Here is a 57671-nt window from a genome sequence, read left to right on the forward strand (position 1 = left end):
ACGCTCGGCACCAGTGTCATCACCATCTGTTGAAAACGCGGCACGGTTTTTTGCCAAAGAGTCGCCCATAAGCCCCAATGGCGCGCCTGCGTCAATGACTTCTCCGGCTCTACCGTAAACAGTTTCTAAACCTGCAAGCACAAAAAGCACGCCTAATTCAGGTTCGAGAATCACCACCTGCCCCAGATCAAGCAGCGGTCCCGTGTAGCGGATGGTCCCGGCGACAGGCGTCGTGACGATGGCATGCGGTGCGGTCGCCATGATGATGCCCGGTCGCCTGATCCCGGCGGCATCGACCTCTCCGGCATTATGCAGCACAAGCCCGCGCACCGGGAACGGCAGGTCCCCCTTGTCGCCCTCAATCGAAACCGGGGCGGTCGCGGCGCTGTCGAGGACAACCTGATCCAGCCCTTTCGCGAAGCTGTCGAGCGTTTCCGCAGAAGCGATCAAAATAGCCTCACGCACCGGATCTTGGGGAAATCGCATCGGCAGATCGGTGCGATCCGCAATTGCCTGGTTGAGTGTGCTCCGGGCGTCTTGCACAGCGCGCAGCCCCGCCTGAAGCTGCATGGCCGCATCGGTCTGCACCGCGCGCAGTCTTTGCAAATCCATCAAATCCCGCCGCAGATCAGCGGCCTGCGCATTCAGCGCGGGCGTCATTTCGGCCAATAACATTCCCGCGCGCGCCGACCCTGTCGCACCGCCAGGGTGCAAAAGCGCAACGGGCGAGGGTTTCGCACCCATTTGCTGGAGCACGGCGAGCAGCCCCGCGATTTCGCCGTCCTGCGCTTGCAGCTTTGCACTCAGATACTGTTCGCGCACCGACGCCTGCCGCAACCCGCTGCGCAACGCGCTCAACCCGTCCTCGAAGGCCTCGATCGTGCGCGTCAAAGCCCGTATGCGATCGCGCGCCGAACCCGCCTCTTCCAACTGCTTGGACGCCTGCGTCAGCACCTCCATGGCAGCGCGGGCCTGGCTGGCAATATCCTGTTGCGCCAAGGTGATTGACGGCACAAGAGATGCCCAGATGATGAAAACCCATTTCACGACAACAGGCATTTCCCGGTCATTTCAGAGGGCACATCAAGCCCCATCAGAAACAACACCGTCGGTGCCAGATCGGCCAAACGCCCGTCCTGCATCGTTGCGCCTTCTGGCCCGCCGATGACCACAACCGGCACCGGGTTCAACGTATGCGCTGTATGTGGCCCTCCCGATTCGGGATCAATCATCATGTCGCAATTGCCGTGATCCGCCGTTACGATCATGGCTCCGCCGACCTTCTCCAGTGCTGCCAAAGCCTGCCCCAGACCATGATCCACCGCCTCGCAGGCCGTGATTGCCGCGTCCAGATCCCCTGTATGACCGACCATATCGGGATTGGCAAAATTCACGACAATCAGGTCGTATTGGGCCTTAATCGCAGCAACCAGGGCCTCTGTGACCTCATCTGCCGACATTTCCGGTTGCAGGTCATAGGTCGCAACATTGGGTGATTTGGGCATTTTACGGTCCTCGCCGTCGAATGAAACCTCCTCCCCGCCATTCAGAAAGAACGTGACATGGGGGTATTTTTCGGTTTCGGCCAGACGGAACTGGCGCAACCCCTTCTGCGCGACCCAATCGCCCAGGGTATTCACGATTTCGGGCTTGGGATAGACCACGGACATATATTCAGAATGCGCCACAGAATATTGCGCCATGCCCATCAAAGCGACCCAGTTTGGGCGCGCGCCCGTATCAAAAGCCTCAAACGTCGGGTCCCCGATGGCCGACATGATTTCACGCGCACGATCCGCGCGGAAGTTCAGGCAAAACAGACCATCACCATCCTGCGCGCCCTCATAGCCCTCCAGAACCGTGGGCGCGATGAATTCATCGGTTTCTCCGCGCGCATAGGCGGCCTCAATGGCCGATACCGCAGTTTTTGCGCGCGGGCCTTGGGCGTTCACAATGGCCCCATATGCTTTGCCAACACGATCCCATCGATTGTCGCGATCCATCGCAAAATAACGCCCCGTCACCGATCCAATGCGCGGGTTTGCGGGCAAGGCCGCCTCCAGCGTTTCAAGATAGCCAATCGCGGATTTCGGGCTGACATCGCGCCCGTCAGTCAAGGCGTGGATGATCACGCGCACCCCGGCGCCATCCAATACCCGTGCCGCAGCAATCATATGAGACAGATGCCCATGGACACCGCCATCCGACACCAAACCCAGCAAATGCGCCGTGCCACCGGTCTCTTTCAACCTCTCGATAAACGCATGCAGACGCGCGTTCTGCGCGAATGTACCCTCCTCAATCGCCAAATCGATCTGCCCCAAATCCATTGCGACAACCCGGCCTGCACCGATATTCGTGTGCCCCACTTCGGAATTGCCCATCTGCCCTTTTGGCAGCCCCACATCAGGGCCAAAGGTGGTCAGCGCGGCATGTGGACAGGTCGCCATGATCCGGTCCATATTTGGCGTTTGAGCCAGCACGGGCGCGTTCCCCTCAGGGCTTTCCCCGATGCCCCACCCATCCAAAATGCACAATACCACCGGTTTGCGGGCGACCATCTGCTCTTCTCCTCTAATGGGTTTGCGGTCTTGTAGCGGCTTGTGCGCAAAGGGTGAACCACTTTTGCAAACCACCTGAGCGTTTTGCCCCCGGACCGCGCGCGATGCCATGGCGGTGCCGATAAACAACCCCGCGCGCGGTTTTTGCGCATAAACTGTCACTCAGGCCGTTTTCTTCACGTCACCCAGAAGCGTTTCAGGGTCGATCCCGCGCTTTTTGCAGCTATCTTTGACCGCCTCCTGCAATGCGGTACTTTTCTCCAACAACGCCCTAAATCGGGCGATGTCCAATACGAGCAATGTCGTGGGCGCAATGGCCCGCACTTCGGCGCGCCGGGCGTTCTTCATCAAAATGGCGACCTGACCGAACATCTCCCCCCGACCGAGCCGCCAGGTTTGGCCGGTACTCTCCAACTCGACGGCACCCGAGGCGATAAAGAAAACACTCTTCATCAGGGTCTCCTTGCGCACGATGATATCATCCGGGCTCACATATCGGAACTTCAGCGCGCGGTTAAGCCGGCGCACCGCCTTGTCATCAAGGTCCGCAAAGAGAGGGAACTGCCGCACAAGCTCCAGCCGCTTGAGGCTGATATCAAGCGAGGGTCTATGCTCCGCCTCGGCGCGACGCTTGGTCAGATCCTGCATCAACGTGGTAAAAACCTCGGCCCCGATCAACCCGTCTTCGCGCATGGAGGCATATTCGCGCTCTTCCAGTCGCAAGGCGGTGCGGCGGATAAAGCGGCGCTCCAACTCCTCCGCATATCCGGGGTATTGCAGGCGCAAACCATCCAGCCCGGTTTCCACCATCTCAATCCGGCGCGACAGCAACTCCTGAAGCAGATCAGCAACGCGCCGCCCGTGGATCCGCCGGATCCGCCCGTCGATGAAATCATCAAGGTCGCGCAGGATCAGCCGCTGCGACAGCAGCCGCTCGAAACGGTCCGCCGTCATCCGCACCAGTACAGACGCGAGCCCGAACCGGGCGTGAAGGACAACGGCAAGCCGCAAACTGCGACCATAGGCGACCGACCGGCGCGCCGCGCGTTGATAGCCACTGCGCCCGCCAACACGTGCGCCTTCGATCAGCCGGTCCGCGTCCAGCAATATCTGCTCCGCCATGCGGGCAGAGATCGTGCGTTCGCGCACCTTCTGGAGGATCGTATCCCGCTCAAATCCGGCAAGCGCGATCAGACCCAAGGTAATGCGGTCCCGGTCAAGAATATGATCGCTGTCCTCAGCCGTCTTCACGGCATTGTCCAGCCTTTCGCCAAACACCTTCGCCTCTGAACGGACAACATCGTGGGTCAGCGCATAGTCTTCGGTGGTGCGCGCGACGTCTTCGCGCACGGTCTGCAAGGCAACGGCAACCACCTGACGCGACATCGCCTCATCAATCGGGGAGAGCCGGTCAAGCCCGAGCCGTTTGATCACACTGCGCAGCGTTGAGCCCTGCACAAGCAGCGTAAAGAGTGTAAAACCGGTGGCCAGAATACCGACAACCCGTTTCACCTCCAGCGGCACGCGGGTGCTTTCGGTCACGGCCAGCGCCAGGGCCAGCGTGACGGCACCCCGCAACCCTCCCCACAGAATGGCGCTCCGGTAGGGCCGCTCGACCACAGGTGAAATGCGCAGCAGGGTCAGCAACGGCAACAGCCCGAACAGGATCATGGCACGCGCCGCAATAGCCGCAATCACCACAACACCAATCAGGGCGAAATCGCTGATCCGGACGTCTTCCAGCAAGCGCGGGATCAGCAAGGCCGCGAGGATAAAAATCAACGCCCCCGCCCAATGCGCCAGCAAATCCCATATTTCACGCAGGTTGATCCAGGATTGCGGCGGCAAACGGCCGGGCCCGGCGAGGTTCAGCGTCAGACCCGCCGCAACGACGGCGATGACGCCTGATGCACCGACCATCTGTTCGGCCCCGATATAGGCGAGATACGGCAGGGCGACGGAGACCGAGATCAGCGCAAGTTCATGCGCGCTGAACAGGGCCATGATCCAGATCGCAAGGCGCGCTGCAAACCATCCGGTCAACACACCACCCGCGATGAGAACGGGAAATTGCGCAAGGGCCTCACCCAGTCTCGGATCCGGCACACCGATCATCACAAAGCCCATGAACAGGCCAAAGAGCGCAATGGCGGCGGCATCGTTCAGCAGGCTTTCGCCCTCAATGATCCGTGACAGACGGCGCGGGGCCGAAATCGACCGGAAGATCGAGACAACCGCCGACGGGTCCGTCGTGGAAACGATGGCCCCCACCAGCAGACAGGCCGCAAGCGGCAGCGTGCTGACCCATGACAGCGCATACCCCACACTCAGCGTCGCCACGACCACAGCGACCACCGCAAGCACGATAATTGGCACCCAATCATCCAGCATGCGCCGCAGGTTCATCCCCAGAGTTGCCTGAAACAGAAGTGTTGGCAGAAAGACATACAGGAAGACATTGGAACGGATCGGCAGGGCAAGAATGGCTTCGGCGACCGGATTGAGCGCATCCGTAAGTTCCGTGCGCAAAAAGAAGATCGCGCCCGACCCGATGAGGATCCCAATAAGCGCAAGGATCACCGTATAAGGCAGACGCAGACGCGCAGACAAAGGTTCAGCCGCGCCAATAACCAAGAAGAGCGATGCAATAATCGTCGTGATCAGAACAATGTCCATGGACAGCGCGTATCCTAAAGGGGTCAGGTCAGGAACATATTGACTGAATGCTCATACGTTGGGGGCTTTGGTGGGCCTTTGGGAAGACCTCCGGAAATCAGCCCTGACGTCACAGGTATCACGCGATTTCTGGCCCGAACAGGTTTTTTGGTGCTGCCCTTCTATCCAGCACCGGTTTTTTTGGTTGGGTTCATGCTTTGTGGTGGTCACACAACCACGGGCGCAATGGGGCGGTGGTGGTTGACGGCTGCCTCTCACGCGCCGATCTGGCCTCCGCGCGCCGTGCGGCACTTATCCGCTGCCCGGCGGTGCATTTTTGATACAGGTGATCGGTGCCAGCCGCCTCGACTCAATCAATCTTGGCCGTAATCACGAATGACGAAATGTTTCGTAGTCGTTTCCAACACATGCCAAAAACCGCGAAAACCGTTAGGGATCAAGAAGCTATCACCTGTGCGAAACTCCTGTTCTGTGCCGTCCTCCGAAACCATCTTGATATGGCCACTCAACAGAACACAGAATTCATCGCGGTCCGCAAAAGCGATCCATTTACCAGGCGTGCTTGTCCAGGTGCCGGCCATAAGAGAGCCATCCGGGCTGGTAAACCGCATTTGCGTTTCGTGATGCGGATCACCATCAACCACCCGGTCAGGCAGATCTGCGAGGCGGCGTTTGGCGATTGTGACATCATCTTTGAAATCAATAACGCGCAGCATGTCTTGTCCTTTTCGATCAATTGGCAAAATGGGTGATGCCATAGAGGATGAACGCCGCGATAAAGATGGTCTGCGCGACGATCAAAATGATCGCCTGCCCGCCGACATCAAAAATCGTTCTGAGCGATGTTTTCATGCCCACGGCGGCAATCGACACAAGCAGCGCCCATTTTGACAAATCCGCAAGAAAGCTCTGGGCAAAGGCAGGGATCAAGCCAAAGGAGTTGATTGCCGCCAGCACCAGAAACATGAGCACGAAGAACGGCATCAGCGGCGGGCGTTTATCACCGGCATCGGCGTCTTCGGCAAAGGCGCGGATCACAAGCGCAAAAACCAAAACGACCGGGGCCAGCATGGTCACGCGGATCAGCTTGACGAGGGTTGCGGTTTCACCGGTTTCGTTACTGACGGAAAAACCCGCGCCGACCACCTGTGCCACATCATGGATCGTACCGCCCAGGAAGACCCCGGCAGCGATATCGTCAAGTTCCAGCGCGGTGGTAATGATCGGATAGGCGATCATGGCAACCGTCGACAGGATGGTGACGCTGAGCACAGTAAAGATCAGATTACGCTCGGAATGTTCGTTTTTGGGCAGAACGGCGGCGATGGCCATAGCCGCGGAAGCACCACAGATCGCCACGGCACCCCCCGTCAACAGGGCAAACCGCCAGCCGCGCCCCAGCAATCGCGCACCAATCAGGCCAAAGAGGATGGTCAGGATCACCCCGGCGACCACCAGCCCGATCAGCTGGGGGCCCAACCCGATCAGCAATTCAACGCTGATCCGCGCGCCGAGCAGGGCAACCCCGATGCGCAGCACGGTTTTGGATGTGAAGCCGATGCCAGTCACGCAACGGCCTTCCTCCGCGAGGAAATGGAACGCGATGCCCAACAGCAGCGCCATAAGCATGGCCGGGGCACCGTAATGCTCAGACAGGAATTGAGCGGTTGCGGCGACCACAACCGAGACCGCAAATCCGGGTCCATTGTCTGAAAAGAACGTCTGGATGCGACCCAAGAAGTCGCGTTGGGGTGCCAATTGCTCGGCCATCAGACATAACTCCCTGGTCACGCGCAGCTTTTTGCGCGATGTTTCTTGAGGCTCATAGGTGTACGGACGAGGCGTGTGAAGGGGCCACGGCACGCGCGCCCCCTTCATAAGGCATATTTAGCCGATCTGTTGCTGTTTCATGTCAGAGGCATTGATACCTGCAACGGAAACCGGCTTTTTCATCGCGTCACGGCGGAAGGGTTCGCCCAGTTCCTGGTTCAGAACAACTTCGATGAAGGTGGTGACATTGTCCTTCATCTGCTCTTTGATCGCGATGTTGAGAACATCCGTCAGTTGCTCCATGCCGATGGCCTGAACACCTTTGACGCCGCAACCTTTGGCGATTTCCGCATAGTTCACGCCTTCGTTCAGCTCGGTGCCGACGAAGTTATCTTCGAACCACAGCGTGGTGTTGCGCTTTTCCGCACCCCATTGGTAGTTGCGGAAAATCACCATCGTGATCGCGGGCCAATCACCCCGACCGCAAGCCGTCATCTCGTTCATCGAGATACCGAACGCGCCGTCACCGGCAAAACCGACGACCGGCACATCCGGGCAGCCGATTTTCGCGCCAAGGATTGCGGGCAGACCGTATCCGCAGGGACCAAAGAGACCGGGTGCAAGATATTTCCGGCCCTTTTCGAAGGACGGATAGGCGTTGCCAATCGCACAGTTGTTACCGATGTCCGAGGAGACAATCGCATCCGCAGGCATCGCCGACATGATCGCGCGCCATGCCTGACGGGGCGACATGCGGTCGGGCTGGCGGTCGCGGGCACGTTCGTTCCATGTGACACCTTCATCCGCGTCATCCTCATGGTCCATCGAGGACAGCTCCTGCGCCCAGCGGGATTTGGTCATTGCGATCAGATCGGTACGCTCTTTACGCCCCTTGTCGCCAGCACCATCGCCGAGCTGTGCCAGCAACTGTTCGGCAACGACCTTGGCGTCACCCTGAATGGCCACGTCGACCTTTTTGGTCAGCCCGATGCGGTCAGAGTTGATGTCGACCTGAATGATCTTGGCGTTTTGGGGCCAGTAGTTGATGCCATATCCGGGCAGCGTGCTGAACGGGTTCAGACGGTTGCCAAGCGCCAGCACGACGTCTGCCTTTGCGATCAATTCCATCGCCGCCTTGGAGCCATTGTAGCCCAAAGGTCCGACCGCCAGAGGGTGCGAGCCGGGGAAGGCGTCATTATGCTGGTAGCCGCAAGCCACCGGCGCATCCAGCGCTTCGGCCAGTTTGGCAGAGGCGTCGATACCCCCGGACAGGATCACACCAGCACCGTTCAGGATCACGGGGAATTCGGCTTCCGAGAGCAGTTTCGCCGCCTCTTTGACCGCTTGGGCGCCACCCTGTGGGCGCTCAAGGCGGATGATCTGGGGCATTTCTATGTCGATCACCTGCGTCCAGTAATCGCGGGGTATGTTGATCTGTGCGGGCGCACAACCGCGCCATGCTTTTTCGATCACGCGGTTCAGCACTTCGGCCATGCGGGACGGATCACGCACCTCTTCCTGATAACAGACCATGTCCTCGAACAGTTTCATCTGCTCGATTTCCTGGAAACCGCCCTGACCGATGGTCTTGTTGGCCGCTTGTGGCGTGACCAGCAACATCGGCGTGTGGTTCCAATAGGCGGTTTTGATCGGCGTCACAAAATTGGTGATGCCGGGGCCGTTCTGGGCAATCGCCATGCACATCTTGCCTGATGCACGGGTGTAGCCATCCGCGATCATGCCGCCGGATGTTTCATGCGCACAGTCCCAGAACTTGATCCCCGCCGCCGGGAACAGATCGGAAATTGGCATCATCGCGGAACCGATGATCCCGAAAGCATTATCAATGCCGTGCATTTGCAGGACCTTAACAAAGGCCTCTTCAGTGGTCATTTTCATTGTGTTTATCCTTTCAGCGGGGATATCAGAGGATTTCGTCGCGCAGGTAATAATAGGGGTACATCATCCGTTGGCCCAACCGGCGGAAAGGCGTCAGGATGCCATGGCTTGGTAGTGCGGAAGTGAAGATCGGCAGATCAAGCTCCTGCCCCTTGCCCGCGACCAGCTGCGCCAGACGCTTGCCGGCCTGGGCGGAATACATCACACCGTTACCGCCATAGCCCAGAGCATAGAAGATCGTCTGCTTCTTATCGGGCTGGAAAATACGCGGCATCATGTCATGGCTGACATCCACCCATCCCCACCAGGAATAATCCAGATCGATGTCGGTCAACGCGGGAAACTTGCGATAAAGTCCCTTTTTGAGCAGCGCAAGGTGTTTGGGGTTCTCGGCATCCTTGCCGGTGATTGCACTACGGCTGCCGATTTGCACACGATCATCCGGCAGAAAGCGGTAATAATGCCGGAGCGTTCGCGTATCAGTCAGCGGTGATTTCGTCTGGAAACCACATTCTGCCTTTTCTTCTTCACTCAGCGGGCGGGTAACGATCGAGTTGGACAGGATCGGCATCAAGCGATGTTTTGTCTTTTCGTTCAATCCGGGCGGTGTGTACCCAGCCGTCGCCAAAGCCACGGCGCGCGCACGCACGGTGCCGCCGGGTGTAGTCAGATGATGCACACCGTTGACGGTTTTCCACCCCATGACCGGGCTGGCGGTATGGATCGTAGCCCCCAGTTTGCGCGCAAGACGCACATAGCTGAACGCCAGTTTCGCCGCATGAACGGAGGTGCCATCCGGCTCCCACATCGCGCCATGCGCTTCTTGATCGCGCACATGGTTTTCATGCAGTTCGTCACGCCCCATGATCCGCGAACCATAGCCAAACACCTCGTTCATCAAGGCGCTCTCTTTTTCGAGCTTGGGCATGACCTTTGCACGGTGCGCCAGATAGAAGTGGCCCCCCGTCTGAGGGTCGCACTCGACATCATCCGAGCCGATCAGATCGTTGAATAATTCAAAGGCTTCGGTGACCTCATTGTGCATCTTCTTGGCGACATCCACGCCCCAGCGCTGGATCCACTGGGACCGTTTGAGACGGCCCGATGAAATCTGCGCTTGTCCGCCGTTGCGCGTAGAACAGCCCCAGGCAACGGTGTTGGCCTCCAGCACGGTCGCCTTGATCCCATGTTCCTTGGCGAGGTGAATTGCCGTGGACAGACCCGTGTAACCCGATCCGATCACGACGACATCAACATCCATATCACCGGACACGGGTCCGTCATCCTCGGGCGGTGTCCCGGCGGTACCGATCCAATAGGTCGGCGCATAATCCCGGTTATGGCCGGGACCCGCATCCACGATGGGATCATAGCGCGGATCATAGCTGGCCTTGGGCCAGTGCTTAGGTCTGTTCGGCATCTTGATGCTCCGTCAACGAAATGAAAATTACGCTTTGAAGGGGGGCCGTGATTTGCGCAGCGCCTGCTTGACGATGATCTTGCCATCCCGCAGCGTGAACAGATCAGCACCCTGTGCTTCCACACGCATGCCATCGGCACCCGTGCCAGAGAAAGTCCATTCCGACACGGCACGGTCGCCGTGCACAAAATGGCTGTGATGATCCCAATGGGCGTCTTTCATTCCGGCCCAAACGGCGGAAAACGCAGCGGCAATGGCGGCGGCACCTTCGACCTTGCCACCGTAAACCGCGTCACCGCCAACGGTATAGAAAACGCAGTCATCCGCAAAATGGGTCATGACGCCATCGACATCATGACGGTTGAAGGCGTCGAAAGTATCGGACAGGTCTTGAGCGGTGAGTGAGTTGGACATTTTTGTCTCCGAGGTTTGTCAGGATTAGGAATTCGCCTCATCGCCCTGGTAAGGGACGACAAGTGTTGGAATGTTTGAACGGCGCAGTACACGTTTCGCAACGGTCCCAAGGAAGGTCTGAGAATACCCGTGTTCATGGGCACCAAGAACGATCAGATCGCATTTAAGCTCCGCGGCACGACGCAGGATTACTTCGGCAGGATAACCATCCACAAGCTCGATGGACTCGACCTGCTTCTGCACCTCTCTGTCTTCCTCGTCCACATGCGCCCAAAAGGTCTTTTGCCGCTCCGCCATGACGGCTTTGGCGTGGTCATGCCTGGCTTTCATTGCCGTTTCGCTTGAGCCGGTTGTCTGCATGAACATCTGCAGGGTGATCCGCGCGTCGTCGCTCATGGGCTGAACTGCGTGCACCATGTGCAATTTGGCCCCGGTTGCGGCTGCCAAGCTGGCGGCATGACACATTGTATACGCCGAATGCTTGGACAGATCAGTTGCGCACAGAATATGTGTGATTGTCGATTTCATGAGAAATTCCTTTGCAACCTGTGATCAATAACCCAGCAGCCGAGGCAGCCAGAGCGAAATTTCGGGGACGTAGGCGATGATGAAAATCGCGATTGTGTTGATGAAGGCGAACGGCAGGGCCGCCACGGAAATCTTCTCAATCGAGATATTCGATATGCCCGATGCGATGAACAGGTTCTCGCCCAAGGGTGGCGTTTGAAAACCGATCCCCAGGCAACAGACCATCACCACACCGAAATGGATCGGGTCAATGCCGACGCTATAGGCCACGGGCAACATCACCGGCACCAGAATCAGAATGGTGGCCAGCGTCTCCATGAACATGCCCACGAAGAGCAAAAAGAAGATCACCAGCGCCCAGATGATATAGATGTTGCTTGTAACCGACAGCATGCCATCGGCGATCACGGCGGGGATTTGGTTTTCCACCAGAAGCCGTCCGAACACGGTTGCGGTGAACATGATCAGCAAGACGCGGCCGGTGAGCCATGTCGTGGTTTCAAGCGCTGTGAACAGTTTGCTCCAGCTGAGTTCGCGGTAGATGAAGGCCCCGACAAGCAAGGTGTAGAAGATCGCCACGATGGCGGCCTCGGTCGGCGTGAAGAAACCCGAATAGATACCACCAAGGATCACCACCGGTGCCATCAGTGCCCAGAAACCCCGATAGAGTTCACACCAGATCAAACGGGCGGACCAGCCTTCGGAGGATCCTTTGTAGCCATGTTTTTTGGCAAGGATGTAGTTCATCAGCAGCAAGCTACCCGCGATCAGGAAGGCGGGCATGAAGCCTGCGATGAACAGCTTGGGGATCGAAACGGTCTGAAACTGGCCGAATTCCTCCACAGCGGCGGGCGGGGCGGGCATACCGAGTGCCGCGATGCCGAAGATGATGAGCGGGATCGACGGCGGGATGACGATGCCTAAGCCCCCCGAGGACGCCGTGATGGCAGAGGCATAGCTGCGCCCATACCCGCGCTGGATCATGGCGGGGATCATCAACATGCCGACAGCCGCTGTGGTCGCCGGACCCGAGCCTGAGATCGCACCAAAGAAGAGGCAGGCAAAAACCGTCGCCGCCGACATACCGCCCGTGAAGGGTCCGGCAAAGCTTTCGGCCACGTTGATCAGACGCCGCGACAGCCCGGCAGCCTCCATCAGCGCCCCTGCGAGGATGAAGGCAGGCAGCGCCATCAACGGGAACGATCCCACCGAAGTGAAAGCGATTTGCACAAACTTGATCGGGTTTTCGCCGAGATAGAGAAAGGAGAGCAGTGTGGAGACACCAAGGGCAACCGTAATCGGCGCCCCGATGGCCATCAACAGCAGAAACCCACCAAACAGGATGAGGATGATTTGAGATTCCATTACTTCTTCTCCTGTTCGGGATTTGCGGTTTCGGCGCGGATTTCTTCCAGATCAATGGCGTCAGGGTCGCGCAGATCTTCGCCCAGAACGATCTTCTTGTAATTCACTTGCAGCACGCGGAACGTCATCAGTGAAAAGGCGATCGGCAAAACGATATAGACCCAGCTGAGGTGGAAGCCCATGGTTTGGGAGGACTGGAACCGGTTCATTTTATTAAAGATAAAGTCGATCGACAGATAGACGAAATAGACGTTGAAAAAGACCCAGAACAGATCGGCAAAGGCCTCGATATATTTGATGTAACCGTTCGGCAGGAACTTGAATTGGAACGTTACCCGGTTATGCGCACCCTTTTTGGCGGCGTAGCTGGCGCCAAAGAACACGAACCAGACGAACATGTAGATCGACAGTTCCTCGACCCATGAAAACGAAAAATCGAACAACGTGCGAACGATCACCTGCAAGAACAACAAGCACACGAATATCGCGAGCAATGTGCGGCAGATGTAGCTCTCGATGTTATCGATCACATACCAGAATTTTGTCATGAGCCCCTCCCTTTCGATCAAGGGAAGCGCCGGTTGGCGCCTCCCGATATCTTGTGTTGCGACTTATTGCGAGACCGGGTCACGTCCGATTTCAGCCAAAACAGCGTTCATCTTTTCGATGCCGCCGATGCTGTCATAGAACTTCGGCCAAACCGCTTCGGTCGCCAGTTTGATGAACTCTTCTTCGTTGTTTTCCGGGTCAGAGATCTCCATGCCTTCATCCAGCAGGATCTGTTTGATTTCCGCTTCCTTGTCGCGCAGGAACTGTGCAGAGGCGGCGGTCGCAGCTTTCCCAGCGTCCAGAATGATCTGTTGATCTTCGGCGGAGAGTTCTTGGAAAACCTGCTCGGAGATGATCAGCGGCTCAATCGAAAAGATATAACGGATGTTCGTGACGTACTTTTGTACCTCATAGAATTTCATCGCGTTGATCGTGGTATAGGGGTTGTCCTGACCGTCAACAACGCCGGTTTGCAGACCCGCAAAGGTCTCGGACCACGCCATCGGTGTCGGGCTGATGCCCCAGGCCTTATAGGTGTCGATCATGATTTCGTTCTTGGGAACGCGAATGACCAGACCCTGAAGGTCGGCGACCGATTTAACGGGCTTTTTGGAGTTCGTCAGAACCCGGAAACCTGTGTATGTCCAGGCGATGATGCGCACGCCAGCGTCGTTGATTGTGTTCTCGGTCAATTCCGCGCCAATCGGACCCTGGGTCAGCTTTTCCGCATCTTCAAGGCTCAGGATGACGTAGGGCAGCGAGAAAACACCAACCGTGGGCGAAAACGGCGTGACGTTGTTGATCGCGAGGATGGACATGTCGAGCGTGCCGATGGCGGCTTCGTTGACAGTGTCCTGCTCGGAGCCAAGCTGGCCGTTCAGGAACAATGTTGCGGTGTGTTTGCCACCAGACAGCTCTTCAAGCGCAGAGACGAAGCCCAGGCCGGTCGCTTCTTGGCTGCTGCCGCCGCTATCGCCAACCGCAATTTTGAAGTTTTTTGCATCAGCCATGCCGACGCTCATGATCGTGACGCTCAGCGCGACGGCCGTTGACGCCATGAATCGTGAAAAATATGACATAAAGTTCTCCCAATGTTTTTCGGCGCCGCAGCGCTCTGCTTGTAGGGAATGCTTGTCATCCACCCCCAAGCTGGCCGAGCGATAAGAGGATTCGTTAACCATGCGTTAGGGCCAGATTTTCTATTGACTTAGACCAGCTTTACCCAAAACTTATGCAATGGCCAAAATTCGCATCGCAGCAGACGTCTTTTTCCTCGACCGCGCTTCAAAGCGCCCGTTACAGACACAAATCCGCGAGACCGTGATCGCGTCGATCCTGTCCAAGCAGGCCATGCCCGGTGCCTTGATGCCCTCATCGCGCAGGCTCTCGCAACATCTTGGCGTGGCCCGGATGACTGTCACCTTGGCTTATCAGGAGCTGGTCGATCAAGGGTATCTGGAGACCCAGAGCCGCAGCGGTTATCTCGTCGCCGACACCGGTGCGATACCCCGTCTACCCGTTGGGGACGCGATAGAGGCGATCGGAAACAGCGATGTGTGGAAAGATGTGTTGTCAGAGAACCTCACATCGCGGCGGCGGATTTCCAAACCCAAAGACTGGCGCTCCCTGCCCTATCCGTTTGTTTATGGCGAGATGGATAGTACCATTTTCAAACACTCCGATTGGCGGGAATGTGCGCGTCAGGCGATGGGAAAGCGCGATTTTGATTTGATGGCGAGCAATGATGCGACAGATGACCCTCTGCTCGTGAACTACGTCCTTTCCAGAATGCTGCCGCGGCGCGGGATCGCGGCCCATCCTGACCAGGTCTTGATTACGGTGGGGGCGCAAAACGCGATCTGGCTTGTGGTTGAACTTCTCACCCGCGGCCCCTTGCGGGCGGTCTGCGAAAATCCGGGCTATCCCGATACGCTGCAGGCCTTGCGGTGGTGCGGTGCCGACGTCACCACAGTCGATGTCGATGAACATGGGCTACCGCCCGAGAAGATACCCAAAGGGACCCAGGCGGTTTTCGTAACACCCAGCCATCACGCGCCCACCGGTGCCACAATGTCACGGGCGCGTCGCATCGAGCTGCTGGAGCAGGCGCAAGCTCAGGATTTCGTCGTGATCGAAGACGACTATGAGTTCGAGATGAGCTTTATCGAACCACCAAGCCCCGCCCTCAAAGCCATCGATAAGGATCAGCGCGTCCTTTATGCGGGCAGCTTTTCCAAAGCACTTTTTCCCGGATTGCGGCTCGGTTATCTCGTCGGTCCCGCGCCGGTGATCGCCGAAGCACGCGAATTACGGTCGATGATGCTGCGCCATCCCCCGGGGCAATTGCAACGTACCGCAGCCTATTTCCTGGCACAGGGCCATTACGATCTGCTGATCCGTGATATGCGCAGAGAATTTGCGAAGCGCCGTACAGCACTCATTGCTGCGCTTGAAGAAACAGAGCTGGAAATGGCCGGCGCGGCGCGGTTCGGAGGTACAAGCCTGTGGATCAAAGCACCGGATGGGATTGATACCGAAATTCTGGCCAGGGATCTTTTGGCCGACGGTGTTGTGATCGAACCCGGTGCCCCCTTCTTTAGCGGCACCGATCATCCCAAACAATTTGTCAGGCTCGGCTATTCGTCGATCCCCGTTGACAGGATTGCAGAGGGTGTTCGACGGATTTCACACAGGGTTGGGCGGGGCTGAACACCGGCCATGTGCGATACAGGGATCGGAGCGCGCGGGGGGCCGTTTTGAGGATTTTCTACCTGCATCTGGCCTGATCCGAGGCTTGCCAAAATATGGTCAAGGTACGTCTGGTCATGGCGTTGGCCACTGCGGGGGGCAGACATTCCCGCAAACGGCCCTTTCTGTCGCCAATACCTTCCTTGTTAACCGGACAGGAGCGACCAGAATCTGAAAACCGGGCCCCGCACAAGCTCTTTGTCTTGCTTGATCTTGCGCAATTCCCGCTGCTGAATTGATCGGCTCGGTACGAAAAACTCCACCCCATCGGGTTGGTTCCTGACCGCGTCGAATGGCAAAATGCTGGCCCCGAAACCGCGCCTCACAAAGGATAGGATGGCCGTCGTGTTGCGCGCCTCCAATGTGCTGGCCAGAAGCAGATCGTTCACAACAGTATCATCCACCAATTCACAAAGCGGATTGCTGATCAAAGGTTCCAGGCGCAGTAACGCCCAATCGGATGTCCCCACGGATTCCAAATGCGCCGCATGAATTGGACCGCCTTCCGCGCATACAATACCCAGATCATCAGAGCGGATAAGTTCGCCTTCCAACAGGTGACCCGGCGCGGCGGATAGAATGCCGATATCGGCTTCGTCGCGCTGAATACGGCGGCGCACTGCGGCAGTGTCCACATCGCTTATTTCGATGCGAACATCCGGATGATCGACACGAAACGCGGCGATCACATCCGGTATAATTGCAACCGTCGCGGAAGGCACCGCCGCAATCCGCACGATGCCCGCGGTGGACATCACATGACGACGGATTGCGTCAACGCTTTTGTCAAAGACGTCAGTGGCACGCAGGCTCTCTTCCAGAACGAGATGTCCCAGCGGGGTCAGTCGGCTTTTGCGATCCGTTGCAAAGAGCGGCGCGCCAATGTCATCTTCCAGCTGCGACAGCATCATCGAGACCGCCGATGGCGTCCGCCCAAGGACAGCAGCCGCCCCCGCCAGCGTGCCCTGTTGGGCCGCCACTGAAAATGTTCTCAACATCTCGAGCTTGATCGACATTCAGAACTCCTAAAGATAAGTTCAATTTATTCAGAATGACTGAATTCACTTTAATCGTCTAGATGGTCTCCAAACAAACAGGAGACTGCCATGACCGATCGTACACACCTTTTTATTAATGGCGCATGGGAAGATGGTGCCACGCAGATCGAAAATCGCAACCCATCCGATACAGCAGACCTGATTGGCATGTATGCGCAGGCCGACGCGGCGCAATTGGACGCGGCATTATCCGCCGCCCGACGCGCGCAGCCCCAATGGTGGGCCGCTGGCATCCAGAAACGGCACGATGTGCTGATGGCGATCGGCACCGAATTGATGGCGCGCGCCGAAGAGATCGGACGCATATTGTCGCGCGAAGAAGGCAAACCAATCGCCGAAGGCAAAGGAGAGGTGTACCGCGCGGGGCAGTTCTTTACCTATTTCGCCAGTGAAGTGTTGCGCCAGCAGGGTGATCTGGCAGAAAGCGTGCGCCCCGGCATCGAGATCGACGTGCGCCGTGAAGCGGTTGGCGTCGTGGCGATCATCTCCCCCTGGAACTTCCCGGTGGCCACGCCCGCATGGAAAATCGCGCCCGCACTTGCCTTTGGCAACGCGGTGGTCTGGAAGCCCGCAAATGTGACGCCCACAAGCGCAATCGCCCTGACGGAAATCATCGCAAAGCAGGACATTCCAAAAGGGCTGTTCAACCTGGTTGCAGGTCCGGGTCGCGAGGTCGGTCAGCGTCTTGTGGAAAGCGCGCAGGTCGATGCGATCAGCTTTACCGGCTCCGTGCCTGTCGGACGCGGCATTGCCGCTGCGGCTGTGCAAAATATGACCAAGGTGCAAATGGAGATGGGGTCCAAGAACCCCCTGATCGTCATGGATGATGCGGATCTTGATCTGGCCGTGATGCATGCTGCTGGCTCTGCCTTTGGCGGCACAGGTCAGAAATGCACCGCAGCCAGCCGTCTGATCGTGCACAGCAAGCTACATGATGCCTTCGTTGAGAAACTGGTCGCAGCGGCCAAAGCGATGAAGGTCGGTCACGCCCTTGAAGCAGGCACGCAACTTGGCCCCGTCGTCAGCGAAAGCCAGCTGAACCAGAACCTGGAATATGTCGGCATTGGCAAGGATGAGGGCGCGGAATTGCTCTGTGGCGGTGATCGTTTGGAGCGGGCGACACAGGGGTATTACATGGCCCCTGCCGTGTTTGCGAACACCCGCAACGACATGCGGATCAACCGCGAAGAGATGTTCGCGCCCATCACCGCCGTGCAACGCGTGGACAGCTATGAAGAGGCGCTGTCCGTCGCCAATGATACGCAATTCGGCCTGACCGCTGGTATCATGACGCGCTCGCTTGCCCGCGCCAGCCATTTCCGCGCCAACATGCGCGCCGGCTGCGTCATGGTGAACCTGCCCACAGCAGGGACGGATTACCACGTGCCCTTTGGCGGGCGTGGTGCGTCCAGCTTTGGTCCGCGTGAACAGGGCAGCTATGCGGCTGAATTCTACACCACTGTAAAAACCGCCTATGTGGCCGCAGGAGAGCCGCTATGAGCTTTTTGATTGATGGGTTGCAATACGCCAACTGGTCCGAAAAGATCTTTCGCCAGATGCGCGCAGGGGGCGTGGACGCGGTCCATGTGACCATCACCTATCACGAAACCTTTCGCGAAACCGTCTTGATCATCGAAAAGTGGAACCGCTGGTTTGAACAACACCCCGACGTGATCTTTCAGGGTCGCACGGCTGCGGATGTGCAACTTGCGCGCGACACCGGGCGTACGGCGATCTTCTTTGGCTCGCAAAACCCCTCCTGCATCGAGGATGACATCGGCCTGGTCGAGGTGATGCATACGCTTGGCCTGCGGTTCATGCAGCTGACGTATAACAATCAATCTTTGCTCGCGTCGGGATGTTATGAGGACGAGGACACCGGCTTGACCCGCATGGGCCGTCAAGTTGTCGCGGAGATGAACCGTGTGGGTCTCGTGGTTGACATGAGCCATTCTGGTGAGCGCTCAACCTTTGAAGCGATCGAGCACTCGACGCGGCCCATCACCATCTCTCACGCCAACCCCGCCAGTTGGCACGCAGCGCGGCGCAATAAATCCGATGCGCTTTTGCGGGCTTTGGGGAAAAGTGGCGGATTTCTGGGTCTGTCGGCCTATCCGCATCACCTTAAAGACGGCGGCGGTTGCACGTTGCAGTCATGGTGCGAGATGGCGGCTTTGGCCGTTGATCTGATGGGGTCACAAAACGTCGGGATCGGCACGGACCTGTGCCAGGATCAGCCCGATAGCATTGTTGAATGGATGCGGGTTGGCCGCTGGACCAAAGCCATCGACTATGGCGAAGGCAGCGCGGACAACGCGGGTTTCCCCGCGATGCCCGACTGGTTTCACGATAACCGCGATCTGGCCGCTATCCGTGCGGGCCTGCGCGCTGTTGGCCTCGATGAAGCCACGGCGAACGGCATTATGGGCGACAATTGGTTGGCCTTTTTCGACAAGAGTTTCGGGGCGCAAGATGTGTCCAAGAAGATTCGAAACGCGGCTGAATAAGCCGCGTATCATCGCTTAGGGAGGAATAATAATGAGCGATACGCGCAAGACCACGAACCATGCGTCCGGCACTACAGACAAGGCGCTTTTTGCGATCACAGGCGGTTTTATCGCCTTGTTCTGCGCCTATGCGTTCTTTGACATCGAGGGTCTGTCGGGATTGGTCGACAGCAGCTTTGCGTTCTCGGCAAAATACTTTGGCCTCTACTGGCAGGTCCTGCTGCTCGCGACCTTCCTGATCGGGCTGGTGCTCTGTGTTTTGCCAGGCAGCAAGACCCTGATGGGCGGGCTGAGCACGCCTGAATTCAAGACCTTCAGCTGGGCCTCGATGATCATGTGTACCCTGCTTGCAGGCGGTGGTGTCTTCTGGGCCGCAGGCGAGCCGATTGCGCATTTCCTCTCGACCCCGCCGGTATTTGGCGATCTGAGCGGTGATACCACCGCGCGTGCCAATGCGGCATTGGCCCAGAGCTTCTTGCACTGGGGCTTTCTGGCATGGGCTATTCTGGGGTCGCTGACCACCGTGATGCTGATGCATTACCACTATGACATGGGCCTGCCGCTGGCCCCACGCACCCTGCTCTATCCATTGTTCGGGGAGCGCGCGTTGCACGGGCCCATCGGCCTGATCGCCGATGCATCCTGCATCATCGCCGTTGTTGCCGGCACCGTGGGCCCAATCGGGTTTCTCGGGCTTCAAATGTCTTACGGCCTCAACGCGCTGACGGGAATTCCCGATAATTTCACCACCCAGGCCATCGCCATTCTGGCGCTCGTCGGGATCTATACGATCTCTGCGATCACCGGGCTGGCCAAGGGGATCAAGGTGCTGTCACAGATCAACGTGATCCTTGCCGTCGCCTTGTTGGTGTTCATGCTGTTTGCCGGGCCAACCCTCAATATTTTCGCGGGTTTCTTTGGCGGCATGCAGCTGTACCTGTCGCATTTCTATGAACTGGCGATGTATCGTGGCGAAGCAGGCCTGTTCGGCGATCCGGGCTGGCTTGGCTGGTGGACCGTGTTCTTCTGGGGCTGGTTCATGGGGTATGGTCCCCTGATGGCGATCTTCATCGCGCGCATCAGCCGGGGTCGTTCGATCCGTCAGATCATCCTGACGCTGTCGGTCGTCGCACCGCTGATCACCAACTTCTGGTTCACGATCATCGGCGGTTCGGGCATCTTTTTCGAGATCGCAGAGCCCGGCATCATTTCCGGCCCTTTTGAAGGGTTCAACCTGCCCGCTGGCCTGTTGGCGATCACACAGGCGATGCCCTTGGGAATGCTGCTGTCGGTGCTGTTCCTTGTCCTGACGATGTGCTTTGTCGCCACGACCAGCGACTCGATGAGCTATGTCATCTCCACAACGATGTGTGAGGGTGAGCCCTCCACCGCCATGCGCGCCTTCTGGGGTCTGGCGATGGGCGTCATGGCCTTGATCCTGATCTCAACCGGGTCAGGTGGTATCGGCAAGCTGCAAAGCTTCATTGTCGTCACCGCCGTACCGGTATCACTGATCCTGCTCCCCTCGCTTTGGGATGCGCTGCGGATCACATGGATGCTGGGCCGCATACCGCAGAAAGCACAGGCTTGATAAATAGGATGTGGCGCATTTTACTGCGCCACATCCATGCGAACAGCAATTTTGGGAGGAACTACGATGTCTACAATCGAGAAGAAACGGTCGCCTGATACGGCACCCTATCGTCGTCCTGCCCATGAGGTCATGCGCCTGAGCCGGATGGGAAGTGGCCACCCTACGCGGTTGTCGTTTCTGCGGGTTCTCCTGCGCCGCCTGAGCCGCGGCAATTGGCAGATTGACCGCCCTGTCTGGAAGGTCGATGCCAAAGGTGTCGGTCACGGTGTTTACCGTGTCAAAGGCCCCGAGCGGACCTATAGCCTTGTCGCCTTTGCGCATGACCTGCCCGATGAAATGCGCTCGGATCGGGTGATCGCCACCGCCTGGGACGCCACCTTTACCCTGTTTGACGGCGATCCGACGCCCGAAGACATCGCGCGCCTGGCCGATAACGTACCCTATCAGGAAGCCGGTCGGATCAGCCCGGCGGAGCTGACACTTGCACGTGCCAACCGCTCCGTGCGCCTTTTTGACCATGTGGTCGATGCCTTGTCGCAGGGCAAACAGCCTGACCCGGATGAAATCGCGGCCGTTGGCTATCTGATGCGCACGACGGCCGTCTATGGATCGGGTAAATTCGGCGCGTCTGACCGCGCCGATATCGCGACACGGCCTGAACTTGCCGCCCCGTTTCAGGTTGAAATGCTGACCGTCTGGCTCATTCGCGCTTTCACCGTGGATATTGTGGAACATATGGCCGCCGCCAAAAGCGGGGAGCGCGCAGTCAGGTTGAATCCGCAAACCCGCCGTGCCTTAGGTGTCGGCAATTCCACTGGCCTTGGCATGGCACCGTTCATCGTGCGCCATCCGGTTTTGCTCAATAACTGGATGATGGCGCGCGAAGAGGCTCTGGCGCGGGTGCGCGCGCAGCAAGATGCGCAGGACGCAGCCGTTCGCAGGATACACGCCGCTCTTGACGCAGCGCATGCAAACGCTGAAATCTGGCATTCACAGCACCCGGTTCAAGTGCGCAAACTGCATGATCTGCGCCGTGATCTGACCCTGATAAAGGCGAAACTGCGCGATTGGGACACGGCGGCCTCCCATCCCTGGGACGCCTTGTGGACCTGGGGAACCGAAACATTGACCTATGAAGGGCAAGAGGCCCTGCTGTCCCTGATGCTGGAACCGCATGGCGCATTGATCGACGATCTGGCCGATCACATGGGGGCCGATGAAGCGGCCAGTTTCCGCATCAACGGTGCCATGTCGGTTCGGGAGCTGAAGAACATCCTGGAAACCGACTATAATTGGGCGCTCTCCATTGATTTCGCCACGCCCGATAACATCGCGCGGTTCTGGTATGTTTCCGAGGAGAAACTCGAGCCGCGCCTGGGAGAGCGTGCCTCCGAAGAGGGCGCAACGCTGGAACAGCCCTTATGCATCGCCCGCCTGATGAGCGAGCTATACGCAACCTTGCAGCAGTATGACGTGGCAAAGCCTGTGGCCGCATTACTGTTGGACCATCCCGAAAATCGCTACGCGGTGCGCCGCGCACAGATTGCGCAGAACCATCCCTTTGCCGAAGTGCATGACAACCTGATCGCCGCGGATATGCTGCCGATTGATCTGTTGCGGTGCAAACTGGCGTTCTTCGGGGCCAGCCAGTTCGATCCAAGGTCCGACCGATGGGTGCGCATCAACCTTTTTGCCGGGGCACCCTTCCCCGATGAACTGCGAGCGGAGGGCGCGGCATGAGCGTGCAACCCCACGATCAGACACGCGGCGAGTCGATGCCGGTTTTCAATGACCAGCGCTCCGCGCCCCTATCGTGCAGCGAAGTCGCCGCACTCTGCATGAAGGCCGCACGCGGGGCGGGGATGAGCTGGGGCATGGCCGAAGAAGCCGGATTTGCCGCTGCGTGGCTGGTGTCACATGATGTTGACGGACCCTCACATCTGCGCGCGCATCTGGAGCGCGTGGACGGTCGCAGCTGGTCCGATCTCTGTCCCTCCATCACGCCGGGTATCTGGCAAAACACGGCGGGCCAAGCGGCTTGTCCGATCATCCTTGGTGCCACGATGTGCGACTACGCGAACCTGCCCGAAGGTCCGACAGCCGGCGCAATCGTCAAGCTCGGCAAGGTCAGCGCGCCTATTCTGCTGGTCCCGTTTCTGGCCAGTATCGCACAGGACGATCACCTTGCGATTACGCTTTCATGGGACGGTGGCGCATTTTGTCTGGAGCAATGTGAAGCTAATATTCGCACAGCTGAAAAAGCGCTTTGCGCGCCCGATTTGGAACTCACCCTCACGGCCAAGGCCGCAACGCCCTCCCATGCGCCCGTCGCCCTGACCCGAAAGGCCAATATCAGCGCCGAAACGATTATTGCCCTGAACACCCTTGCCATGCGCACAACCGTTCCCGCCTCGGATGCATCGCGTGCGGGGGCCGGATCCGCGCTCAGCGATAACGATTGACAAAAGACCTGTCACGACCCTTTGCCGCCGCAACCCCGGCTCATTACATGTCAACGCGTGTCACCGGGATCAGACCACGGAGCGAATTCCCGATCAAAAGGGCGTTTTGCGAAGCCTTCAAATCCGGTTCACAAATGCGCCGCTCTTGTGCCTGCCCGGACGTGATCAAAGACTGGCGTAAAATACCCGGAAGGGCTCCCGCCGCCAGGGGAGGCGTGAACATTTGCCCGGACATGCGCAAAAAGACATTTGTGATGGTTCCTTCACAAACCTCTCGCTTGGTATTCAGAAATATCCACTCATCAATCCCGGCTGGCAGGCTGACGCGGGCGACATCGGGAACCTCGCGACGGTTTGTTTTATGCGCCCGCCAGATCTCGGTTTCATCCACCCGGTCTTTATGTATCGCAACCCTCCAAAGGTCCTTGTCACCCGGCAGATCGAAATACGCGATCTTTGGTATCGCCTGGTTTTCTGTCACTGAAATACGGACGCGGACCGCATGATCAGGTGCCGCGTCCTTAAGCACCTGACGCAGGTGATTTTCACACAGCCGCAGATTGAAAAACCTGCGACTTCTGGTCAGGCGCGCAAGATGAAGTTCCAGCCGAACATGCCCGGTATTGCGTTCAAATCTCAGTGTTTCAAACACCTCCAGTGGGGCTTGTGACGTCATCAGCGGTGCTTTCCTTCGATCTCGAAAAACCCTTTCACCGAAAAATCCCGCCGCCCAAAATTCCGGGCTTTGGCAGCAACGGTTTTAACCACGGTCACGTTGAAGGGGGGCCGGATTTGCCAGCGCCATTATACGCACGAAATTGCCGCCAGAAAATGATTTGGACCGCGAGAACCATGCCGATTCTTGGAGTTTCCCGCTGGTCAGGAAATAATCTGCCCGAACCGGGACCAATTGATCCGATGTGACCCAAAGATGGATTTTGGCATAGGTCGACATGCGCTTGGTTGCCTAAAGCTCCAGCTTTTCAATGGAACCGCCCGCTGTGCGGAACCCGACGTTGGCGGGTGGCCCGGCTGGCGCTGCACGCGCGGAGCGGCTGACGATCTTGTAACTGCCATTAAACGTCAACCGTCCGATATCGCCGAAATTCGCGTCCCCGACCAGGCGTTGCAACGGGCTGATCCGCACAGGGCGGCTGGTGGAGGGGATGTAGAGATAGAAGGAGGTGTGGATTCACCGTGTCTGAAAGCTCGTCGGTTAGTCTTGGAGCCAATGATCATGTGCGGTCAGGTGTCCGGCCTCATTGATGCCGCAACACATGGCGGCGGGCCTTTATGGAGATACGCTCGTCGGTTCCCAATCACTTATGCGGTCTGCAACGACCAACCTTATATTCTGGGTTTTCCGAATGATCTCGAGATCTGTGTTTCGTAGGCATCTTGGGCAAATCGTCGGTCAGCGGATGTAGCGACTTTCAAAAAGCGCCCACTGCAAGCATCACCAGCCTACCAAAATGACCGCAGCTTTGTTATGGACGCGACATGTCAATAAACGTGCCAACCCAAGAACAAGCCCGACTTGAGATCAAAAAATTCTGCCAAAGTATGATGGAGAGTGATATTCGTTTCATCGACGGCACTTACCGTGATAAGCGCTAGTGATACAGAGGCTGCGTACAGCACTCTAAAACTTCCTGATATAAACATGATGTCTCCCCTGACTTTATCGCCGCAAAGAACCAAGTGTGGTGCGTTGCGGCCTCCCCGCGAGGGTAAAAACGAAGTCATCGATAAACAATCAAAACCATTGCATTCATGTGACGCTATTTGCAAACTATAGACGACATCTGCTTACAAAATTGGAAGCAGGGCCATGCAAAACCATCTGCCCGAGAACCTCAAGCTGTTATGTAGCTACTGCCCATCCGTATCATATGTCTGCCGGTCAATTGGCATCTCACGCCAACAATTTACCAAATATCTGTCAGGAAAGGGTTCGCCTTCACTGAGCAGCCTTCGCAAAATATCAGACTTCTTTGGCGTTGAAGAATCTGAACTCTTAATGCCCTCAGTTGAATTCAAGGAACTGATCGCATTGCGCCCCCCCCTCGATCGGCGCTGCCTTGCCAACGCAAGATTTCATTTCATCCAGCGTTTACAGTCGGTCGCAGTCACGGCGCGAAATCAAACCCTTTCTTGGCTACTATTATTCGTATTTCATCATAGGTGACATGCCAGACAGGATCGTGCGGGCGCTGGTCCACATCTACGAGCATCGCGGGGCGGTTCTGACCCAAAATTTTGAGCGGTATCCAGATCACAACGACAAAGCGGCCAAAGTCAGTAAATTTGATGGTGTCGCACTCTACAATGCCGAACGCCTTTTTATCTATGAGAAAGAGAAGTTGGCCGGTACGCGCATCTGGCAAACAGTTGTCTATGCAACGGATCTGCAGTCATCGAAATACCTCTCGGGACTGACCATGGGGATCGCCACAAAAACTGTTCGCGACATCGCATGTTACCGCGTCATTTACAATTTTCTTGGCTGCGAAATCGACCTGCGGACCGGTCTGTCAGGTTGTGGAACATTCCCTTTGGATTGCTCTGAAATTCCAAAATACATCCGAGATCGCGTAACCAATCAAATGCACCTTGGCGATACGGCATTTAGACCGAGCAGTGATGTCATGTGATCAAACAGGTTACTTGAGGCTAGCCGCGGCTAAGGGTTCTGCATATTCGAGTTCGCCCCGTGACCGGGATCACCAACCAGATCGGCGGTTGCACCTCCCAGCGCGATTTCGCCGCTGGCTTCTTTTGAATGTGTTATTCAAAACCGCAACGATAAACATGACATACCGCCATCCAGCTTGGCGCATTCCGTATTGCTGATCTCAACCACTTCATACCCCGCTTTGCGCAGCTTTTCTGCTGTGCGCGGAAAGCCTGCGGGGGAAAGCACGTATTGATTAAACCGGATGCTGTTCGCCGCGGCCTCTTCGCCCTCGGCCACATGAATGACACGGTAGCCGTCAAAGCAACCCGATGCATCCAACCGTTGGGTGGATAGGATCGTTTCGGCGTCCAAAAGCGAGCAATCGGTTTTAAAATGCAACACACCGGGAGGGGTGAAAACTTCGCGCAGTGTGTGACCCCATTCGGTCATGATCGCGGACAGTTCAGCAACACCCTCAGCATCGGTACGATCAGAACGCCCCACCAGAACTTCGCGGCCGGTTACAAGGATGTCGCCGCCTTCAATATGCCCTGGCCCTTTGATCTGGCGTACGTCGTCGTAAGCCGCGCGCAGGGTAGGTGCCATCTCGGCCACTTCACCCATCCGGCTGGGCGCACCGGGCCGCATAAGCACGGCCCCCTGCGGCAGACAAAGGGCTGTATCCTCAACAAAAACACCGTCTGGATAACCGTCCAGCGGTGGCAATTCTATCACTTCAGCACCGGTTTTTTGCAACGTGGCTACGTAAGCCGCGTGTGCCGTCAGCATCTTATCCAGATCAGGGGTTCCAAGATCTTTGGCACGCAGCCCATCGACAATGCTGGACGAAGGACGGCGAGTGATGGCTCGGGAAAATTCGAAGCTGGGATTGGTCATGCATGGCTCGTTTCGTTGTTTTGGAGGTAGATGTGTAGGGGTCTGATTGCGCGAAAGGGTCATCGTCAGGAGCTGCCAACGCAAGCTTTGACGGACAGGCAATCACAATCACGCTAAGCCTGCAACAAAAGAGCGCTGCGTCTGTGTGGTGAACAAGCAACCGTCTTGCCTAATTCGCAAAAGCGGGCTTAGCTATGTCCTGAACGACAAGGAAACCTGATGGCAATCGCAGAATCGGCCACCGATACGTACGCAATATCCGAAGTGCACGACGAGGCGATCCGGGTCACTGATTTGCATAAATCCTTTGGCACGCTTGAGGTGTTAAAAGGTGTTTCGATGACGGCCCATAAGGGTGACGTGGTTGCAATCATCGGTGGGAGCGGGTCCGGTAAATCGACCTTTCTGCGCTGCATCAACTTTCTTGAGACGCCCAGCTCTGGTCGTATTGCTGTGAATGGTGAAGAGATCGAGATGCGGGCGGATGGATCACCCGTCGATCGCCGCCAGATCGAACGTATCCGCACGCGGCTTGGCATGGTCTTTCAGGCGTTCAACCTTTGGACCCATCGCACATTGCTGGAAAATGTGATCGAGGTGCCAATCTATGTGCTGAAAATGCCTCGTGCCGAGGCGACTGCGCGGGCCAAAGTCTTGCTGGACCGGGTTGGCTTGGGCGACAAGGCGGATATTTTCCCATCGTTCCTTTCGGGTGGCCAACAACAGCGCGCCGCCATTGCGCGTGCCTTGGCCGTTGATCCCAGTGTGATGCTGTTTGATGAGCCCACCAGTGCGTTAGACCCTGAGCTGGTAGGCGAAGTTTTGACCGTTATGCGTGATCTCGCCGCTGAGGGGCGCACGATGTTATTGGTCACGCACGAGATGAAATTTGCACGCGAGGTGGCAAGCCACGTTGTGTATCTGTTCGAAGGCCAGATCGAAGAACAGGGGCCGCCGGCAGAGTTGTTCGGCAATCCAAAATCCGCCCGTCTGAAGCAATTCCTGCAAACAGTCGGCTAAGAAACCAAAATGGGAGAAGACCAATGACATTCAAGAAACTCGTGATCGCGAGCGTGACAACGGCTGTTCTGGCAACAGGTGCCGCCATCGCTGAAGAAGTGAAGATCGGCATCGCAGCAGAACCCTACCCGCCATTTGCCTCACTGAATGCATCGGGTGAATGGGTAGGTTGGGAAGTCGAAGTCATCGACGCTGTATGCGCGGCCGCAAAACTTGATTGCGCGATCACACCAGTGGCTTGGGACGGCATAATCCCTTCGCTCATGGGCCAGCAAATTGACGCCCTGATGGCCTCCATGTCGATCACCGAAGAGCGCCAGAAAACTATCGACTTCAGTGACCCGTACTACAACACCCCAGCCGTAATTGTGGCGGACAAGTCCATGGATATTGACGCGACACCAGAATCCTTGGCGGGTAAGATCATCGGCATCCAAGCGTCAACGATCCACCAGGCCTATGCCAATGCTTACTTTGGTGACGCTGCTGAAATTCGCGTCTATCAGACGCAGGATGAGGCCAACCAAGACCTTGTTTCGGGCCGCATCGACGCGACCCAAGCTGACAGCATTGCGATGGCTGACTTTGTCGCGACAGATGCCGGTGGCTGCTGCGAAATCAAGGGCCCCGTTGCCAATGACGAAGCGATCCTTGGCCGCGGTGTTGGCGCTGGTGTGCGCAAAGGTGACGATGCGCTTCGCGAAAAGCTGAACGCTGGGATTGCTGCGATTTTGGCTGATGGCACTCATGCGGAAATCACGTCGCGGTACTTCACCACCAGCATCTACAGCGAATAATATTGCGTGGTTCTGATCCTCGAAACACTTGGTTTGAGCGAGAGCATTGCACTGCTTTCGCTTGAACCTCCCGGTTGGGGCGGAAACCTGTTGCGCGGGCTTGTGAACTCGTTGCAGATTGCACTCGGGGCCTTCGGCTTTGGCCTGCTGATCGGATTGTTCGGGGCATATGGAAAACTATATGGCGGGGTGGTCGTGCGCGATCTCCTTGCCATTTACACCACTGTGATCAGGGCCGTGCCAGAGTTGGTGCTGATCCTGATCCTCTATTATGTCGGCACTGATCTGATTAACCAAGCCGCGCAGGCCATGGGATATGGGCGCGTCGAAATCAGTGGCGTCGTGGCGGGAATCGCAGTGCTTGGTATCGTTCAGGGTGCCTATTCCACCGAAGTATTACGCGGTGCCATTCAAGCCATACCCGCCGGACAGATCGAGGCTGCGCGCGCCTTTGGTATGCCGCCCCTCATGTTAATGCGCCGTGTCACGATCCCTGCGATGATGGCTTTTGCAACACCCGGATTGGCCAATCTGTGGCTGATTGCCACCAAAGACACCGCGCTTCTGGCCATCGTCGGCTTTAGCGAACTCACCCTTGAGACCCGTCAGGCGGCCGCGAGCACGCGGGCCTATTTCACCTTTTTCCTCGCCGCAGGTGCGCTGTATCTTATGGTGACGCTTTGCTCGGGGTCGGTGTTTGCCCGCATTGAAAAATGGGCGCGACGCGGACAACCCTCACTGCGCAGTGGTGAGCGATAATGACCGTGCGTGAGTTGATGCAACCGCACCGTATTGTGCTCATGGCGCTGTTCGCCGGGTTGGTCCTGTGGTGCGCGGTTTCCCTGCGTTGGGATTGGATTCCAGAATACACACGCCTCGCGATCGAAGGGATGTGGCGCACCATCTGGATCATGGTTGTCACAACGGTTTTGGGTTTCTTGTTGGCGGTCCCGCTGGGCCTCGCGCAAGCAGTGGGACCCTGGTATCTGTCCGCGCCCGCACGCGCGTTCTGCACGGTCATTCGTGGCACACCGTTGCTGTTGCAAATCTGGCTGCTCTATTATGGTCTCGGCTCGCTTTTTCCACAAATACCTTGGATCAGAAGTAGCGAGTTGTGGCCCTATCTACGCCAAGCATGGCCCTATGCGGTGCTTGCCCTGACCTTGTCCTTTGCGGGCTATGAAGGCGAAGTCATGCGCGGTGCCTTTGCCAGCGTGAACAAAGGTCAGCTTGAGGCCGCGAACGCCTTTGGCATGCCGCGTTTCACAATGTTCCGCAGGATCTGGTTGCCACAGGCCATCCGCAACGTCCTGCCCACTCTCGGAGGTGAGACGATCCTTCAACTCAAGGCGACACCGCTCGTGGCGACCATCACTGTGGTCGAGATTTATTCGGTTTCATCGCGCGTGCGCTCGGACACGTTTATCGTTTATGAACCGTTGCTACTGCTGGCTGTCTTTTACATGATCATCGCGGGGTTGATAACATTGATGTTCCGTCGCTTTGAGAACAGCGTCCCGAACCGATAGGCAGCCCAGACAGGTTGTCATCTGTAACGGCCCGTACCTAAGCAAACTTTCTAGCCACTCCGATCTAAGTGTTTTTGGCACAAACATGAAAACAACAATTTTTATGCTCAATGCTCAGTTTTCTACTTTTTATAATATCTACGTCAGCAGGCTAATTTGCTTAGCATATCCTGGCTCAGACAGCGATACCCTTCTGCTCGATGTGCAGGCGGATCTGCTTGACGCGTTGAATACACGCATGATCGTGCCTCTGATCGCGATCAGCAAAGCACCGGTCCCGGCAAAACGACTTAATCCGGGTTCGTGATCGACGGCAATGAATATGTCATGGTGACACACTTCATGGCGGACGTACCCAGGTCGATCCTGGGGGACCCGCAGACCAGCCTGAAAGATAGATTTAATGATATCACAACGGCGATTAATATACTGATACAGGGGTTCTGAAGTCGATGAATTTAGCCCTCTCTATTCTACGCAAGACTATTCAATTGACCCGGTCTTTGTCAGGCAACTCGCTGCCTCACCGATTTTTCGTCAAGATTTCATTATCTCATACCCCATGATTCTCCTTCACATCCGCCCATTCAATACCAACAGCTCTAGTATGGCTCCGACCCGTCGCCGTTATTCCAGACCAACTTGTCGTCCTCACTGTCGCCGCCCTGAACAATGTCTTTGCCGGGGCCACCAACGATCTTGTCATCACCGAACAGGCCAAAAACGATGTCATCGCCGTCCTTGACGTTGATGTTGTCGTTACCAAACGAGCCGAAAACAAGGTTGTTATTGATCGTTCCGTGGATAGTGCCGTTACCAAAAGTCAGGTTGAAAAAGTTAAAGCGTGACATGAGGTGTTCCTCCGAAGGGTACTAAAAAAAGGCGATTATATACTTGACAAACCCACAGGCAAAGCGTAGTTTTATCTCAACAAGTTAGAGGTTATTCCAATATCCGTTCTTTCCGCCCCTTACATGCATGACGAAGCAGCAGCGTTTGCGCACGTTGAATCCATGCTCTGGGCTGATGGTCCAGTTTGCCCGCACTGTGGTGTGGTAGATAGCGCGTACCTCCTTACAGGTGTTCGCACTAAGGCCAGCAAGAAGAACCCCGAAGGCAAAGAGCGCCACGGCCTGTGGAAGTGCCGCGAGTGCCGCAAGCAGTTCACTGTCCGCAAGGGCACGATCTTTGAAGAAAGCCACCTGCCGCTTCACTTTTGGCTGCAAGCCATTCACCTGATGGTGTCCAGCAAGAAGGGTATCAGCAGCCACCAGCTTCACCGCGTGCTGGGCATCACGTACAAGTCTGCATGGTTCCTGACACACCGCATTCGCGAGTGTATGCGTGACGGTGCGCTGGCACCATTCGGCAGCAACGGTGGCACGGTTGAGGTAGACGAAACTTTCATCGGCACAAAGCACAAGAAGGCGGAAGGCGCGCGCGGCTATGCCCACAAGAACGCGATGCTGACACTTGTAGACCGCGACACCAAACAAGCCAAGTCCATCGTAGTTGATAATATCAAGAAGGACACACTGGTGCCGATCCTGCGCGAGAACATCGCCAAGGAAGCGGTGATCTACACCGACGAGGCCAAGCAATACACGCACCTTGGCCGTGACTTTGCAGACCACGACTTCACCACGCACAGCAAGGGCGAGTACGTAAAGCGCGAGAAGCCACAGGTTCACACCAACACGGTTGAAGGCTTCTACAGTATTTTCAAGCGCGGCATGAAGGGCGTGTATCAGCACTGCGGCAAACAGCACCTTCACCGGTATGCGGCTGAGTTTGATTTTCGTTATAACAACCGCGTTGCAAACGGCGTGGACGATGTGGAGCGTGGCCAGATTGCGCTGCGCGGTGTCGTTGGCAAGCGTCTTACATATCAAGGGCCTAACGAAAAAAACGTCTAAATGATGAGGTTTCCGTTGAATAATGGCACTAAATGCGGTAGGTTCCTCGCAGAGCGATCATGCATCGAATATCCTGATGAGGTCAGGAGAGCGCCTTGAGCGTATGCTGTTACAAGCTGTAGGTGTATGGGGTTCTGCCTAGGAATTCGGTTCCAGGCTGTAAAGCCGGAAGCTTCTGATGGGGAATCATTTTCCAAACCTGTCAGTTTTGAGTTTTTCAATACGAGTTTGGCCAACTCAACCTTTGGTTTGCGGGTCAAGGTACCGTGAGTTTTTTACGGATGAGGTGACGCCTAAAATCACATCGTTTAGTTGGAGTAAGTCATCAGTTTTTGAGTCTCGCGCTTCCATCCCAGTTAATGGGCCAAAAGTGAGCCCGTAATCTTTCCCCGCACCATTGTTCAGGATTTTCTGTAGGTCTGGGATTTTGGTGGTGCTATGCCTTCTGTCGAGGCACACGAAGCAGGACGCTTGCTCACAGTATCTTGCGATAAATTGGTGGAGAATGAGCTGATAGTAGTTTTTTGAGAGCCCTAGATCACGGTCGCCATCATTATATAGATGGTGCTTCCACTTTGAGTTGTCGAATGTGGCGCAATGGAAGGCGATCATGCCGCTGTCAACCATCTCAAAATATAGATTTATCAGATCCCGATAGGCATCAACTTTCTGATTTGATACCTTGCTCCACTTTAGTTCTGCAAACATGTTATGCCGCTTCCGAAATTCGAATACCCTTTGATAAATTTGCCTAAGATTAGATGAGACAGACTGGACCTGTCGCGCTTTTGTGCCGCCCCAGGTGCTCGTTTAAGCCACTTTCCGTTCAAAAGCGTACCATTGCCCGGCAGGCGATTGCAAAGCAATCTGCCGAGAGGGGGCGGCATTATCATAGCAATTTCCTTTGCCGCTCATCGATACCTTGAAGCCATGCTGGCGCAGGACCTTCTGATAATCATGAGAACAATATTGGCTGCCGCGATCCGTGTGGTGCCCTCTCGGCAGATTACCTTGTAATCGCCTGTCGGGTAATAAATGCAGTCTTTCGGCGGTAACCGGAATGCAATCGCCATCTTCAGCGCCCTAATTGCCAGATCGCGCTTCATGCGATTACTGACGGCCCAACCAACGACGCGCCTTGAATGCAGGTCGAGGATGACAGCCAGGTACAACCAACCCTCTCGGGTCCAAACGTAGCTGATGTCACCAGCCCACTTCTGATTTGGCGCATCTGCGGTGAAGTCCCGATCCAGCAGGTTCGGCGCTATGTTGAACTTATGGTCGCTGTCCCCCTCTCAGCAGATTGCTGTGCAATCGCCTGCCGGGCAATGGTTGTGACCTTGTGTTTACGGGTCCTGACCACGGTTATTCCGTTCTGACGCATCAGACGACCAACACGACGATGGCCAACATTCAGACCGATCTCCTTCAGCTCTTCAGTCATGCGCGGTCGACCATAGCTGCCCGGGCTGAGACGGGACCGCTCCTTCCCTCTCATGTATTTTCAATACACTGCCGGGCAATGGATGTGCGCAAGCGTGACCAAGTCAGACCGCCGTCTTCGGCTGGCAGGACGGTTGCGGAATGCGCGTAGCCCGCTTGTGCTGACGCCCACAACATTGCACAACCGGTTGGCTGGGAAGCTGCACCTGTGTTCTTCCCCTCTCGTGCATTTTCAATGCACTGCCGGGCAGTGGATAAACCTAAATCTCATTGCTTTAGGCCCGCGAAGAACTGGGTGGCCCTTTTTAAGATCTCCCTCTTCTCCTTCAGGAGTCGGTTCTCCCGTCGAAGTCGATCATTCTCTTGAGCGAGGCTCAAATCCTCTTTCGACACCACGTCTGTATCTCGGTGCGCGGTGATCCATTTGTTCAGCGTCGACATCCCGACACCCAGATCGCCAGCCACCTGCTTGCGCGTCAGCCCACTGGTCAATGCGATACGCATTGCATCTTGGCGGAATTCGTCCGTTCGTTTCAGTCCCATAGTCCGTCTCCTTTGGTGCAGTAAATGCTATCAAAGGAGCGGCATCAAACCGCGACAGGTCCAGCTGCCGTGCCACCTACCAATGAGAACTTGGCTGAGGTAATGTCGCTCTCATCCGCAAAAAATGCATACCTTTGAATAGGCAGCGGAAGGAATCTGAGTTTCTTTTCAGTCATAAGGAGATTACATGCCTGACGCCGACAAGAGTCAACTAGACCGCTTCAAAGAAGCCGCCCGCGAGATCGGGACGGACGACGACGAAGCGAAGTTCAACGAGAAGCTAGGCAAGCTGGTCGCGCGTGAAAAGGTCAAATGCCTCGCCTGCGGTGGCACAGGCGTTATGCCCGTCGAAGACCGCAAGCACTTTCAAGACAGCGAAGACACGACCTGCAAAAACTGTAAAGGCGCAGGCGAAGTCTAGCCCTGCGTCACATCGGGTTTGTCAAGTATATAATCGCCAAAAAAAGGACCTCGTCAACCTGTCACTGACGTAATTCAGTGCGTCTCAAGCCGCCGAGATACCCCCTGGTCGTGGCTTGTTGAAAAACGGTTCAAAAAACGATTTTGGGATTTCACGATAACCTTGAATGTTGGGCGCGCGCGCCGTTGTGCCCGAGCAGTTTTTCACGCTCTCACTGACAAAAAAATCCGGACGCCCTAGCGCCCAGGGTATATTCCTTGAATGTTCTCTAACAAGCAGGCAAATAAACCAAGCAAGCAAACGCCACGAACTTTCTTGCCGCAACACCAGCTTAGTGTGTTACCGTCCTTCATGTAAGCGCCAAGCCAATCATCGGCCCATCCTTCGCCGTGAAGCTTGTGAAAACATGTGTTCGTGAAGGTCAGGCAATCGTGATCACCCCATGCGAAGGGCCTATCTCTCACGCTATCAAGATACGCGTTCAAGGCGCGCATCATGGCTGCCGACCCCATGCGACTTCTTTGTCAGCCAGGTCAGCAACAAAGCTGAACCCCGTGTCACCGGGGAAAAGTGCCTGCTGGCTTTCATGCGTGTACCGCTTGGCACGCGCGCGCTCCAACTCCACGAGCTTGCTGTCCACCAGCAAAGTAAATGCGCTTGTGTCGCCTGAATCCACCCCGTTCAGAGTATTCATAAGGCCGCTGAATACCTCGACAACATCGGCAACCCCGATCACCCCAAACATCACCCGGCACGCCCGGCCTTGATACGGTTCAATCAGCGCGAGTGAGACAACTTCACTGGAGATACCAGACAGTGTTATTTCAGCGCCAATCGCGGTCAGATCTCCGGCCTCGCCAAATTCGCCTATGCCAAGAAAGCCACCCGCCCCGGCGTATGTCTCACCTTCTATGGTTAGATCATTGTAACCCGTCCATATCCGCAGGGGCGACCATGAGCGGAGCACGAACAAGCGCCGCTTGCCCGCCCCAATACCGCACCAGTTGTTGGCCCACCTTAAGCGATGGAAGTCTCAAGGCTCGGTGTGGGCTGTGGAATACGAGGGCGCGCGCGTTGGTGATGTAAAGCGAGCTTTCAGCAAGGCAACAAGATCCGCCGAGCTAGAAGGCGTCACGCCGCACACGCTAAAGCACACAGCAATCACTTGGACCCTACAGGGTGGCGCTACTGTCTGGGATTGCGCAGGGTTCTTTTCGACCAGTGCAGAAACAGTAGAGCGCACTTATGGGCACCATGCTGCGGACTACCAAGAATCGGCCCTAAGAGCCGTGGAGAGACGGTGAAAATGGGTGTTTCTGTTACGCGTAACAGAAATTCTATTGCGCAAAGAATTCAAAACCCCTTGTTTATATGGTGCACCCGACAGGATTCGAACCTGTGGCCTCTGCCTTCGGAGGGCAGCGCTCTATCCAGCTGAGCTACGGGTGCATACCGTTCGCGAGATGCTTACGCCATGCTTACGCAAAATTTTCGTCGGCATGAAGAGCAAACCCGATATTCGCTCAAACCGTTGTTTAGTCACTTCTTTTTTCAACACCCTAAGACATCGCCAGATTTGACTTCCGCCCTCGGAGGGCGGCGCTCCATCCACCTGAGCTATGGGTGCCTCACAGTATCGAACTGACTGAACTGCGCTTACCGGACCTTCAACCTTATTGCATCAGAAACCAAGCCGTCTGCAAGGCGCTTTTCGCGTGATGACCTCCGAATTTTCGTTTTTCCATAGTAGGCAATAAAATTCGGAGGTCAATTTTGATGCAACTGCGCTGCAAACGCTTTTACTCGACGGCAAATACGTATGCGATCAACGCGTTGAAGGCCTGCAAATGCAAATCGCGGTTTGATAGCATAGGGCCTTCTGGCGAAAAACAGAACGTGTTGAATGTCATTGAGAACTGAGCCGGTATTTTCACCGAGATTTGACCCGCTGTTAGTTATGTATCGGTAGCTATGCTTTGGTCAATGTGGTGGCCTCCTTTGTGGTTTTCTTTGCGGCCTCTGAGCTGGTCTTGAAGCGGTAGCTGTCGTTGCCTGTTTCGAGGATGTTGCAGCGGTGGGTAAGCCGGTCGAGCAACGCTGTTGTCATCTTTGCATCCATTGCCCGGCAGTCGTTTTGTGCAGCAAAACGATGAGAGGGGCCAAAGACCTGGGCCCATTCACTGAAGCTGAGGTTGGTTGTGATGATGACACTGGTGCGCTCATAGAGCTTGCTCATAAGGTGGAACAGCAGTGCGCCGCCTGACGGGCTGAACGGCAGGTAGCCAAGCTCGTCCATTGCCCGGCAATGCATGTTTACATGCATGAGAGGGGAGGATGACCAAGTCGATTTTTGTGAGCATCTCAGCCATTCACTGACCGGCAGGGTATCGCGACGCGATGTCCCGAGAGGTTTCCCGGCCTTTCCGAGGGCCTTTTCCTGTTCCAATGCATTGACCAGTTCGACGGTGGAATAGAAGCGCACTTTGCGTCTGTGGTGCTCACCGATAGCGGTGGCAACATGGCTTTTGCCGGTTCCAGGTCCGCCAATCAGAACCACGTTTTCCGCATTCTCCCCTCTCGGCAGATTGCTTCGCAATACCCTGCCGGGCAATGTATGAACTCACTACGATGGAGTTGACGAACTGTGGCCTCATTGATGTCGCTCGACGCGCAGTCAAAACCCGTGAGGTCCTTATAGGATGGGAAGCGCGCCACCTTGGTGTGATAGGCAATGGATCGCACTTCGCGTTCCGCCATTTCCGCCTTGAGCAGTTGAGACAACATCGGGGTGGCCGCCTCAAATGCTGGAACACCTTGTGTAACCAGACCGTCAACCACTGCCCGACAGGGTATTGCGCAGCAATGCACGAAAGGGGGCATGCGCCATGTCGCACCAAAGGTGCGCAATTATAGATGCTCGCCTTTGGCGAGACGCAGCTTGAGACTGCGCAGCATGATGATAATGGAAGCTCCTGCAGGATCATGACGCATTGCGCTTGCCTCCTGCCTGTCTGAGGTCGTCATAGCGATCCACATTTGCCTTTGGGGCGGTTTCCAATGCAAGAGCATCCATTGCCCGACAGGCGATTGCAAAGCAATCTGCCGAGAGGGGGGCGGATCGATCTCTGGGTGATCTGTCTGCTTGGGATCGATCAGTCTATGCAACGGGTTCAGGATATGTGTCTTCGTCGGCACCCCAGCTTCCAGCGCCAGCTCAACTGCACGCAGGACGGCGCTTTCGTCGTGGTGTAAATGGCGCCAATCATAGATGACTTTGCCTGGCTTGCGATGGGATCGGTCAATGATGCGCTCATGTGTGCAGACGGTTTGGCCTTGAGCCACAATGACCAACCGTTCTGGGTAAACGCCTGATGTCATGGTACCCCTAATTGTTGGATGCTCGTCCCAAAAAAGTTAAGTAAATATGAGCTCTAGGCTGTATCGCTAATTACTGGACGGTTCATTCTGTGGATAAGATAAGCTCGCAGTAAACACGAAACTTACAGGGAACCGGACTTCTTGAGTGATAGATCGCTAAATCAGAAATTGGACAAAATGAGCGAAGCGATATTTGCACTGGATGCGGTTTCAAACCCTTGCGCACTGCTGGACAACAGATAGGTTTGTCTCAGGTTGTCCAGCCTATCGGGCTCAAGGAATTGATCAACTTCATTGGTGCCAAAAAACGTTTCTGATCTGTCTTTTAATATCGAAAGTTGTTGATCCACATCAATACTGCCGAAACTGGATGGCAATCGGAGTGCGCCTTCAAAGGCTTGTCGCAACGGTGGTGAGGCCATGATCGAAAACCATTTGCTATCGTTGCTGGACCCCCCCTCGGCTAATTGGGTCAACTCGCGTTCGAGTGAAAGAGCCACTCGCATCGCGGGGTCACGTTCACCCACTTGGATCTCAAATTGCCTGTCAAGATAGTTCCGCGTGACCTGTTCGACAAATCCCTCGGGATAAGTCCGTGTCGTTACAGGCTCTTTGAAGTTGAAGAGATTGAACAGCGCCGAATATGGTTCGGCAGTAAGAACATTCACTGCAGAGTTTGGGTCTTCAGGGTCGGAGGTCAACACTCTCTCGACGACCTGTTTAGAAGAAAGTGTACTCGGAATTCCGTACAGGTCTCTAGACGCTTGCAATAGCGCTTCAGCATCCAGAACCTGTTCCGGGGTATCGAGCAGATTGTCATTTTCCACTGCGGCGTTAACAAATGCCTCCAACGTTCCTTGTTTGAACACAGGATCGCCTGCCGTATCGACAACAGGATCACCGAGGTCGTCCAGCACAGGCGTATTGAAGTTGAACGCGGCGGCGAACAAGGCAAACCGCTCATCCTCCAAGGTATTGGCAAAGGATGCATCATCATTCAGATCCGACTGCAAGACATCCGTCAAAAAATCTGCAGTATAGACGTCGTCCAAATCGAATATTGCGAGCGCTTCCTCAAGCATTTCGGGTTCTGCAAGCAGTTGTTCTGTTGTCGTGACGTCATCGAAAGTGCCGGAAAAAACATCAACGATGTCATCCAGCCGGCTCCGGTCTTGTTCCTTCTGAAAGAAATTGAAGGTTTCTGCAAAATCAACAAGTCTTGAATCAGGCATTCTATTTGCGAATGAATTCTCGTCCGACAGGTCCGATTCCAATACCTGCTTGAGAAAATAGGTATTGGATATATTCCCTTCCAGGCCGAACTTCTCAAGTGAGGCGCGCAACAAACCCCTGTCAGCCAACAGATCATCTGCACTCTGGAGTCCCTGCATACTCACTGTCAATTCATCAGCGCTCTGGGCCTCCAGCAGGCGCGCACCGCCTTCACCTGCAAAGTTAAAGGTTTCGGCAAAGGCAAGATATCTTTTGTCCGCCAGACGGTTTGCCAACGACCTGTCGTCTTCGAGGTCGGAATCGAGAATTCTTTTTAGGAAGGCGATGTTGCCGAGATCTTCATCCAGACCGAAGGCTCCCAGCGCGACTTTCAACAGGGTTCGGTCTTCCAGGAGTTCGTCGGAGGTCTGAACGTCTTTCATGCGCTCTGCGAATTGCGTTGTTTCACGCGTCGTCAGAGGGTTTTGCTCAAAGAGGCTTTGTTGTTGCTCGCGCGTTCGCTGCAAAAACGCATAGCCTGCAACGCCGGACCCGAAAACTGTTGGAACAAAAGTCACCACTTACCTCCATGCAATCAGAAAACTTCCAAAGTACACCTTAAACCATCTCGAGCCGACACGATGAAACCTGTGTCTTCTCCACCTGGAGCATGGTGGTACCGCAAATAAGTTAAGGTTCATTAAACTTTATCGCTCGAATGGGATGACCGTTCCGAGCCCAAACTTACATATTGCAAGCTGACGATTTCGTTGTCTCTAATGGCATGTACGCTTGTAGCCCTGAGCAGCTTGGCCCTTAAAATCGTGCGAGGAAATTTCGACATGCCACTGCGCCATACCCCTCAGCCCAGTTTTCTAAATGTGACCAATTGGGAGTATATTTGGCAATAGCTTCTGAATTCCAAAACTTTAACATACCGTCACTCGGCACTTCATCTGTTTCGGATGCGATACCAATAAAGACAATTAAATCAGGGTCATCGTCATTGAGTGCAGCATCAGAAGCAAGTATCAGTATTTGACGCGTGCCGCCAGCGCCGAAGACCTCAGCGCACAGGTTGAGGCAGATTTCGGGCAACTCGACCCGGCCTTTTGGCAAAGCACGTCAGATGTCAACGTGATCCACGCCATTTTCCCGAAATTGATCGAGTTCAAGAATAGTGAGACTTGGGATTGGGAGCTTTCCTCTGCTGAAAGCATCGAGCAGGTCGATGAGTTGACGATCCGGTTCAAGCTGAAGCCGGGGTTGATGTGGACAAATGGCTACGGCGAGGTCACAGCGGAAGATGTTGAGTATTCATTCGAACGCTTCAATAACGAAGCACTTGCGGCATCAAATGCAGGCGACTGGGCACCTCTCAAAGACGTTGAAGTGGTCGACACGTATACTGGCCTGATCCATCTGAATGAACCTTTTGCCCCGATCTGGTGGAGCACGCTTCCCTATGCAGCCGGGTCGATCATCAGCAAAAAGGCAACCGAAGAACAAGGCGGTACTTTTACGACGGCACCGAAAGCCACAGCAGGCCCTTACAAAATCGATCGCTGGGACCAGGGACAGCGCACTGTCCTGGTTGCTCATGAGGGTTGGAACGGCGACACGACGGTCCAGACCTGCATCGTGCATCTTGTGCGCCATTCCCTGAACTTCTGCGGCTGGAAGGACCGCAAGAATGTCGCCAAGGATTTGAAGCGGGTTTACTCCCCTGCCTGGCAGGTGATGTTTACATCACCGAGAAGGAGGCCACCGGTGACGGTGAGGCTGAAAAGGCTCTGGCTGACTTTGAGGCTGAATGGGGCCAGAAATATCCTTCAATCGCCCCAAGTTGGCGTCGGGCATGGCAAGAAGTGATCCCGTTCTTTGCCTTCCCGCCTGCCGTGCGCAAAATCATCTACACCACCAATGCCATCGAAAGCCTTAACCGCGTCATCCGAAAAACCACCAAAACACGCGGCAGCTTTCCAACAGATGATGCCGCACCCAAGCTGATCTATCTGGCGATCCGCAGCTTCGAGAAGGCTGGTAGGTGCGTCAGACAATTGGTGGACGCTCGAAATCGGTTCGCTATCCTATACCCAGAACGGTTCAGCAAATAACCCGTCTCAACCGCATGAGCTGAGCCTCATACACAGAGTTTCGGATACTCTCTGGCGAACCCGTTTTTGCCGTGACAATCCTCTTGGGTTTTCAGTTTATCCCCCGTATTCGGCATCTGCCATAAAAGCGTTTCCACCTCTTCGATACACGATCCTACACAAGTGCGGCTATCACGCCATCGGGAGCCATGCCGCCAAGTCAAATTGCTGCGCAAATTCGCCGCCTATAAGTAGGTTTAGACGATCATGCACTCGCCCGATCTGAGCTTCGTCGATGCCTGCCCGTTATGAAATCGACCGACGGAGTTCGCCGCCTCAGGCCCGCATCACGCCACCTGAAACTCCGTTCACGTGAGGGCGCCAGTCGCGCGCATGCGGGCGATTTCTGCCGCATCATAGCCCAAATCGCTCAAAATCGCCTCGGTATCTGCGCCAATTGGCTTGGGCGATGTTGGGCGTGACGGCGCGCTGCGACTAAAGCGCGGGGCGGGGCTTGCCTGCGGGACGTTTTGGTCTTGGTAAAAACCGCCCCGCTCTACGTTTCGGGGGTGCAACGGGGCCTCCCTAAAATCCAGAACCGGCGCGACACAGGCGTCGCTTCCCTCAAACAGTGCCACCCAGGCATCGCGCGTTTTTGTCTTGAAAACTCTGGCAAATTCCTCACGGTCCGTGGCCCATCTGGCGCGATCATTCTGCGCCGTTGGACCGGGATGAGGCAACCCAGCCTTTTCAACAAGCTGTGCAAAAAACTGTGGCTCCAGCGCTCCGACGGAAATAGATTTCCCATCTGCGCATTCATAACACCGATAAAACGGGGCACCTCCATCGAGCCAATTGGCCTCTCGTTCCGGGCGCCATGTTCCCTGTGCTTGCAAAGAATGCAGCAACCCCATCATAGCAGGTACACCATCGCACATGGCCGCATCCACCACCTGACCCTTGCCGGAAATACCGCGTTCAACAAGTGCAGAGAGCAGCCCGAAGATCAGAAACATTGCCCCACCGCCATAATCCGCGACCAGATTGAGCGGCGCGACGGGGGGATGACCCGCCGGACCGATGGCGTGCAACGCACCGGTCATCGCAAGGTAATTAATGTCGTGTCCGGCCGTCTGCGCCAAGGCCCCCTCCTGCCCCCAGCCGGTCATGCGCCCATAGATCAAATGATCATCACAATCTAGCGGGCCAAGACCCAGACGTTCCATCACACCGGGGCGAAACCCTTCAATGAGGATATCGGCCTTTGCGATCAAACTCTTGGCCGCGTCCCGCCCCTCAGAAGATTTCAGATTAAGCGCGACGCTGTGTTTGCCCCGTCGGTTAATATCCGTGGGATCGGCGGGGGCGGAGGCGCGGTCGATTGTGATCACACGAGCGCCCATATCCACAAGAAGCTGCCCAGCCAGAGGTGCCGGCCCCAGCCCGGAAAACTCCACAACGCTCAGCGATGCAAGCGGACCACTCATTCGGCCATATGACAGGCCACGCATGCGCCGCGAATATCGCGCATTTCGGGGCGGGTCTGGCTGCATATATCAGCCGCCAAGGGGCAACGTGGATGATAGGCGCACCCTGTCGGCGGATTGATCGGGTCGGGGATTTCACCGGTCGGCGGGGGGACTTCGCGCCCGAACTGTCCCAATTGCGGTGCGGCGGCCAGCAACATCTGCGTGTAGGGGTGTTTGGGATCATCAAACAGCGCATCCGGACCCGCCTCCTCAACCAGACGGCCGAGATAAAGCACACCGATCCTATCCGCCATATGCTGCACCACGGTCAGATCATGGCTGATGAACAGATAGGTTAGGCCAAATTCATCCTTCAGATCGCTCATCAGGTTCAAAACCTGCGCCTGAACCGATACATCAAGTGCTGAGGTCGGTTCATCACAGACAATCAGTTTCGGCTCAGAGGCCAGCGCGCGCGCAATGCAAATACGTTGGCGTTGCCCCCCGGAAAATTCATGCGGGAACTTGCCCGCATCGCGCGCGGATAACCCGACCTGTTCCAACAGGCGTTCGGCCATCCCATCGGTATTGCCACCGCGCGCGGCCACGGGTTCAACAATCACATCGCGCACCCGCCAACGCGGATTGAGCGAGGCAAACGGGTCCTGAAAGATCATCTGGATGTCGCGCCGGACGGCGTCGACCTTGGCGGCATCCTTTTCGCGCGCGAGATCCGTGCCGCGTATCTCAACCGACCCCTTTGACGGGCCGAGCAGACCAACGAGCATTTTGCCGATGGTTGATTTTCCCGAACCACTTTCCCCGACCAGCGCGTAAACGCTGCGCTCTTCGATCTGGAAACTGACGTCGGAAACGGCAGTAAGATAGGCCTTCTCGCGCCGCTCCACTACCCGGTTGAGCCAGGGTTTAGAGACGTCAAAAATACGGGTCAGATTGCGAACATCCACAAGCGCCATCAGGCCACCGCCTCCCGTTCCATCGGGAACCAGCAGGCGGCGCGCCCTGTTCCATCCTCAATGCGCGGACCCGGCGCGCTGCGACATCGATCCTGTGCGCGCGGACAGCGTGGATGAAAAGCGCAGCCCTCCGGTAGCGCGTCCAATTGCGGCATCGCGCCCGGAATTTGATGCAAGCGATCCTTGCCGCGCGAGGCTAGCGGGGTCGAGCCCATCAGACCGTCGGTATAGGGATGATACGGCGTGGTCAGCACATCGCGCACCGCTCCAAGCTCGGCCAATTGTCCCGCATACATCACCGCCACCCGGTCGGCGGCCTCGGCAATCACACCCATGTCGTGGGTGATCAGCATCACCGCCGTGCCACGCTCGCGGCAAAGCTTTTTCAACAGCGCAATGATCTGAGCCTGCACGGATACATCGAGCGCCGTGGTCGGTTCATCCGCGATGATCAGCGAGGGTTCTGCACAGAGCGCCAGCGCGATCACCACCCGTTGGCGCATGCCCCCGGAAAACTCATGCGGGTAACTGCCTACGCGTTCACGGGCGCCGGGGATGCCCACCTCCTCCAGTGCGGCGACGGCGCGGTTTTCGGCCTCCCGGCGCGAGATATCAAGGTGCGCCAGCATGGTTTCGGTGAGTTGATCGCCGATCCTGAGCAGCGGGTTGAGCGAGGTGAGCGGGTCCTGAAACACCATGCCGATTTCCTTGCCGCGCAGACGCCGCATGTCTTCGCCCTTCAGATGGTCAACGCGCGTCCCCCGCACCCATATTTCACCCTGGGCGATATGGGCAGGCGGGCTGAGCAGGCCAATTACCGCGTTTCCGGCCATGGATTTCCCCGCACCGGACTCGCCCACCACGCCCAGCACTTCGCCTTCAGCGATGTCATAACTGACGCCATTGACGGGTCGTAAAATGCCGTGGCGCGTCGGGATTTCGACCGTCAGATCGCGGATGGAGAGGATGGTGTCTGTCATGTGGGTACTCTGTCGCCATCTGCTCCGGGGGCAGAAATCACGAGGAACCGGACGTCGCTTTGGCTGTCGTTTCGGGCTTGATGCGCTTGCTGAGGCAAGACCGGCAGCGCGTCATTTGGCGTCAGCCGGTGCATTTCTCCTTCGACCTCCATGCTCAATTCCCCTTCGATTACATAGAATAACTGGTGCGCTTCTTGATGAAAATGTCTTACCTCTTCCGCATTGGGGGGCATCCTTTCCTCGATGACCGAAAGGCCTAGCGTGCCCATCAGACGCCACCCCTCACAGACCTCGCCCCAAGTGTAATGGGGCGCGCTCTGCCGGTTGAGCACAGTCTGTGAAGCGGAGGTCATCACCGCAACCTCGGGTTCAGCGCGTCGCGCAACCAATCACCCAGCAGGTTCACCGATAGCGCCAGTGCCAGCAGTGTTGCGGCAGGGAAGAGCAAAATCCACCATTCACCCGAGAACAGGAACCCCTGCCCGATGCGGATAAGCGTCCCAAGGGAGGGTTGCGTGGGCGGTGCGCCGACGCCGAGGAAGCTGAGCGTGGCTTCGGCGATGATCGCCAAAGCCAGCGAAATCGTCGCAATGACCAACACGGGACTAAGCACATTGGGCAGGATATGACGCAGCATGATCGCGCCCGAACCGCGCCCGATCAAACGGGCGGCCTGCACGTATTCCTTGTTCTTCTCCACCAGTGTCGCACCGCGCACCACGCGGGCAAACTGCACCCAATCGCTGAGACCAATCGCGATGATCAGCACCCAGATTGCCATCTGATCGCGGTATTCTACGGGGGTGATACCCTTGGCGACGCCAAAGATCAGCATCGCCACAAGGATCGCCGGGAAGGTCAATTGCACGTCAGCCACGCGCATGATGATCGTCTCGACCCAGCCGCCAAGATAGCCCGCGAGCAGCCCAAGCGTCACGCCGAGAACCATCGCAAACAGCACCGCGGCCGCCCCCACAAAAAGCGAAATCCGCATGCCATAGAGGATCGTGGAAAACACATCGCGCCCCTGATCGTCGGTCCCGAGCCAGAAGGTTTCACCGGTAAACGCGTTGGGTTCCATCGGGGCGGAAAACCCGTTCATCAGGTTCAGCGAGCCGGGATCAAACGGGTTATAGGGTGCAATCAGCGGGGCAAAAACCGCGCAGAGCATCATGATCAAAACCATCGTTGCGGAGACGATCGCGACGGGGGACTTCTTGAACTGATAGGCGAAATCGCTGTCGAGTGCGACGCGCAGGCGCGAGCGTTCCTCTGGTTTGACGGGCGTATTTTGGGAAATGTCAGCCATCAGTGCGCCGCCGTTCTATCCGCGCGCAACCGCGGATCAATTGCAAAATAAAGAAGATCCACCAGCAGGTTAATACCCACAAACATCACTGAAATCAGCATCAGATACGCGGCCATCACGGGGATATCCACGAATTGGATCGCGTTAATGAACAACAGACCCACGCCCGGCCATTGGAACACGGTTTCAGTGATGATCGCAAAAGCGATGATCGAACCGAGCTGCAAACCGGTCACCGTGATCACCGGCACCAATGTGTTTTTCAGCGCATGGCGGAAATTCACCGCACGATCCCGCAAGCCCCGCGCGCGCGCGAAACGGATGTAATCCTGCCGCAGGACTTCGAGCATCTCGGACCGGACCAGACGCATGATCAGGGTCATTTGATAGAGCCCGAGGGTGATGGAGGGTAATATCAACGCCTTGAGCCCGCTTTCCGTCAGGAATCCGGTTGTCCACCATCCGATCTGGACGGTGTCGCCGCGCCCGAAGCTGGGTAGCCACCCAAGTTCGACAGAAAACAGATAAATCAGGAGAATCCCGATCAGGAAGGTGGGTAAGGACACCCCAATCAAGGAGACGGACATGATGGTATTGGCCGCAACGCCATTACGCCGGATCGCGGTGAAAACCCCGAGCGCAATGCCAATGCTGATCGCTAGAAATCCCGAGACGGCGGCCAGTTCCAGCGTTGCCGGTGCGCGTTCCACCAAAATGTCGGAAACCGGGCGGCCCTGGCGGTAGCTGACCCCGAAGTTCCCCTGCGCGGCCCCTTTGAGGAACTTGTAATATTGCACCGGAAACGGCTGATCGAGGCCAAGCTGTGTGCGCAACCGTTCGATATCTGCCTGCGTGCGTTCCTGCCCCAGCATGTTGTCCACCGGGTCACCAACAAAGCGAAACATGGAAAAGGCCACAAGCCCCACGACAAGCAGCACAATGGCAGATTGGAATACACGTTGGATGACATAGGCTAGCATAGGGTCATATGTTTCCTGTGGCTGGCGGGGTCAAGCGCGAAACCCGCATGGCTCAATTGACGGTCACCCAACGCAGGATAAAGAAGTTGTCCGGACGCTGTGTCAGATCGATATTCGCCTGTGTTCCCCAGACCAGCGGCTGCACGTAAAGCGGCACGTAGGCGACCTCATCCTGAAGGATCTTGGCGCTTTCATCCAGCATGGCCTGTCGTTCCTTATCGTCGATTTCTGACTGGATCATCGGCAATAATTCATCAATGCGGGCGTTGGAATATCCACCGAAATTCCATGAACCCAACTTCTTTTCTTCATTCGGTGTGCTGGCCAGGAAGCGGATCGGGTGTTCGGCGTCAAAGGTCCCTGGAGACCAGCCAAGCAGGTACATGTCAAAATTATCCGCGCGCAGTTCCGTCCAATAGTTCTGTACCGGCATGGCATCAAGTGTCGCCTTGATCCCGACCTGTGCCAGCATGCCCGTGACCGCCTGACACACGGCCTCATCATTCAGATAACGATCGTTGGGGCATTTGAGGCCCATCGAAAAACCCTCCGCATGTCCGGCCTCCGCCAACAGCCCCCGTGCCGTGTCAGTATCATATGCGGGACGCGCCGCCAGCGCCGGGCTGAAACCGCGCATCGCGGGGCTGACCAATTGGCTGACGTCTTCGGCATTACCGCGCATGATGGTTTGCAGGATCGCAGGCACGTTAACCGCATGGGCCACGGCCTCGCGCACCCTCACATCCGCGAAAGGGTTCTTGTCTTGCATTTCGACCGAGTATTTCAGCGTCGCCGCCTCATGGGGAAACCCCAGCATGATCACGCGCGCCTCGATGCCTTGGATCACCTTCACACCGTCATTTGACGCAAGCCGCGCCGTGTCCTGGATGGGCACCGGATTGATGAAATCGACATCGCCTGAAAGCAAGGCCGCCACGGCCGTTGCGGAATTCTGGATCGGGGTCAGTTCGGCGCGGGTGATATTATGCTCGACCGTGTCCCACCATGCGTCAAACGGTTCCAAAACGGTGCGCAGACCGGGTTCGCGCGCCACCACCTTGAACGCGCCAGTGCCATTGGTATTGAGCGTGGCGTAATTGCCGTTGTCCTTGTCGGGACGCAGGGCGTTATTGGCTTCGGCCCAGCCGGAATCCAGGATCATCCAATTGGCAATGCTGTCGGGGAAAATCGGGTTAGGAGCAGTGGTCAGGATATCGACGGTGTAATCATCCACCACCCGAACGTCGGAGACAGGCGCGAACCAACTGCGCGTGTCAGCGGCCTCATCAGCGGCGCGCTCATAGGAAAACAGAACGTCCTGCGCGTCAAATGCGCTGCCATCGTGGAAGGTCACGCCTTGGCGCAGGGTAAATCGCCAGCCCTCGCCAGCGCCAATCGGTTCCCAGGATGTGGCAAGGGCAGGCTCAATGCTCATGTCCTTGCCGCGCCGCACCAACCCCTCATAGACGTTGTTCAAAAACCCGAGCACGGGCGCGGAGTTGACGGCATGCGGGTCCATCGTCTGGGGGTCTGTCGTTTCGGCCCATTTGAACTCTTCCGCGCCCAGCGTCGGAGCAACTGCAACGAGAAAAGCGGCCAGTTGAACAGAGCGGAGCATGGCGAGACCCTTAATTATTCTGAAAAACCGCAGGGCGCAGACTAGATCAGCCTGCGCCACTGCATAATGTGACAACGCGCCATTTGTAGGGGCGCGTCGGCCTTAGTTCATCTTAAAATATTTGATCTTTGGCGAATCTTCGGCCTCAACAACCGTATCCACGCCGGATTTCATGCCCCAATTCAGGACCTGATGGTGGATTGGGATGTAGATCTTTTCATCCTGAACAACCTGCCAAATTTCCGCAATGTCTGAATCCCGCGCGTCCAGATCGGTGTTGGAGGCAAGGCTCTGTATTTTGGCGTTCAGATCATCGTTGGTATATCGCGTCGCATTCCAGGAGCCGTATTTATCGTCACGACCGTGCACAAGGAAGTTAAACACGTATTCGGAATCATACGTCGGCACACCCCAACCCAGCATGTAGAAATCTGTTTCCAGATTGCTGAGCAGCGGGAAATGCTGCGCCTTGGGCTTGGCATCAAGGTTCACCGTGATCCCGATCTGCGCCAACATGCCGACCGACGCCTGACAAATCGCCTCGTCGTTGATGTAGCGGTCATTCGGGCAATCAAGCTGGATGGAGAAACCATCGCCATATCCGGAATCCGCCATCAGGGTTTTCGCCCTATCCAGATCGGTGACCGAAGAGGCATCCATCTCTGCGTCCCAACCGTTCACGAAGGGCGGTGCGATCATGCCAGCCGGCGCCGATTGGCCGCGCATCACGACCTGTTTGATCGCATCACGGTTGATGGCAAGGCTCATCGCTTCGCGCACACGCACATCGGCCAGCGGATTGGCACCCTCGACGTTGTCATTTTTCAGATCGGCGTCGCCTGAGTTCATCCCAAAGAAGATCACCCGGTTTTGGGGTGCTGTGCGCACGTCCAGCCCATCGGTGCTTGCGACGCGCTCAAGGTCCTGCACCGGCACGTCCTGAATGAAATCAACCTCGCCCGACAAAAGCGCTGCAACACGGGTCGCGGCATTCTGGATCGGCGTGTAAATGATTTCGCTCACCTCGAGCGGGAATTCATCCGCACCCCAATAGGTTTCATTCAGGCTCAACACGGTCTTTACATCCGGCTCGCGGCTGACCAGCTTGTAAGGACCTGTACCATTTGCATTTTTCGCGGCAAACGTATCTTCACCGCCCTCGTAATCCTGCACTTTGGTGGCGTTATTTGCCTCTGCCCATTCCTTGTCCATGATGAACATATTGGTCAGGTTGTTGGGCATGATCGGGTTCGGACCGTCGGTCACGATTTCGATGGTATAAGCGTCAGGCGCGCGCACTTCGGAGACGGAGGCCAGCAGCTCTTTGTAATCTGAATCCTCGGTCATGGCGCGTTCGAGGCTGAATTTGACATCTGAACTGTCAAAGGCCGCACCATCATGGAAGGTCACCCCTTCGCGCAGCGTAAAGACCCAAACATTCGGGTCCTCTTCAGACGGCTCCCATGCCGTGGCCAGTGCCGGAACGATGGCACCGGAATGATCGCGCATGACCAGCGGTTCCATAATCTGATGCGCCAAAGCGGAGGTCGGCCCTTCGTTTTGCGCATGTGGATCCAATGTCAATGAATCGCCCGCACGCGCCCAACGCAGCGTTTCGGCGCTGGCCAAGGCGGTGCTGGACAGCAGGACCGCAACAGATAGCAATGAGGTGGTAAATTTCATGGTGTTCTCCCCTATTATTTTTCTGGCGCCAATGTTTGGGACGACGCGACATTTGGCAAGCCCCTTCTGCAAGCCAAACCCGAACGCCCTTGATCACATTAAAGAAAATTTAGCGTTGCACAGAAATCAGGCGGCGCCGGGGATCAGAATCTGACGGCTGCCTTCCTCAAAGGCTTTCATAGACAAAGGCCAGACCGTTCCCGGCCAGCGCAATTCCATCTCCAGCTTTCGTGGACGATAAACGGCTGTATAAAGAGTTCCGAAACCCGCATGAAAAGCGGTCGAATAGAGCGGCGGGCGCAGGAACGCACCGATGAATTTCTCCTCCGGGTCGCGGTGCAGGGTGAGCCTTTGCAGCAGATATCTTTCCCGTTCCACAGTAGCCGTAAAACGCGCGTGGCTGACCCATTCGACGTTTTCCTGATGGTTCGTCGCCACGGCCGCATGGGTGATTAACGCGGGCCGGTCGGGCGCCATCATCGCCGTCAGATATTGCCGTTTTTTATCCAACACGGTCACGTTATAGCTCATATGTGTCGGCACGCGGGCCAGCACCTCGCCCGCTTCCTCAGCCGTGGTGCAGGTTTGCAGCACATAGCGCAGGATCAGCGGCACGCCAAAACCGTCCCCGACGACGCGCCGCCCGCCAAAGGTCAATGAAATCGCAAGTCCCGCACCATTGACCCCGTCCACCAACCCCCAGAGCCCGTCCGATGTACCCATGACCTGGCGGCCCTGCCATTTGGTATGCAAAACCAGACTGTCAAAAGCGTTGGGGTTATAGTCATAATTGCGCACCATCACGGGTTGTTTTCCCGGCCAGATCGCCTGTGAACACCCCGCCAGATAGGGGGGCGGGCAATAGAATGACAGGAACCGCGCGGCCAGATCGCCACCGCCTGCCAATTCACACAGCTCTTCGTAAAGCGGGACGATTTCCGGCATATGCTGTTTCAGAGCGCGGCGGGATTCAGCATAGGTCGGGCGGGTGCTTTCGCCCTCCTTGAGCCACCAGCGCTTATAATCCGGCCAATACTGCGCGAAAAGCCCGGACCATTTCGGCCCGGGCATATCTTCACTAATTGCGCGCCATAACATGGGGTGCGCGATCCTTTCGCGTTACAGAATTTTGAACGCCGGGTCCGCGAATGCCGTCGCCGTTGGCAATGGTTTGGCGGTCACGGTTTGCTTGATGCCGTGGATCCACTTTTTCGCACGTTCATTCAACTGGAAACTTTTCGTCATGGAACGACCGCGCGTCACCAGGATGCCGATGTCGGCCCCCTCATAGCGATAATCCCCCGGTTGCAGGATGCGCAGGAAGAAAGCCTCGTTTTCGGACTCAACGGCGCGGCGGTGATAATCGAACCGATCATAGACCACCCGCCCGTCTTCCAGCATTTTATAGATGCCGGTTTCCGGTGCCTCCGTGCAGATGTCAACGCTGTCGTCCGTGTGTTTGATCACCATCTGCGACCAACTATCGATCATGCTCGGGTCCGCCCAGCGGTCATTCAACTCGGTCGTGTCCAGAGCGAATTTCTTCTTTGAGAACTCTAGCAGGTGGAACAGGAACAACGGCGCGTCCGCATGGGCAAAGGCCGCATGATTGGTCATCGACGACGCCCCGGTAATACGTGGGTTCAACTCTCCCAGCCAGAGATCACCGGTTTTCTTGTCAATCAGGAAATCCAATTCGAAATACCCGCGATAGCCTTCCTTGCGCAGTTGTTCCCCGAATTTGAACGTCAATTCGCGGGCTTTCTGGCGGACCTTGGGCGGGAACGCGGTGGAGAGGATTTCATTGCCACACCAGCCTCCGCGGTAAGGCGTGAGTTCCTTGAACCCCACCAGTTCCGTCATCAGCGGGCCGACAATCGTGCCTTCCTTGGTCGCGCAGGCCTCAATCGCGGAGCCCCGGCAATCGATCCGCTTCATGATCTTGATCTCACCTTCACCGATAATCTCATGTTCGTGACGGCGGAAATCGGCCTCGGATTTGATGAAGAAAGTCGTGTGACCAGAATCGCCAAAGGCCGATTGCAACACCAGATCATGCCCGATCCCGGCCTTCTCGCAGGTCTTTTTCAGATCGTCATAGGATTTGACCTCGGCCAAAACGTTGGGCACGGAGGGCACACCCGCCTTGTTACCGATGCGCACGGTTTCGATCTTGTTGTCCATCTTGGTACGCAGCTTGGCCTTGGGGAACCAGACGTCCGCGCCCAACTCCTTGGACAGCCGCTCGGTCTCAGCGTCAAACATCAGAAACACGAATTTCGGCTTGCCCCCCCGGCGCTTGATGAAGTCGATGACTTCCTTGTGCTGGAGCAGATAGTTGTTGATGTCCTCAATGGACTGAAATTCCGCATGCGGTTGCTCGGACGGACAAAACACGTTGGGGTGCTTGCCACCGTAGCAATCAATGTAGCAGATATATTTGAAATTCTTCACCCATTCGTCCAACCCCAGAAGGTTGAAATTCGTGGCTGAGATGAAATAGACCGGGTCCTCGTTGCGGTGAAAATACCGCCGGATTTCCGAGATGTTCTTCAGAACCGTCGTGGTCATGTGATCTGTCCTCTCTGTTGGTTTATTCTGCCACTTGGGCAAGTTTTTTTGTTATTGGTTTCGCGTCTACGAGCGTTTGAAGCGCTTCTTTTGTGAACACCCTGAGCCCGAGGTCAGGGCGGTATCCGTGGATTTCGCTGACGTCCAGCGCCAGCATGAAGGCCAGGATTTCTTTACTCACAACCTGTCCCGGCACCAAGATCGGGAAGCCGGGGGGATAGGGGATGATGAAGCTGGCCGAAACGACCTCCTCGCCCGCCTCCAACGCCTCCCCCAGCGAGCCGTTGATATCGAGATAGTCACATTTCTCCTCGTCATAGGCGAGGAAGAAGGCGGAGCGAATATCCCCCTCCCCGGTCACATCACATTGACGGAATGCATCGTGGAACCGGCTGAAATCCGGCAGCGGCGGCAAATCCTGCATCAGCGCTTTGACGCGGCGATCAAAGGACAGGCGCTCCATGCGGCTCGCGTCATCCAGACGTTCGTCGATGGATTTTGCAATCTCCACCAACACCTCAATCAGATAGGCAACCGAGGAGCGCGTTGTGCCAATGTTGGTCATGAACAACACCGTATTGCGCGAGGTTTTATTGATCTGGATACCGTATTTATCCATCAGGATATCGGTCTTGAACGTATCACCATCCCAACCGGTTCCGCCGACCGCGAGCGTCACGCGGGTGGCATCGAGCACGAAATCATCCTGCTCCCAGCAGTCCCACATATCGGTCCAGCCCTGTTCGGCGTCATAGTAACTCGTGACACCGGATTGACGGTGATGATCGGGGATCATATCGCCCGCTGTCAGCACCTTGAAGTATTTTTGCAGCAATGGATGGGTCGTGATCGCACGCCGCATGGACATAGCGGCTTCAATCTGGCGCTGTACGAATTCATACCCTTCAAGCTCGACCTGTCGGCGCCCCACATCAAGCGATGCGATGATCTGGTAGTTTGGGGAGGTCGAGGTATGGGTCATATAGGCTTCATGGAACGCCTGCTCCACTTCGCCTTTGAAATCCTGATCGTTCACGTGGATCATCGAGCCCTGGCGCAGCGAGGTCAGCGTCTTATGCGTCGATTGCGTTCCGTAGGCCCGGACCCGCGCGTTGGGGGGCGGAATTAACCGCGTGTCCAGAAGCTTCTCGTCATCACAACCCTCAAGCAAGGATTGCTGAGCCTCATAGAGACGCGCATGCTGGTCGCTGCGGAATTTTACACGTAAATTATTGGCCGCCGCCATTGCCGTGCGTTGACGGTACGTTGGATTGAAGCGGGCAAAAGCAAACCATGCCTCGTCCCACAGGAAGATCAGGTCCGGTTTGATCGCCAGACATTCTTCCATCACGCGCTCGACGTTGTATACCAGCCCATCAAAGGTGCAATTTGTCAGCAACAGCATGCGCACCCGGTCCAGCTTGCCTTCGGCTTTGAGCTTGAGCAGCTGGTGTTTGATCTCACGCAGCGGCACCGCGCCATACATCGAATATTCATTGAGCGGATAGCTGTCGAGATAACAGACCTGCGCACCGGCCAATACCATCCCGTAGTGATGGGATTTGTGGCAATCCCGATCCACCAAAACGATGTCACCCGGTCGCACCAGCGCCTGCACCACGATCTTGTTGCAGGTCGATGTGCCGTTGGTGGCAAAGAACGTCTGTTTGGAGCCAAACGCCCGCGCCGCCAACTCCTGTGCCTCCTTGATCGGACCATGCGGTTCCAGCAAACTGTCCAGCCCGCCCGAGGTTGCCGAGGTTTCGGCCAGAAAGATATTGGGCCCATAAAAGGCACCCATGTCCTGTATCCAGTGACTGCGCGTGATCGATTTGCCGCGGCTGATCGGCATGGCGTGGAAAACACCCGTGGGCTGTTTGGAATATTCCACCAATGCGGTGAAAAACGGCGTCTTATTGCGCGCCTGCACCCCCCTGATGATATTGAGGTGCAGCTCCATGAAGTCTTCCTGATTGTAGAAAACCCGCCGACAAATACCCAGATCCAAGCCCGCGATTTCCTCGACGGAACGCTCCGTCACAAGATAGGCGTCCAGTTCGGGGCGCACCTTGGCCACCAGACGGCACAATTCCGGGCCATAATTTTCCGGCTGCATGTTGTCGATTTCTTCCTGCCCACCGGCGCGGTTGAGATAGCGCGCCAGCATATTCTGATCCATCTTGGATTTCAGGACCAGACCCGGACGCACCACAATCGCCTGGATGTTATGGTTGAACAGTACCGCCACAAGCGCATCTTCAAGGCTCGGAACGACAACGGCTTCGTAGATAAAGGGATCTTCCGAGCGCCGCATCCGGGTGACGTTGTTGCGCAACCAACGTTCCTGATGCTCGTTGACATTGTCGACGATCAGGATTTCGAAATACGGCTTGGCCATCGCGCGCGCTTCGGGCGGCAACATCGCCTCATCATCTTGTTCGTCTTTATCCACGCTGTCCCGTTCCAACGGGATGTGACGCCGCCGATACGCGCCGGTGGTCAGCGCGCGGGTGACGCGCCCGACCGCAAAAGCCAGATCCTCGAAAGATCCATGGTCGAACTGGCGACGCAGATGATCGAAAGCCGACATGCCCGGAAACGCCCAATAAGGCTCGATCACCGCAAGCGAGGCAAAGAGTTCCTTGATCGTCTTGCGCAAGCTGGCCAGCTGTTTTGGTTTTGGATCCCGTGTGAGCGCCGCGGAGGCTTCGCGCAACGCGCTCCACCGGTCCGAGCGTAATTGTATCGCCGAAGAATAGTCATTCATCGCATGCATCAGTCGTTCTCCCCTGTGCCGAGAAAACCACCATTTGTGTCAGATGTGATCTTCACCACACGAACAGGTCAGGCAATTTACCCGCTGGATTGTTTTTCGTTCCCCTGCGTTTTTGCATCATGGGGTTGCGTCGTCGGTTCCGGTATTCCGGTCGTAAGTGGTGTCGAAGCATGTGCCGTACCAGACAGCGTATCAAGAGTGGTTCCCTTGAAGGCGGGCGCCTCATGCATTGTATCCGCGGGCACATCCACATGCAGCCCGGCGCGCGTTCCTTGTTGCGGTATCTCCAAAGGGCCTAACGTCTTCAGATAGGCGTCTGTTCCACTTTCTCTGTCATAGACTGAGAAATCAACCGACCGGTCCCGGAAACTCTTGAGCACCTGACCCAGACCCTTCATGCCGGTCTCGCGCTGGCGGCGCACGGTCGAAAGGTCCACTTCAATCGGGAACATATCCTCCTGTCCGGCGGATTGATGCAAGACATGGGCGGAAGGATCCACCACAAGCGACTTGCCCACACCGCCAGCGCCCAAGCCGTTCACATCGAAAACGTAGCACTGGAATTGCGCCGCCGTTGCGCGTGCAATGGCCTGTTCCGCGTCGCGGTCCGTGGTGCCCGTCAAAACCGGATGCAACAACACCTCGACCCCTTGCGCGGTCAGTTGCCGCGTGGTTTCGGGGAACCAGATATCATAGCAAATCGACAACCCAAAACGCCCGACATCCGGCACGTCGAACACGCAGAAATCAGTACCCGCAGCAATGCCCGTTTCATAGGGCCGAAACGGGAACATTTTGGAATAGCGCCGAATGATTTCACCTTCCGGGTTGATCACCACGGAGGTGTTGAAGATCAGACCCGTTTCCGGATCACGCAGGAACATGGAGCCCGGTATCAACCAGACGCGATGTTTGCGGGCCGCCGCACAGAACGTATCGAGCGCCTCATTTTGGGGAGCTTGGGCAAACCGGTCCAGGGGGCCATAAGGTGCCAGTTCCGAGAACAGCACCATTTGCGTCCAAGGGAATCGCGCCATCAGCACGTCAAGCCGCTGGATCATCCCCTCGACATTGGATTGCAGGGCGTTCACATACATCTGGACGCCCGCGATTGCGAATGGACTCATAACAAAACACTCCAAGGCGACAAAGCGGGCCAATATGACCCGATAGAAACTTCGCGCAGAACTGCTTTACGCCCATCAGAGCGATGTTGAAATAGAGGATAGACCCGGATCAGAAGTTCTCTCGAAATTCCATCAGCGCCGCTGGACCAACCCACAAATTTTGCCACTTTAAAGCAGAGCTTCACAGGGGGCATAAGCTATTATTTTAAACATGATGTTCTTTCTCCCCGTCGCATGGCAAATCAGTCACCACTGCTTAGACCCACCTGCAACACGATCTTTATGACCACCTCACGCTGTTATTCGATCCCGCGCGACGCTATATAGAGCAGCTTGATACCTTTATTTTCAGGCGTATTCCTTTGACTTGGCACAAGCGTAAGCACCTTTTGATACTTGTTCAAGCACTATCCCAACTTCTAGGATTGCGTCACTGGGCATCGGGAAGCTTGCACCTGAACACACAATATCCGAGACTAGGCTTCGTTTAATTTATTATGATTCAGTACAGACCGAACGTCTGTTTTCTGAATATGCCCTGACAGGAAAAACTGCATGCCCGACCTTGGTTCCATGATGCGCTTTGCAACATTCGCGGGTGTCATCGCCCTCAGTTTTCTGTCTCTGATCGCGGCACTGATCTGGACGGGTTGGATGATGATTCCGTTCGTTATCTTTGTTGGCATGTCGTTGCTGGGTCT

At 56.3% G+C, this 57671-nt stretch carries 51 protein-coding genes, 1 tRNA gene and 5 pseudogenes (2 of these 57 only partly in view); 19 read left to right on the forward strand and 38 right to left on the reverse strand.

Translation table 11 applies throughout. The annotated features are described in order from the left end of the window. From ROLI_RS19545 to ROLI_RS19600, 12 genes are all read right to left on the reverse strand, one after another. Positions 1-1059, reverse strand: the 5' portion of a protein-coding gene (locus tag ROLI_RS19545) for a murein hydrolase activator EnvC (RefSeq protein ID WP_187429311.1). It extends 84 nt beyond the left edge of the window; the window shows 1059 of its 1143 coding nt (coding positions 1-1059); the start codon lies at positions 1057-1059; its stop codon lies beyond the left edge, outside the window. Beyond that, on the reverse strand, positions 1044-2561 hold the full coding sequence (gene gpmI, locus ROLI_RS19550; protein ID WP_187429310.1) for a 2,3-bisphosphoglycerate-independent phosphoglycerate mutase: 1518 nt from the start codon (positions 2559-2561) through the stop codon (positions 1044-1046). The genes ROLI_RS19545 and gpmI overlap by 16 nt, the downstream gene beginning before the upstream one ends. 162 nt (positions 2562-2723) lie before the next feature. Further along, complete coding sequence (locus ROLI_RS19555) at positions 2724-5237, reverse strand: cation:proton antiporter (RefSeq protein WP_187429309.1); 2514 nt, start codon at positions 5235-5237, stop codon at positions 2724-2726. Positions 5238-5590: 353 nt separating this feature from the next. Beyond that, positions 5591-5953 (reverse strand): cupin domain-containing protein, encoded by a 363-nt coding sequence (locus tag ROLI_RS19560; protein WP_262386440.1) that lies wholly within the window; start codon positions 5951-5953, stop codon positions 5591-5593. A 16-nt stretch (positions 5954-5969) separates the two neighbouring features. Next, the gene (locus ROLI_RS19565) at positions 5970-7007 is read right to left on the reverse strand and encodes a YeiH family protein (RefSeq protein WP_187429308.1); all 1038 of its coding nucleotides are present in this window, start codon (positions 7005-7007) and stop codon (positions 5970-5972) included. 117 nt (positions 7008-7124) lie between these two features. Then, complete coding sequence (gene xsc, locus ROLI_RS19570; RefSeq protein WP_187429307.1) at positions 7125-8906, reverse strand: sulfoacetaldehyde acetyltransferase; 1782 nt, start codon at positions 8904-8906, stop codon at positions 7125-7127. Positions 8907-8931: 25 nt separating this feature from the next. Further along, positions 8932-10326, reverse strand: coding sequence for an FAD-binding oxidoreductase (locus ROLI_RS19575; protein ID WP_187429306.1), 1395 nt, complete (start codon positions 10324-10326; stop codon positions 8932-8934). Positions 10327-10353: 27 nt separating this feature from the next. Then, the gene (locus ROLI_RS19580; protein ID WP_187429305.1) at positions 10354-10740 is read right to left on the reverse strand and encodes a nuclear transport factor 2 family protein; all 387 of its coding nucleotides are present in this window, start codon (positions 10738-10740) and stop codon (positions 10354-10356) included. 24 nt (positions 10741-10764) lie between these two features. Then, positions 10765-11268: a universal stress protein gene (locus ROLI_RS19585; protein WP_187429304.1), complete on the reverse strand. Its 504-nt coding sequence runs from the start codon at positions 11266-11268 to the stop codon at positions 10765-10767. 24 nt (positions 11269-11292) lie between these two features. Continuing rightward, positions 11293-12633, reverse strand: coding sequence for a TRAP transporter large permease (locus tag ROLI_RS19590; RefSeq protein WP_187429303.1), 1341 nt, complete (start codon positions 12631-12633; stop codon positions 11293-11295). Beyond that, entirely contained in the window at positions 12633-13181 is a 549-nt protein-coding gene (locus ROLI_RS19595; protein ID WP_187429302.1) for a TRAP transporter small permease, read from the reverse strand. The genes ROLI_RS19590 and ROLI_RS19595 overlap by 1 nt, the downstream gene beginning before the upstream one ends. A gap of 63 nt (positions 13182-13244) precedes the next feature. Then, positions 13245-14261 carry a TRAP transporter substrate-binding protein gene (locus ROLI_RS19600; RefSeq protein WP_187429301.1) on the reverse strand — a complete coding sequence of 339 codons (1017 nt, stop codon included), beginning with the start codon at positions 14259-14261 and terminating at the stop codon, positions 13245-13247. 157 nt (positions 14262-14418) lie between these two features. Here ROLI_RS19600 and ROLI_RS19605 point away from each other — a divergent pair, with 157 nt between their 5' ends. Beyond that, positions 14419-15891, forward strand: a complete 1473-nt coding sequence (locus tag ROLI_RS19605) for a PLP-dependent aminotransferase family protein (RefSeq protein WP_187429300.1) — start codon at positions 14419-14421, stop codon at positions 15889-15891. Positions 15892-16076: 185 nt separating this feature from the next. On the opposite strand, the gene ROLI_RS19610 is transcribed toward ROLI_RS19605, so the two are convergent. Further along, a complete protein-coding gene (locus tag ROLI_RS19610; RefSeq protein WP_187429299.1) occupies positions 16077-16946 on the reverse strand; it encodes a LysR family transcriptional regulator in 870 nt (289 codons plus the stop codon). 90 nt (positions 16947-17036) lie between these two features. On the opposite strand from ROLI_RS19610, the gene ROLI_RS19615 reads away from it, so the two are divergent. The 5 genes from ROLI_RS19615 to ROLI_RS19635 all read left to right on the forward strand — a co-directional run bounded on the left by ROLI_RS19615 (position 17037) and on the right by ROLI_RS19635 (position 23551). Beyond that, a complete protein-coding gene (locus tag ROLI_RS19615; RefSeq protein WP_187429298.1) occupies positions 17037-18488 on the forward strand; it encodes an aldehyde dehydrogenase family protein in 1452 nt (483 codons plus the stop codon). Beyond that, positions 18485-19495, forward strand: a complete 1011-nt coding sequence (locus ROLI_RS19620; protein ID WP_187429297.1) for a membrane dipeptidase — start codon at positions 18485-18487, stop codon at positions 19493-19495. Before ROLI_RS19615 ends, ROLI_RS19620 begins: the two co-directional genes overlap by 4 nt. 31 nt (positions 19496-19526) lie before the next feature. Further along, positions 19527-21086, forward strand: coding sequence for a BCCT family transporter (locus ROLI_RS19625; RefSeq protein WP_187429296.1), 1560 nt, complete (start codon positions 19527-19529; stop codon positions 21084-21086). A 66-nt stretch (positions 21087-21152) separates the two neighbouring features. Beyond that, positions 21153-22829 (forward strand): hypothetical protein, encoded by a 1677-nt coding sequence (locus ROLI_RS19630; RefSeq protein WP_187429295.1) that lies wholly within the window; start codon positions 21153-21155, stop codon positions 22827-22829. Further along, complete coding sequence (locus ROLI_RS19635; RefSeq protein WP_187429294.1) at positions 22826-23551, forward strand: DUF3726 domain-containing protein; 726 nt, start codon at positions 22826-22828, stop codon at positions 23549-23551. Before ROLI_RS19630 ends, ROLI_RS19635 begins: the two co-directional genes overlap by 4 nt. A gap of 43 nt (positions 23552-23594) precedes the next feature. Here ROLI_RS19635 and ROLI_RS19640 read toward each other — a convergent pair whose 3' ends face one another. From ROLI_RS19640 to ROLI_RS19645, 3 genes are all read right to left on the reverse strand, one after another. After that, a complete protein-coding gene (locus ROLI_RS19640; RefSeq protein WP_187429293.1) occupies positions 23595-24227 on the reverse strand; it encodes an aminotransferase class IV in 633 nt (210 codons plus the stop codon). An 84-nt stretch (positions 24228-24311) separates the two neighbouring features. Then, positions 24312-24506: an outer membrane lipoprotein-sorting protein gene (locus ROLI_RS23875; protein ID WP_187429292.1), complete on the reverse strand. Its 195-nt coding sequence runs from the start codon at positions 24504-24506 to the stop codon at positions 24312-24314. A 12-nt stretch (positions 24507-24518) separates the two neighbouring features. Further along, positions 24519-24683, reverse strand: coding sequence for a hypothetical protein (locus ROLI_RS19645; protein ID WP_187429291.1), 165 nt, complete (start codon positions 24681-24683; stop codon positions 24519-24521). Between the two features lie 699 nt (positions 24684-25382). Between ROLI_RS19645 and ROLI_RS23880 the strand changes: the two genes are divergently transcribed. Both ROLI_RS23880 and ROLI_RS19650 read left to right on the forward strand, forming a co-directional pair. Beyond that, positions 25383-25739 carry a helix-turn-helix transcriptional regulator gene (locus ROLI_RS23880; protein WP_187429290.1) on the forward strand — a complete coding sequence of 119 codons (357 nt, stop codon included), beginning with the start codon at positions 25383-25385 and terminating at the stop codon, positions 25737-25739. Next, positions 25633-26205 carry a hypothetical protein gene (locus ROLI_RS19650; protein ID WP_187429388.1) on the forward strand — a complete coding sequence of 191 codons (573 nt, stop codon included), beginning with the start codon at positions 25633-25635 and terminating at the stop codon, positions 26203-26205. Before ROLI_RS23880 ends, ROLI_RS19650 begins: the two co-directional genes overlap by 107 nt. Positions 26206-26342: 137 nt before the next feature. Here the strand turns inward: ROLI_RS19650 and ROLI_RS19655 are convergent, their stop codons facing one another. Beyond that, entirely contained in the window at positions 26343-27125 is a 783-nt protein-coding gene (locus ROLI_RS19655; protein ID WP_187429289.1) for a dimethylarginine dimethylaminohydrolase family protein, read from the reverse strand. A gap of 219 nt (positions 27126-27344) precedes the next feature. Between ROLI_RS19655 and ROLI_RS19660 the strand changes: the two genes are divergently transcribed. The 6 genes from ROLI_RS19660 to ROLI_RS19685 all read left to right on the forward strand — a co-directional run bounded on the left by ROLI_RS19660 (position 27345) and on the right by ROLI_RS19685 (position 30918). Continuing rightward, positions 27345-28145: an ABC transporter ATP-binding protein gene (locus ROLI_RS19660; RefSeq protein ID WP_222869443.1), complete on the forward strand. Its 801-nt coding sequence runs from the start codon at positions 27345-27347 to the stop codon at positions 28143-28145. A 23-nt stretch (positions 28146-28168) separates the two neighbouring features. Next, positions 28169-28942, forward strand: coding sequence for a transporter substrate-binding domain-containing protein (locus ROLI_RS19665; RefSeq protein WP_187429288.1), 774 nt, complete (start codon positions 28169-28171; stop codon positions 28940-28942). 12 nt (positions 28943-28954) lie between these two features. Then, positions 28955-29701 (forward strand): ABC transporter permease, encoded by a 747-nt coding sequence (locus ROLI_RS19670; protein WP_222869447.1) that lies wholly within the window; start codon positions 28955-28957, stop codon positions 29699-29701. Then, positions 29701-30471, forward strand: coding sequence for an ABC transporter permease (locus ROLI_RS19675; RefSeq protein WP_222869442.1), 771 nt, complete (start codon positions 29701-29703; stop codon positions 30469-30471). The genes ROLI_RS19670 and ROLI_RS19675 overlap by 1 nt, the downstream gene beginning before the upstream one ends. An 85-nt stretch (positions 30472-30556) precedes the next feature. After that, on the forward strand, positions 30557-30778 hold the full coding sequence (locus ROLI_RS19680; RefSeq protein WP_262386439.1) for a CcdB family protein: 222 nt from the start codon (positions 30557-30559) through the stop codon (positions 30776-30778). Positions 30779-30813: 35 nt separating this feature from the next. Next, positions 30814-30918, forward strand: a complete 105-nt coding sequence (locus ROLI_RS19685; protein WP_262386438.1) for a hypothetical protein — start codon at positions 30814-30816, stop codon at positions 30916-30918. A gap of 155 nt (positions 30919-31073) precedes the next feature. Here the strand turns inward: ROLI_RS19685 and ROLI_RS19690 are convergent, their stop codons facing one another. Then, positions 31074-31322 (reverse strand): hypothetical protein, encoded by a 249-nt coding sequence (locus ROLI_RS19690; RefSeq protein WP_187429286.1) that lies wholly within the window; start codon positions 31320-31322, stop codon positions 31074-31076. Between the two features lie 99 nt (positions 31323-31421). Here ROLI_RS19690 and ROLI_RS19695 point away from each other — a divergent pair, with 99 nt between their 5' ends. Then, complete coding sequence (locus tag ROLI_RS19695; protein ID WP_187429381.1) at positions 31422-32387, forward strand: IS1595 family transposase; 966 nt, start codon at positions 31422-31424, stop codon at positions 32385-32387. Between the two features lie 237 nt (positions 32388-32624). Here the strand turns inward: ROLI_RS19695 and ROLI_RS19700 are convergent, their stop codons facing one another. Together ROLI_RS19700 and ROLI_RS19705 are read right to left on the reverse strand one after the other, a co-directional pair. Further along, positions 32625-33095 (reverse strand): hypothetical protein, encoded by a 471-nt coding sequence (locus ROLI_RS19700; protein ID WP_187429285.1) that lies wholly within the window; start codon positions 33093-33095, stop codon positions 32625-32627. 171 nt (positions 33096-33266) lie between these two features. Continuing rightward, positions 33267-34373, reverse strand: a pseudogene (locus ROLI_RS19705) (IS3 family transposase); the annotation flags it as partial. Between the two features lie 187 nt (positions 34374-34560). Here ROLI_RS19705 and ROLI_RS19710 point away from each other — a divergent pair. Then, positions 34561-34794 (forward strand): hypothetical protein, encoded by a 234-nt coding sequence (locus tag ROLI_RS19710; RefSeq protein ID WP_338469204.1) that lies wholly within the window; start codon positions 34561-34563, stop codon positions 34792-34794. 236 nt (positions 34795-35030) lie between these two features. Here the strand turns inward: ROLI_RS19710 and ROLI_RS23995 are convergent, their stop codons facing one another. From ROLI_RS23995 to ROLI_RS19735, 6 genes and pseudogenes are all read right to left on the reverse strand, one after another. Continuing rightward, entirely contained in the window at positions 35031-35306 is a 276-nt protein-coding gene (locus ROLI_RS23995; protein WP_405048979.1) for a DUF6950 family protein, read from the reverse strand. After that, positions 35288-35761 (reverse strand): hypothetical protein, encoded by a 474-nt coding sequence (locus ROLI_RS19715; RefSeq protein WP_338469205.1) that lies wholly within the window; start codon positions 35759-35761, stop codon positions 35288-35290. The genes ROLI_RS23995 and ROLI_RS19715 overlap by 19 nt, the downstream gene beginning before the upstream one ends. Positions 35762-36166: 405 nt before the next feature. Continuing rightward, positions 36167-36243 (reverse strand) — tRNA-Arg (locus tag ROLI_RS19720). Positions 36244-36763: 520 nt separating this feature from the next. Further along, positions 36764-37674 (reverse strand): annotated as a pseudogene (locus tag ROLI_RS19725) (ATP-binding protein). Positions 37675-37774: 100 nt separating this feature from the next. Continuing rightward, positions 37775-38160 (reverse strand): annotated as a pseudogene (locus ROLI_RS19730) (hypothetical protein); the annotation flags it as partial. A 173-nt stretch (positions 38161-38333) separates the two neighbouring features. Continuing rightward, positions 38334-39962 carry a DUF1217 domain-containing protein gene (locus ROLI_RS19735; RefSeq protein WP_187429571.1) on the reverse strand — a complete coding sequence of 543 codons (1629 nt, stop codon included), beginning with the start codon at positions 39960-39962 and terminating at the stop codon, positions 38334-38336. Between the two features lie 691 nt (positions 39963-40653). Between ROLI_RS19735 and ROLI_RS24000 the strand changes: the two are divergent. After that, a pseudogene (locus ROLI_RS24000) lies at positions 40654-40953 on the forward strand (ABC transporter substrate-binding protein); the annotation flags it as partial. A gap of 48 nt (positions 40954-41001) precedes the next feature. Beyond that, a pseudogene (locus ROLI_RS24005) lies at positions 41002-41501 on the forward strand (transposase); the annotation flags it as partial. 347 nt (positions 41502-41848) lie between these two features. Here ROLI_RS24005 and ROLI_RS19745 read toward each other — a convergent pair. From ROLI_RS19745 to ROLI_RS19800, 12 genes are all read right to left on the reverse strand, one after another. Continuing rightward, positions 41849-42967, reverse strand: a complete 1119-nt coding sequence (locus ROLI_RS19745; RefSeq protein WP_187429569.1) for a CaiB/BaiF CoA-transferase family protein — start codon at positions 42965-42967, stop codon at positions 41849-41851. After that, positions 42964-43926, reverse strand: a complete 963-nt coding sequence (locus ROLI_RS19750) for an ABC transporter ATP-binding protein (RefSeq protein ID WP_187429568.1) — start codon at positions 43924-43926, stop codon at positions 42964-42966. Before ROLI_RS19750 ends, ROLI_RS19745 begins: the two co-directional genes overlap by 4 nt. Further along, positions 43926-44906 (reverse strand): ABC transporter ATP-binding protein, encoded by a 981-nt coding sequence (locus ROLI_RS19755; RefSeq protein WP_187429567.1) that lies wholly within the window; start codon positions 44904-44906, stop codon positions 43926-43928. The genes ROLI_RS19750 and ROLI_RS19755 overlap by 1 nt, the downstream gene beginning before the upstream one ends. Next, a complete protein-coding gene (locus ROLI_RS19760; protein ID WP_187429566.1) occupies positions 44903-45259 on the reverse strand; it encodes a cupin domain-containing protein in 357 nt (118 codons plus the stop codon). Before ROLI_RS19760 ends, ROLI_RS19755 begins: the two co-directional genes overlap by 4 nt. Continuing rightward, complete coding sequence (locus ROLI_RS19765) at positions 45259-46215, reverse strand: ABC transporter permease (protein ID WP_187429565.1); 957 nt, start codon at positions 46213-46215, stop codon at positions 45259-45261. Before ROLI_RS19765 ends, ROLI_RS19760 begins: the two co-directional genes overlap by 1 nt. After that, a complete protein-coding gene (locus tag ROLI_RS19770) occupies positions 46215-47195 on the reverse strand; it encodes an ABC transporter permease (protein WP_187429564.1) in 981 nt (326 codons plus the stop codon). The genes ROLI_RS19765 and ROLI_RS19770 overlap by 1 nt, the downstream gene beginning before the upstream one ends. Before the next feature lie 52 nt (positions 47196-47247). Continuing rightward, on the reverse strand, positions 47248-48813 hold the full coding sequence (locus ROLI_RS19775; RefSeq protein ID WP_187429563.1) for an ABC transporter substrate-binding protein: 1566 nt from the start codon (positions 48811-48813) through the stop codon (positions 47248-47250). Positions 48814-48915: 102 nt separating this feature from the next. Further along, positions 48916-50496, reverse strand: a complete 1581-nt coding sequence (locus ROLI_RS19780; protein ID WP_187429562.1) for an ABC transporter substrate-binding protein — start codon at positions 50494-50496, stop codon at positions 48916-48918. A gap of 126 nt (positions 50497-50622) precedes the next feature. Continuing rightward, on the reverse strand, positions 50623-51594 hold the full coding sequence (locus ROLI_RS19785; RefSeq protein ID WP_187429561.1) for a C45 family autoproteolytic acyltransferase/hydolase: 972 nt from the start codon (positions 51592-51594) through the stop codon (positions 50623-50625). Between the two features lie 21 nt (positions 51595-51615). Next, positions 51616-53109, reverse strand: coding sequence for a biotin carboxylase (locus ROLI_RS19790; RefSeq protein ID WP_262386454.1), 1494 nt, complete (start codon positions 53107-53109; stop codon positions 51616-51618). After that, positions 53090-55843, reverse strand: coding sequence for an aminotransferase class I/II-fold pyridoxal phosphate-dependent enzyme (locus ROLI_RS19795; RefSeq protein WP_187429559.1), 2754 nt, complete (start codon positions 55841-55843; stop codon positions 53090-53092). The genes ROLI_RS19790 and ROLI_RS19795 overlap by 20 nt, the downstream gene beginning before the upstream one ends. Positions 55844-55920: 77 nt before the next feature. After that, entirely contained in the window at positions 55921-56970 is a 1050-nt protein-coding gene (locus ROLI_RS19800) for a carbon-nitrogen hydrolase family protein (RefSeq protein ID WP_187429558.1), read from the reverse strand. A 555-nt stretch (positions 56971-57525) separates the two neighbouring features. Between ROLI_RS19800 and ROLI_RS19805 the strand changes: the two genes are divergently transcribed. Beyond that, positions 57526-57671 carry the 5' end (the start) of an FMN-binding glutamate synthase family protein gene (locus ROLI_RS19805; RefSeq protein WP_187429557.1) on the forward strand. It continues 1492 nt past the right edge of the window, so only the first 146 of its 1638 coding nucleotides appear in the window; the start codon lies at positions 57526-57528; its stop codon lies off the right edge, out of view.

Origin of the sequence: Roseobacter fucihabitans (assembly GCF_014337925.2) — a bacterium.
In the GTDB taxonomy this organism is placed as follows: Bacteria; Pseudomonadota; Alphaproteobacteria; order Rhodobacterales; family Rhodobacteraceae; genus Roseobacter; species Roseobacter fucihabitans.

Excerpts from the sequence above, each read along its gene's own strand:
- ROLI_RS19765 (WP_187429565.1), bottom strand. The coding sequence starts at position 46,215 with ATGGCTGACATTTCCCAAAATACGCCCGTCAAACCAGAGGAACGCTCG.
- ROLI_RS19640 (WP_187429293.1), bottom strand. The coding sequence starts at position 24,227 with ATGACGTCACAAGCCCCACTGGAGGTGTTTGAAACACTGAGATTTGAA.
- ROLI_RS19590 (WP_187429303.1), bottom strand. The coding sequence starts at position 12,633 with ATGGAATCTCAAATCATCCTCATCCTGTTTGGTGGGTTTCTGCTGTTG.
- ROLI_RS19575 (WP_187429306.1), bottom strand. The coding sequence starts at position 10,326 with ATGCCGAACAGACCTAAGCACTGGCCCAAGGCCAGCTATGATCCGCGC.
- ROLI_RS23995 (WP_405048979.1), bottom strand. The coding sequence starts at position 35,306 with ATGGGGTCGGCAGCCATGATGCGCGCCTTGAACGCGTATCTTGATAGC.
- ROLI_RS19675 (WP_222869442.1), top strand. The coding sequence starts at position 29,701 with ATGACCGTGCGTGAGTTGATGCAACCGCACCGTATTGTGCTCATGGCG.
- ROLI_RS23880 (WP_187429290.1), top strand. The coding sequence starts at position 25,383 with ATGCAAAACCATCTGCCCGAGAACCTCAAGCTGTTATGTAGCTACTGC.
- ROLI_RS19745 (WP_187429569.1), bottom strand. The coding sequence starts at position 42,967 with ATGAGTGGTCCGCTTGCATCGCTGAGCGTTGTGGAGTTTTCCGGGCTG.
- ROLI_RS19595 (WP_187429302.1), bottom strand. The coding sequence starts at position 13,181 with ATGACAAAATTCTGGTATGTGATCGATAACATCGAGAGCTACATCTGC.
- ROLI_RS19655 (WP_187429289.1), bottom strand. The coding sequence starts at position 27,125 with ATGACCAATCCCAGCTTCGAATTTTCCCGAGCCATCACTCGCCGTCCT.
- ROLI_RS19785 (WP_187429561.1), bottom strand. The coding sequence starts at position 51,594 with ATGTTATGGCGCGCAATTAGTGAAGATATGCCCGGGCCGAAATGGTCC.
- ROLI_RS19780 (WP_187429562.1), bottom strand. The coding sequence starts at position 50,496 with ATGAAATTTACCACCTCATTGCTATCTGTTGCGGTCCTGCTGTCCAGC.
- ROLI_RS19800 (WP_187429558.1), bottom strand. The coding sequence starts at position 56,970 with ATGAGTCCATTCGCAATCGCGGGCGTCCAGATGTATGTGAACGCCCTG.
- ROLI_RS19665 (WP_187429288.1), top strand. The coding sequence starts at position 28,169 with ATGACATTCAAGAAACTCGTGATCGCGAGCGTGACAACGGCTGTTCTG.
- ROLI_RS19580 (WP_187429305.1), bottom strand. The coding sequence starts at position 10,740 with ATGTCCAACTCACTCACCGCTCAAGACCTGTCCGATACTTTCGACGCC.
- ROLI_RS19615 (WP_187429298.1), top strand. The coding sequence starts at position 17,037 with ATGACCGATCGTACACACCTTTTTATTAATGGCGCATGGGAAGATGGT.
- ROLI_RS19555 (WP_187429309.1), bottom strand. The coding sequence starts at position 5,237 with ATGGACATTGTTCTGATCACGACGATTATTGCATCGCTCTTCTTGGTT.
- ROLI_RS19775 (WP_187429563.1), bottom strand. The coding sequence starts at position 48,813 with ATGCTCCGCTCTGTTCAACTGGCCGCTTTTCTCGTTGCAGTTGCTCCG.
- ROLI_RS19795 (WP_187429559.1), bottom strand. The coding sequence starts at position 55,843 with ATGCATGCGATGAATGACTATTCTTCGGCGATACAATTACGCTCGGAC.
- ROLI_RS19685 (WP_262386438.1), top strand. The coding sequence starts at position 30,814 with ATGGCGGACGTACCCAGGTCGATCCTGGGGGACCCGCAGACCAGCCTG.
- ROLI_RS19625 (WP_187429296.1), top strand. The coding sequence starts at position 19,527 with ATGAGCGATACGCGCAAGACCACGAACCATGCGTCCGGCACTACAGAC.
- ROLI_RS19710 (WP_338469204.1), top strand. The coding sequence starts at position 34,561 with ATGCCTGACGCCGACAAGAGTCAACTAGACCGCTTCAAAGAAGCCGCC.
- ROLI_RS19605 (WP_187429300.1), top strand. The coding sequence starts at position 14,419 with ATGGCCAAAATTCGCATCGCAGCAGACGTCTTTTTCCTCGACCGCGCT.
- xsc (WP_187429307.1), bottom strand. The coding sequence starts at position 8,906 with ATGAAAATGACCACTGAAGAGGCCTTTGTTAAGGTCCTGCAAATGCAC.
- ROLI_RS19560 (WP_262386440.1), bottom strand. The coding sequence starts at position 5,953 with ATGCTGCGCGTTATTGATTTCAAAGATGATGTCACAATCGCCAAACGC.
- ROLI_RS19760 (WP_187429566.1), bottom strand. The coding sequence starts at position 45,259 with ATGACCTCCGCTTCACAGACTGTGCTCAACCGGCAGAGCGCGCCCCAT.
- ROLI_RS19770 (WP_187429564.1), bottom strand. The coding sequence starts at position 47,195 with ATGCTAGCCTATGTCATCCAACGTGTATTCCAATCTGCCATTGTGCTG.
- ROLI_RS19750 (WP_187429568.1), bottom strand. The coding sequence starts at position 43,926 with ATGGCGCTTGTGGATGTTCGCAATCTGACCCGTATTTTTGACGTCTCT.
- ROLI_RS19565 (WP_187429308.1), bottom strand. The coding sequence starts at position 7,007 with ATGGCCGAGCAATTGGCACCCCAACGCGACTTCTTGGGTCGCATCCAG.
- ROLI_RS19690 (WP_187429286.1), bottom strand. The coding sequence starts at position 31,322 with ATGTCACGCTTTAACTTTTTCAACCTGACTTTTGGTAACGGCACTATC.
- ROLI_RS19635 (WP_187429294.1), top strand. The coding sequence starts at position 22,826 with ATGAGCGTGCAACCCCACGATCAGACACGCGGCGAGTCGATGCCGGTT.
- ROLI_RS19585 (WP_187429304.1), bottom strand. The coding sequence starts at position 11,268 with ATGAAATCGACAATCACACATATTCTGTGCGCAACTGATCTGTCCAAG.
- ROLI_RS19600 (WP_187429301.1), bottom strand. The coding sequence starts at position 14,261 with ATGTCATATTTTTCACGATTCATGGCGTCAACGGCCGTCGCGCTGAGC.
- gpmI (WP_187429310.1), bottom strand. The coding sequence starts at position 2,561 with ATGGTCGCCCGCAAACCGGTGGTATTGTGCATTTTGGATGGGTGGGGC.
- ROLI_RS19755 (WP_187429567.1), bottom strand. The coding sequence starts at position 44,906 with ATGACAGACACCATCCTCTCCATCCGCGATCTGACGGTCGAAATCCCG.
- ROLI_RS19620 (WP_187429297.1), top strand. The coding sequence starts at position 18,485 with ATGAGCTTTTTGATTGATGGGTTGCAATACGCCAACTGGTCCGAAAAG.
- ROLI_RS19680 (WP_262386439.1), top strand. The coding sequence starts at position 30,557 with ATGAAAACAACAATTTTTATGCTCAATGCTCAGTTTTCTACTTTTTAT.
- ROLI_RS19610 (WP_187429299.1), bottom strand. The coding sequence starts at position 16,946 with ATGTCGATCAAGCTCGAGATGTTGAGAACATTTTCAGTGGCGGCCCAA.
- ROLI_RS23875 (WP_187429292.1), bottom strand. The coding sequence starts at position 24,506 with ATGTCGACCTATGCCAAAATCCATCTTTGGGTCACATCGGATCAATTG.
- ROLI_RS19630 (WP_187429295.1), top strand. The coding sequence starts at position 21,153 with ATGTCTACAATCGAGAAGAAACGGTCGCCTGATACGGCACCCTATCGT.
- ROLI_RS19660 (WP_222869443.1), top strand. The coding sequence starts at position 27,345 with ATGGCAATCGCAGAATCGGCCACCGATACGTACGCAATATCCGAAGTG.
- ROLI_RS19700 (WP_187429285.1), bottom strand. The coding sequence starts at position 33,095 with ATGTTTGCAGAACTAAAGTGGAGCAAGGTATCAAATCAGAAAGTTGAT.